Raw genomic sequence first — 55762 nt, 5'->3', positions numbered from 1 at the left:
ACAGCACGACCAGCCTGTTCAGCTTCAGCCGCCCGGCCAGGCTGATGGCTTCCTGGCTGACGCCCTCCATCAGGCAGCCATCGCCGGCGATCACCCAGGTGCGGTGGTCGACGAGGTCGTCGCCGTAGCGGGCGTGCATCGAGCGCTCGGCCATGGCCAGGCCGACGGCGGTGGCGATGCCCTGGCCCAGCGGGCCGGTGGTGACTTCGACGCCGGGGGTGTGGCCGTACTCCGGGTGGCCGGCGGTCTTGCTGCCCCACTGACGGAAGTTCTTGATCTCCTCCATCGTCACGGCCTTGGAGCCGGTCAGGTGAAGCAGGCTGTAGATCAGCATCGAGGCGTGGCCGGCCGACAGCACGAAGCGGTCGCGGTCGGCCCAGTCGGGCTTGGCGGCGTCGTATTTCAGGAATTTGGTGAACAGCACCGTGGCCACGTCGGCCAGGCCCATGGGCGCGCCCTGGTGCCCCGATTTCGCCGCATGGACCGCGTCCATGGAGAGCACGCGGATGGCGTCGGCCATCTTCACGGGACTGACGGACATGGGGGACTCGCTTTTGCTGCTGTTTGCGGGGCCGTTCGCACGGCAGGGCCTTTGGCGCAACCGCCTTCCGGTGTCCGGGCAACGCAGTCTATAGAGATCGGGTGATCAAGGAGCGCGACGAATGAGCGGAGAGTCGGAGGGCAGCGCCCTCGACCTGGCCGCGCGCCGCCTGGAGCGGGCGCTGGGGGTGCTGGAGCAGCGGATGAGCGAACGGGTGCGCGAAGCCGGCGCCGAGGCCGGCGGCCTGTTCGACGCCGACCGCGCCCGCCTGGCCTCCGAGCTGGACGCCTCGCGGGCCCGCGAGCGACTGCTGGAAGAAGCCGGGTCGCAGGCGTCCGAGGCCCTGGGCCGCGCCATCGGCGAGATCCGTTCCGCGTTGGGGGAAGCCTAGATGGGTCAGCTCAATGTGACGGTGAACGGCAAGCCCTTTCTGGTCGGCTGCGAGGATGGCCAGGAACGCCACCTGATGGACCTGGCCGCCGCTTTCGACCAGCAGGTGCGGCAGGTGGGGCAGGAGGTCGGCCAGCTGGGCGAGACGCGGCTGTTCCTGATGACGGCCCTGTTGCTGACCGACGAGTTGTCGGACCTGAAGCTGCGGCTGACCCATATGCAGAACGAGCTGGCCAAGGTTCAGGCCGAGCAGGCGCGGGTCGAGATGAAGGCGGCGGCGGCGCTGGAGAACGCCGCGAAGCGGATCGAGAAGATGGCGTCGGGCGGGGAAGGCTGACGGGGGAGTAGCGCTGTCGCGCTCCCTCCCCTTTATGGGGAGGGAGCGCGAGGCGAAGCCTCGCAGGGTGGGGTACTGGCGGGCGGGAGCGCGCTGCATCCGACTTCCCCACCCGTCACGCTTTGCGTGACACCCTCCCCATAAAGGGGAGGGAGGTTGAGAACTGCCTTCGGAAGCCTTACGTTGTCACTCGGCGGTTGCTGCGGTTCTCGTCGGAAGCGAACTATCCTTCTGACCTTAATTCTCTCGAAGGGAGCTGTCCCTGTCCGTGGCCGTGGCTGCGGGTATATGGCGCCCACCTGGTTATCCGGGTCTGAGGGGATAAAACTGTCTTTCACGGTCCTCGCGGCGCCGCCACCCTTCCTCCTCAAGCCCGTCCGGGCGGCGGAACCGGGCTCCACTTCCGCCTGACGGGCTTGGCCCATGCAGAACGATCTCGTCCTTGACGCCCAGAAGGCCGCCCTGCGCATCGAGGCCCGCCGCCGGCGCAAGGCCTTGCAGGAGCAGCATCCGCAAGCCGACTGGATGATCGCCGGCCAGGCCGACGTGCTGGTCGAGATCCTCCGTCTCAAGCCCGGCGTCGTCGCCCTCTACAAGGCCCTCGGCGCCGAGATGGACCCCATCCTGCTCGGCGAGGTCCTGATGCGCCGCGGCTGGCGCCTGGCCCTGCCGGTGGTCATCGACCTGGAGGGGCCCCTGGAGTTCCGCGCCTGGACGCCGGGCGATCTTCTCGACCACGATCTCGCCGGCCTGCCCGCCCCCTCCGACAGCGCCCGGCCCGTCGCCCCCAGCCTGATCTTGGTGCCGCTGCTGGCCTTCGACGAGCGTGGCCATCGCCTGGGCCAGGGCGGCGGCTTCTATGACCGCACCTTCGAGGCGCTGCGGGGCTTTCCCGGTCCGCCGCCCTTCATCGGCTTGGCCTACCAGGGGCAGGAGGTCGAGGCCGTGCCACATGGGCCTTTCGACCAGCCGCTGGATGGGATTCTGACTGAGGCCGGCTATACTGCGGTGCGAAAGGAATCTTGATGCGCATCGCTTTTTTTGGGGACGTCGTCGGCCGGGCCGGCCGTGACGGCCTCGCCGACCACCTGCCGGGCCTTCGCCGGCGCCTCGCCCTCGACTTCGTGATCGTCAACGCCGAGAACGCCGCCGCCGGCTTCGGCATCACCGAGAACACCGCCCGCGAGCTGTTCGAGGCCGGGGCCGACTGCCTCACGCTCGGCAACCACAGCTGGGACCAGAAGGAGGCGCTGACCTACATCGTCCGCGAGCCCCGCCTGATCCGACCGGCCAACTATCCGATCCTGTCCGACGCCCCGGGCCGGGGTTCCAACCTGTTCGTGCTGGCCGACGGCCGCCGGATCCTGGTCGTGAACCTCTTAGGCCGCGTCCATATGGACGCCATGGACGACCCCTTCGCCGCCGCCAACCGCGAGCTCGACCAGGCCCCCATCGGCGACATCGCCGACGCCGTGGTCGTCGACATGCACTGCGAGGCGACCAGCGAAAAGATGGCCATGGGCCACTTCTGCGACGGCCGCGCCAGCCTGGTGGTCGGCACCCACACGCACGTCCCGACCGCCGACGCCCAGATCCTGCCCGGCGGCACCGCCTACCAGACCGACGCCGGGGCCTGCGCCGACTACGACAGCGTCATCGGCAACCAGAAGGAAGAACCGCTGCGCCGGTTCACCACCAAGATCAGCCAGGGCCGCTACAAGCCGGCCGAGGGCCCGGCCACGGTCTGCGGCGTCTATGTCGAGACGGATGATCGGACGGGCCTGGCCAAGCGGATCGAGCCGATCCGGGTCGGTGGGCGACTGAAGGAGACGGTGCCCGAGGTCGTGCTGGAAACGGCGTGAGCATTGCTCACGAAAGGTAAGACGAGTATCTTACCTCCATTGGAGAGCAGCGATGCCAGGCAAGGCGCTTAAGACTCGGATGTCGACGAAGGGCCAGGTGATCCTTCCGAAGGCGACGCGCGACCGGCAGCATCTGAAGCCCGGCATGGAGTTCGTGGTCGAAGAGACCCCCGCCGGTATCCTGCTGAAGCCCCAGCCGATGTTTCCACCGAAGACCATCGATGAGGTGACTGGCATGCTCAAAGCCCATTGGAAAGGTCCGCCTGTCTCGGTGAGGGAGATGGACGAGGCCGTCGCCGAGATGTTCCGGAAAGAGCATGCTCGCGGTCGATACTAACGTCCTCGTCCGCCTGCTCGTCATCGACGACCCGGCCCAGCTTGCCCGGGCGCGGGCCGCGTTGGAGGCTGGCATCTGGATCGCCTCGACCGTGGCGCTGGAGACCGAATGGGTCCTGCGAAGCGTCTACAGGTTGACCCCGCAACAGATCGCCGAGGCGCTCGCGGGCTTCGCTGGCATACCAACCGTGCAGTTCGAGCATCCCGATCGGCTGGCTGAGGCCCTGGCGGCCGTCGCCCGGGGGATGGACTTCGCGGACGCCCTTCACCGTGCGGCCGCGAGCGAGTGCGAGGCGTTCGTCACCTTCGACGAAGATCTCATCCGGAGCGCCGGCCAATCGCCCGGCGTCATGACCAGACTTCCTTGATCGCGGTTGCTTGGCGCGCGCCACGCACCATCTGCAGAACCTGAGACTGCAACAGGAGCCCCCCATGACCGACCCCATCTACACCGCCAAGGCCCACGCCGTCGGCGGCCGCGCCGGCACCGCCAAGTCCGACGACGGCCAGCTGGACGTCAAGCTGGGCTATCCCAAGTCGATGGGCGGCGACGGCTCGGGCACCAACCCCGAGCAGCTGTTCGCGGCCGGCTATGCCGCCTGTTTCCTGGGGGCGCTGGGCCTGGTGGCGCGCGGGGCCGGGGTGAAGCTCGGCGAGCACAGCCTCGACAGCGAAGTCGACCTGATCAAGGACGACACCAGCTTCCACATCGGCGTGCGGTTGACCCTGACCGCGCCGGAGCTGGACAAGGCCCAGGCCGAGGAACTGCTGCACAAGGCGCATGAGGTCTGCCCCTACTCGAAGGCGACGCGCGGCAATGTGAAGGTCGAACTGGCGGTCGCTTAACCTCCCTCCCCGAATTGGGGAGGGCAGGCGCGCGTTGCGCGCCGGGGGGGGAAGTCGGCCACAGACTGCGGCGGCGGGAGCCTGCTTCCCCACCCGGCCCTTCGGGCCACCCTCCCCAATTCGGGGAGGGAGGTTCATTTCACGGTCAGCGTCATCGGCCCTGACGCCGCCGCCGTGACCCGCAACACCGATCCGGTCTCCCCAGGTTCCACCGCGCCATCGCCGTCCAGCGCCACGGCGAACCCTTCCGGGAACCACACCGCCGGTACGAACACCTCGGTCGGCGCATCCACCGCCACATCGGCCTCCCACGTCACCCGATACGTCCCCGCCGCCCGGTCGAACCGGCCCTCCGTCAGCCGCCCCTGCACGCTCCGCACGTACGGCCGGCAGAATCCCGGCACGGCCCGGCCGCCGTCGGCGCCATCCTCGACCTGATCGGCCGACCAGATCGACAGGTCTTCCTGGTTCCATCCATCCCCGACCCGCAGGTCGTTGCCGTTCGAGGCCGTGTAGTTCCACTGCGTCGAATGCAGCTGCAGCGCATCCAGCGCGTCATACATCGCCCCCAGCGCCGCCTCGTGCTTGACCCACAGGCCGTCGCGCTCGCCACGGCCCCAGGCGGCATAGGCCTCGCCGTTGTCGAGGTCGTAGGGGATGCCGAATTCACCGATCAGAGTCGGGGCGTTCATCTCCGCCGACTCGCGGCGGAAATAGTCGAGCTGGCGCTGGTACTTCGCCGAGGTGGCGTCGGCGTCGGCGTTCGCGTCGTAGTCCTTGGTGTGCAGCAGCCGGGCGTCATACCAGTGGCTGGCGTTGACGGTCCGCGGCGGCAGGTCGTGCGGGAACGGCCGCTTGGCGAAACTGGCGTAGGGGTCCATCTCGGCGAACAGGGCCCAGCCCGGATTCACCTCGCGCATGCCGGCAGCCACCTTGTGGAAGAAGGGCCCATAGGCGTGGTCGGACAGGCCGAGGGGGTGGCCCTCGAAATGGCTGAAGGCGTCCTCGCGCAGCGCCACGGCCCGGCCGTTCTCGATCCGGTAGACGCCCGCCGCCTCGAACGGACAGTCGCCGGTCCAGCAGCGCACGCCGCCCGGGTTCATCACCCGCTCGCCGGTGATGATCATCCTGCCGTCCTCGCCCCGCTTGAGCACCGGCACGGGGGTCGGCAGGCCGGCCAGCATCGACAGCTGGTCCAGCACCGACAGGGCAGGGCCCTCCGGCGGCGGCAGGCGGTTCTCCGGCGTCCGCTCCAGGTGGCGCGCGGTCAGGCTCAGGCCGAACCAGCCGAATCCCGGCTCGTTCAGGCTATCGAAACCGATGACATTCGGCAGGTCTTTCACCCGCTCGCCGACCGCCTTCAACGAGCCCAGATAGGCGTCCTGCAGCAGGTCCTGGATATTCCGTCCGCCCACGGAGAAACCGGGTGCGAACATCCGCCCGCCCCAGAACAGGCTCCACATCGCCCCGTTGGCCGGCCGCCCGTAGTTGGACGACCAGACCATGCGCGGATAGGCGGCCTGTTCCTTCTGGTCGCTGGCGTAGTCGTAGGCGTTCTGCATGACCAGCGCCGCCTCGGAGGCGTGGAATTTGGTGAAGTCCAGCCCCGCCGCCTCGAACGTCCAGCCCGGCGCGCCGTCGCCGCCGCTCATCCGCGCCCAGACGTCCTGGTGAAAGTCGATGAAGACGTAGAGGCCGTGCTCCCCGGCCTTGCGGGCCACGGCAGCCAGGTAGTCGAGATAGGCCTCGTCGTGGACGCCCGGGCCGGCATGCTCGACCGCCTCCCAGGTGGTCAGCAGCCGCAGGGTGTTGAACCCCCAACCCGCGATCCGCGCCAGGTGGCTGTCGGCCTCGTCCAGCGGGAAGGGCCGGCCGATGAAGCTGACCGTGCGGTGGTCGGAGAAATCGCTGGGAAACTGCGTGCCGCCCCGCGGCCAGGGGACCTTGCAGTCGCCGCCAAGGTTGACCCCGCGCAGCATCACCTGCCGGCCATGGGCGTCGAGAAACAGCGGGCCTTCGACCCGGAGGGGGGAGAGAGTCATGAGGAGAGGTTAGATCGGCAAGCGCAAAATACACACCACAGAACATCGTTTGACGAATTGTTAACATTGATGCAACCTTAGGGGGAGGTTGGGGGTCGCAATGATCAAAAGGATGTTTTGCGCCGGACTGGCGATAGCGCTGGTCGGAGGACCGTTGTCGGTAGCCGCAGAGCCGACCGACAAGGCGGTTCTCTCGGCGCAAGAGGCTGTGGAAGCGGAGCGAGCGGCGCAAACCTCGGCCACACGGGCCTCTGATTGGGCCAACGACGCCGAGGAGGCTGCCAGTCGATCGGCCGCCGCAACTGCTCAGGCCGAGGCGGATGCGCAAAGGGCTGAGGACGCCGCGAAGCGGGCCAAGCAGGCCGGACTGGTCGTTGATCCTTGCCCGTTTGAACTGCCCGCGAAGCACAGCACGGGCTATAATTTCACCAAGGGGACCCTGCAGATGTCCCGTTGCGTGACGGACCATATCCGTCGCGACTTGGCTTATGACCGGGTCACGCACGGCGGTATTCGCCGACGGTCGATGCAGTTGGTGATCCTGTATCAAGCTCGTAGCGCGCGGCAGCAGTTCTGGATTGATACGACAGGTCTGGGAACAGGCATCTTCAGCTTGGCGAGCGTCGCCGAGGCCGGGGCAGGGGCGACAACTCTCAGCTATCTTGGCGGCGCCGCGCTGACGCCGGTGATCCTTGCTCAGTTCAATGCCTATGAGCCGACCCGTGATCTCTACCACGCCGGATCTCTGGGACTGATGATGCTGTCCACCCGCTACGAAGGCTTTGGCGAGGCAGTGAATCGGTTCGATCTCTATCAGGGCACGGACGTTCGGCCGATGCTGGGCGCCGCTCGGCAGGCTTGCGAAGACCTCCCCGGGCACGTGGCGGCGTTGCAGGCCGGACTGATGAATGCGGCCGATACCGGGACCCTCTTGACCGAACTGAAGGCCGTCACCTCTGCTTGCAACCAATTGCTTACCGACCTTGGTGCGATGCGGGGCTATCGCGGCGGCCTGGAGGTTTGGAAGCCAAGGCTGCAGGACTTTTATGCTCGCGATGTGCTGATGCTCGATTCAATGCTGCTGCAACGGGACCAGGAATTGCGCGCAACGCCCCAGCAGATACTATCGGGCATCGCGGCCTCGCCCTTCAATCTCGCCAGCACCTTATTGACCGGTGAGGACGGACGGCTGGCTATCGGCAAGATCAAGGCCCAAGACGCGATCGCCAGTCTGGATATGCGGGCCGCGCCTCTCCGGTTACCGCCGCTCCCGAAATTCGCCTTCACCAGCACGGCCGACCTGGCTGTGCCCAGTCTCGATGGGATTCAGGCCAAACTGCCGGAACTGACCAAAAAGAAGGCCAAGAAGGGCGACCCGGACCGCAACCTGCAGCCCGATCTCGATGAGATTCGCCGGCTGATCATCGTCGTCAATATGGCCAAACCCGTGATGGCCTACCAACAGACCTTGGCAACAGAGGTTGGGACTATCGCGGCGGCTGACCAGTTGAAGTTCTGGTACGACGCCACGAACCGGAAGGTCCAAGTGGTTCTCGCCGTGCCAGAGAAATCCGTCACGTCGCCGGAGAAGCCAGCCGTGGCTCCGACCGCGAACTAGCCGCCTTCCCTCTCATCGCCCTCCCGCTATGCTGACCTCGAACACCCGTATGAATCGGCCCCCGAGGATCCATGGCTTTCAAGCGCCTGCTCATCGCCAATCGCGGCGAGATCGCCATCCGCATCGCCCGGGCGGCCGCCGGCCTTGGCCTGACCAGCGTGGCGATCCATAGCCAGGACGATGCGCAGAGCCTGCATGTCCGCGCCGCCGACGAAGCGGTTCCCCTGACCGCCAGCGGCCCGGCCGCCTACCTCGACATCCCCGCCGTCATCGCCGCCGCCCAGGCCGCGCAGTGCAACGTCATCCACCCCGGCTACGGCTTCCTGTCGGAGAACGCCGCCTTCGCCCGGGCCTGCGCCGCGGCCGGCATCGTCTTTATCGGCCCCTCGCCGGATGTGCTGGAGACCTTCGGCGACAAGGCCGCCGCCCGCGCCCTGGCGGCCAGGTTGAACGTGCCGTTGCTGGCCGGCACCGGCGCGACCGACGCCGCCGGGGCCGAGCGCTTCCTGGCCGAGCATGGGGCGATGATGCTCAAAGCCGTGGCCGGCGGCGGCGGCCGGGGCATGCGCATCGTGCGGCCCGGCGACGACGTGAAGGCCGCCTTCGCGGCCTGCTCGCGTGAGGCCAAGGCCGCCTTCGGCGACGGCGCTGTCTACGCCGAATGGCTGGTCGACAACGCCCGCCACATCGAGGTGCAGATCGCCGGCGACGCCGCCACCTGCGTGGCGGTCGGCGAGCGCGACTGCTCGATGCAGCGCCGCCATCAGAAGATCATCGAGATCGCCCCCGCCCCGGCCTTGAGCGACCGCCTGCGCGCCGCCCTGCACGAGGCGGCGGTGAAGCTGTGCGGCGCCAAGCACCTGAAGGGCCTGGCCACCGTCGAGTTCCTGGTCGACGCGGCCAGCGGCCGCTTCGCCTTCATCGAGACCAACGCCCGGCTGCAGGTCGAGCACACGGTCACGGAAGAGGTCACCGGCCTGGACCTGGTGCAGATCCAGATCAACCTCGCGGCCGGCGCCTCGCTGGCCAAGCTCGGCCTCGCCGAGACGCCGCCCTTCAAGGGCGCCGCCATCCAGGCGCGGGTGAACCTGGAGACCCTCAATGCCGACGGAACGGCCCAGCCGGCCGGCGGCCTGATCCGCGTCTATGAGCCGCCGACCGGCCCGGGCGTGCGCGTCGACGGCTTCGGCTACGGCGGCTACGTCACCAGCCCGGCCTACGACAGCCTGCTGGCCAAGGTCATCGTCCGCGGGTCGGACCATGCCACGGCGGCCGCCAAGACCGCCCGCGCCCTGAAGGAATTCCGCCTCGAAGGCGTCGACAGCAACATCCCCCTGCTGCGCGCCCTGCTGGCCGAGCCGGCCGTGGCCCAGGGCAAGGCCACCACGCGGTTCCTGGAGGAGAACCTCGACCGCCTGCTGGCCGAGGCCGAGGCGCTGTCACCGGTGGAGGCCTGTGAGGTCGTCATGGCCGAGGAGGCCATTGTCGAGGCCTTCGAAGAGGTGGCCGGCGCCCAGGCCGTGCCCGCGCCGCTGCAGGCCACCGTCGGCCAGATCGAGGTGGGGGAGGGCGACCTCGTCCGCCCGGGCCAGACCGTGGCCATCCTCGAAGCCATGAAGATGGAGCATGTCGTCGTCGCCCCGGTCGGCGGCCGCGTCGAACGCATCGCGGCGGAACCTGGCCAGACCCTGCTCAAGGGCCAGCCCCTGCTGTTCATCGCCCCCGAGGACATCGCGGGCCTCGAGGCGGTGGAGGAGGAAGCCGGCGACCTCGACGCCATCCGCCCCGACCTACAGGAGGTCATCGACCGCCACGCCTTCACCCTCGACACCGCCCGCCCGGAAGCGGTCGCCAAGCGCCGCAGGACCGGCCACCGCACCGCCCGCGAGAACATCGACGACTTGGTCGATCCGGGCAGCTTCATCGAATACGGCGCCCTGGCCATCGCCGCCCAGCGGCGGCGGCGCACGGTCGAGGACCTGATCGCCAACACCCCGGCTGACGGCATCATCACCGGCATCGGCACGGTCAACGGGGCCCTGTTCTCAGCTGAGAAGGCGCGGGTCGCCGCCCTGGCCTACGACTTCACCGTGCTGGCCGGCACGCAAGGCCACTTCAACCACAAGAAGACCGACCGCCTGCTCGGCATCGTCGACGAACAGAAGCTGCCGGTGATCTGGTACGCCGAGGGCGGCGGCGGCCGGCCGGGCGACACCGATAGCATCGGCGTGGCGGGCCTCGACGTCACCACCTTCGGCAAGATGGCGCAGCTGGCCGGCGAGGTGCCCAAGATCGCCATCGTCGCCGGTCGCTGCTTCGCCGGCAACGCCGCCATCGCCGGCCTGTCGGAGGTGCTGATCGCCACCAAGGATTCCAACCTCGGCATGGGCGGCCCGGCGATGATCGAGGGCGGCGGCCTTGGCGTCTTCAAGCCCGAGGACATCGGCCCCGCCGCCACCCAATGGGCCAACGGCGTCATCGACATCCTGGCCGAGGACGAGGCCCACGCCACCCGCCTGGCCAAGCACGCCCTGTCGATGTTCCAGGGCGACCTGGCCGAATGGGACGCCCCCGACCAGCGGGCCCTGCGCCGCGCCATCCCGGAGAACCGCCTGCGGGTCTACGACATCCGCACGGTCATCGAGGGCCTGGCCGACGGCGGCTCCTTCCTGGAACTGCGGCGCGGCTTCGCGGCCGGCATGGTCACCGGCTTCATCCGCATCGAGGGCCGGCCGATGGGCCTGATCGCCAACGATCCCAAGCACCTGGGCGGGGCCATCGACTGCGATGGCGCGGAGAAGGCCGCCCGCTTCCTGCAGCTGTGCGACGCCTTCGACCTGCCGCTCCTCAGTCTCTGCGACACCCCCGGCTTCATGGTCGGGCCGCAGAGCGAGGATGCCGGGGCCGTGCGCCGCGTTTCGCGCCTGTTCGTGGCCGGCGCCAAGTTCGGCCCGCCGCTGTTCACCCTGGTGCTACGCAAGGGCTACGGCCTGGGCGCCCAGGCCATGGCCGGCGGCGGGTTCCATTCGCCCAATTTCATCGCCAGCTGGCCGACCGGCGAGTTCGGGGGCATGGGCCTCGAAGGGGCGGTGAAGCTCGGCTACCGCAAGGAGCTGGAAGCCGAGACCGACCCGGCCCGCAACAAAGAGCTGTTCGATAAGCTGGTGGCCAACATGTACGCCCGCGGCAAGGCGACCAGCATGGCGGCGGCCCTGGAAATCGACGCCGTCATCGACCCGGCCGATTCGCGTCGCTGGGTGATGGCGGGGATGCAGAGTTCGCGCAAACGGCGGCGGCCGGAGCGCAAGTGGGTGGATATGTGGTGAGGCGCCGACGCTAGGCCAGCAGGTCCGGGGTCAGCATGTTTTCCAGCTTGGCGATCTGGTCCCGCAGCACCAGCTTCTGCTTCTTCAGCCGGGCGATCTGCAACTGGTCGGGGGTCGGCATCAGGGCCAGGGCTTCGACCGCGGCGTCGAGGTCCTGGTGTCTCTGGCGCAGCTCCAGCAGCTGGGCGCGAATTTCCACGTTGGGCATGGGGATCATTTCCCCGTCGTTGTCGGCCATCAACCGTCCCCAAACGCAAATCTCGAACACTAAGACTCTAGCAGACGGAATCGATCAGGCCAGCGCCCTTGCAAGCCGCGTCAGCGCTTCGACGGGCGGCGGATCGCCCCAGGCCTCGCCGGCCCGGATCAGGGCCGGCAACCCTCCGTCCCCGGCGGCTGGCGACAGCCCTTCCAGCGAGGTCATCAGCAGCCGTTCGAGGTCCAGCTCGACCGCCTTCACCGTCTCGCGAACCGCCAGGCGCGCGTCGTCGTCGACCGGTCCAAGCGGACTTTTGAGCGCCCGCCGCGACTGGCGCACGGGCCCGAGAATCGCCGCCTCCCAGTGCCGCGCCAGTTCCGCCCCGTCGGCCAGCGCCCGGTCGGAGGGCGAGGCCCAGGCGGCCCAGAGCAGGTAGGCGGTCTGCTGGCCGCAGTCGTCCTGCAGGCTGAGGCAGGCCTCGGCGACTCCCGGCCGGTCGTAGGCGGCCAGCGCCCAATCCCAGAAGCTCATCCGTCGCTCCGGATCGAGCCCAGGTCCTCGCCCCAGCGCTTGACCGGCGCCCAGTCGAGGCCGAAGGCGTCCAGCGCCCGGCCCACCGACTGGTCGATCATCTCGGCGATCGAGGCCGGCCGGGCGTAGAAGGCCGGCATCGGCGGGGCGATCACCGCCCCCATCTCGGCCAGCGCCGTCATCGTCCGCAGATGGCCCAGGTGCAGCGGCGTCTCGCGCACCATCAGCACCAGCCGGCGGCGCTCCTTCAGCACCACGTCGGCCGCCCGGGTCAGCAGGGTGGAGGTCACGCCGGTGGCGATCTCGCTCATCGTCCGCACCGAGCAGGGGGCGATGATCATGCCCAGGGTGCGGAAGCTGCCAGAGGCGATCGAGGCCCCGACATCGCCGACCTTGTGGACCACGTCGGCGCGGCCCGCGACATCGGCGACGGTCAACTGAGTCTCCTGAGTGATGGTCAAGGCCGCCGACCTCGACATAACCAGATGGCTCTCGACATTTAATTCACGGCAGGCGTCGAGCGCCCGGATTCCCAGCAAAGCCCCGCTGGCGCCGGAGATTCCGACGATCAATCGCCCTCTTTGCGCCATGCGACGGGTCCAGCCTCTCGGTCATGTGAACAGACTTTGAGCCTGCTCGGGTGTTCACATATCAGTGCACAATAGCCAAGGAGGCGAAAGACCATGGCCTTGGAAGCCCGTCTGCGGGAGCTCGATCTTCGGCACAGGAAACTGGACCGGACCATCGAGGAGGAACTGACGCACCCGGCGTCCGACGACATCAGGATCGCTGAGCTGAAACGGCAGAAACTACGCCTCAAGGAAGAGATCGAAGGCCTGAAGGCTCGAACTCACTAGGATACGAAAAACCCCTCCGTCGATACTCGGCGGAGGGGTTTTCACATTCAGGGCGCGACGGCGCGAGGAGGCTAGTCCTCGTCTTCGTCGTCGTAGTCCGCGGCGGGGCCGCTGTTGGCGAAGACGTTCTTCAGGTCGACGTCGCCGCCGCGGTCGTCTTCGTCCTCGATCACCGGTTCCGGCGCGACTTCCTCGGCCTCACCGGCGGCGCGCAGCGACGGGCCGTCGCTGACAATGCCCTTCTTGAGGTCGTCCTTGGCCTTCTTGTCGGCGGCCTTGCGGACCACGGCGTCCAGCTCGATCTGGCCGACCAGGCCCAGGGTCACCGGGTCGACGGGCTTGAGGTTGGCGCTGTTCCAGTGGGTGCGATCGCGGACCGCCTCGATGGTCGACTTGGTGGTGCCGAGCAGCTTGGAGATCTGGGCGTCGGTGACTTCCGGGTGGTTGCGCACGAACCAGGCGATGGCGTCCGGGCGGTCCTGGCGACGCGACACCGGGGTGTAGCGCGGGGCCTTCTTCTGCGGCTTCAGGAGCTCGGCGTGGCGGCTCTTCTGCACCTGCATGCGGTACTTCGGATTGCCCGTCGCCTTGTCCAGTTCCTCGCGGTTCAGCTGGCCGTTGGTGATCGGGTCGGCGCCGCGGATGTCGCGCGCCACTTCGCCGTCGGCGATGCCGCGCACTTCCAGCGGGTGCAGCCCGCAGAAGTCGGCGATCTGCTCGAAGGTCAGGGAGGTGTTGTCCACCAGCCAGACGGCGGTGGCCTTTGGCATCAGGATGGGTTCGGCCATGGGCATGCTCCAGAAACAGCGGCGCCCGGCCTTTCGGCCGGGCGGGTCTTGAGATTAGCTATAGCGATGTTCCTTTCCGAAGGGAACGGGGAGCATGCATCCGCCGGCTGAATGCTCCCCTCGGCCCGCTAGATCACCCGCATGAACAGCAGGATGATGACGATGACCAGGACGAGGCCGAGGCCGCCGCTGGGGTAGTAGCCCCAGCTGCGCGAGTGGCCCCAGGTCGGCAGGGCGCCGATCAGCGCCAGGATCAGGATGATGATGAGGATGGTGCCCAGCATGGCGTTGCTCCGTGAACAGCGTGAAGTCTGCGCCGTTCAATTCCCCGGAGCCCAGGTCAGTTCCGCAATGTGGAGAACAGGGCAATGTACGTCGCCGTCTATGCCTGGCGGGTGAAGCCGGGGCACGAGGACCGCTTCCGTGAGGCATGGCGTCGCGGCACGCGGGCGATCACCCGCATCTATGGTTCGTTCGGCTCGCGGCTGCACCAGGCGGAGAACGGCCGCTTCATCGGCTATGCCGAATGGCCCGACGAGGCGACCTGGCGAAAGGCCTTTGAGGCGAAGATGGTCTACGACGACCCCGAGGCGCGGGCGATGTTCGTCGAGGCGCTGGAGGAGGACAGCCGGCCGGGCGAACTGATCGCCAACATGGAGGTGACCGATGACCTCCTCACCCTGCGAGGGCCTGTCTAGGCGACCTGGTCCTTGGTCACCCGGTTGGCCCAGAGCAGGCCGATGAAGCCGCCCTTGATGCGCGGCAGCAGGGCCAGGACCGCGCCGGTCAGCAGCAGCAGGGCCGCCGGGACGGTGATCCAGGGCGAGGTTTCCCACATGAAGGGGAAAAAGAAGGCGGGGGCGACCAGCAGGTGGCCGACGAGAAGGATCGTAAGATAGGCCGGGCCGTCGTCGGCGCGGTATTGCGACAGGTCGTGGCCGCAGGCCTCGCACTCGGGCTCGACCTTCAGGTAGCGGGCGAACAGCTCCCCCTCGCCACAGTTGGGGCAGTGGTGCTTCAGGCCGCGCTTGATGCCAAGGGCGACAGGGCGGCGGGCGTCATCGGTGTTCGACATGGCGGGCATATGCGCCTTCGCCCGTGGTTTCGAAAGGGCGGCGGGAGGTCGCGGTCGTCACTTTGGGTTTCAGCTTATGGCCTTCAGCGCCGCGCCCAGTTCGTCGACCATCTCCGGCGTCGTCGCCCAGCTGCACATGAAGCGGACCGTGCCGTCCAGGAAGCGATAGACGAACCAGCCCTGGCCCTTCAACCGGTCGAGCGCCGCCTCGTCCATCTCGACGAACAGGCCGTTGGCCTCGACCGGGTGGCGCAGCGGGAAGGGCATGAGGCCTGCCAGCCGTTGGGCCATGGCGTTGGCGTGGGCGGCGCGGCGGGACCAGGCGCCGGTCTCCAGGAGGCCGATCCAAGGCGCGGCCAGGTAGCGGCCCTTTGAGACCAGCTGGCCGGCGTGCTTGAGGCGGGCGTCGAACCGGCGGCCGAGCGCCTTGTTGAGCAGGACCACGGCCTCGGTCGGGGTCGAGCCGGACTTGGTCCCGCCCATGACCAGGATGTCGACGCCCATCCTGGCGACCGACTTGAGATCGAACCCGGCCGCCACGGCGTTGGCCAGCCGCGCCCCGTCCAGGTGCACACCGTAGCCCTTGGCCTTCACGGGTCTGACCAGGGCTTCCAGGTCGGCCTGTGAATAGACCGTGCCGTATTCGGTCGCCTGGGTCAGCGACAGGGCCGCCGCCGGCTGACGATAGCTGACGTCCGGCTGTCCCAGCGCCCCGGTCAGGGCCGGCAGGTCGATCTTGCCGGAGGGGCCGGGCAGGCCGATCAGTCCGACGCCAGAGCCAAAGAAGCCCGGCGCGCCGGTCTCGTCGGTGCAGACGTGGGCGTGCTCATGGGCCAGCACCGCCTCGTGCGGCTGGGCCAGCGCCGCCAGCGCCACCGAATTGGCCGCCGTGCCCGAGGCCGTGAAACGGATGTCGGCATCGGCGTCCAGAGCGGCGCGGATCAGGTCGGCGGCCTTGGCCGAGACATGGTCGTTTCCATAGCCGGAAGCGGTCCCGGCATTGGCGGCGATCAAGGCCTCCATCACCTCGGGCATGGCCCCGGCGACGTTGTCGGAGGCGAAGTCGTAGCGGGCGTCGGTCATGAAATGGGATGTAGCGTCTCCAAAGGCCGGGCGAAACAGGCCCCTCCACTCTCCGATCACCCCGACGAAAGTCGGGGTCCAGCTGGCAAGCTGCCTAAGGGCTCGGCTCTGATCAGCGCTAGCGGCTGTTCCGCCGGTGGACACTGGGTCCCGACTTTCGTCGGGATAATCGGGGAGTGGGGCTATGCGTAGGTTTTCGCCCACCAGCCCTTCCAACGCCCTTCAAGCGCCGCGAAGGCCGCCTCATCCAGCCCGTAGGCGGTGATCATCACCATGCCCGGGCCGTGGCCGCCGCCGCTGGTCCAGCCGCCGGCGTCGTGGACGTTGAGCAGGCCCGCCCAAGCATCGACGGTCATCGACACCTGATGGCGCGAGACGTGCCAGAGATTGCCGCTGACCGTATCGCCGGTCGGCAGGGCCCGGCTGACCGGCTCGCCGACCTTGCCGCCCGTGAGGTCAGCCAGGCCCAGGGCCGCCAGGGGACGCGGGCCCTGGCGCTCGCCCTTGGGCAGCGACAGCCACAGGGTCCGACGCGGGGCGAGGCCTTCCTTCTCCAGCCCGAATTTCAGCTGCTGGACGAACATGATCCAGCCCTCGGTCATGTCCTCGTAGACGTCCGACCAGGCTGCGCCGTCGGCGGGCGCGGCGCGCACCACCCGCAGGCGGCTGCCCGCCCCCTCGGCGGTCAGTTCGAACCGGTCGCTGGTCCCGTCGAAGACGATGGTGTGGGCGGCGTCGTCGGCCTTGGCATGGTCGAAGAAGATGTAGTCGACCTCGGCCTGCAGGCTCTCGGACTCCCAGCCGAACCAGCGGGCGACCTGGGCCGGGTCGCGCAGGGCGGCCCAGACGGCCTCGACCGGGGCGGCGATGGTCAGGTCGATGAGGACGCGGTCCCCGGTGTCGCTGGTGGTCATGGGTTGTTCCTCAGCTTGGACCCCTTGGCGGGGTGAGTTGCGGCGATCAGGCGATAGGGCCGGCCGCCGGCGGTGTCGAACTCGGCGACCAGGGCGGCGACCGCCTGGGTCAGGCGGCCGGCGAAACGCTCGATGTCGCCCGGCGCGGCGAAGGCGATTTCGGCGTCGATCGTGAAGGTCAGCAGGCGTCGGCCCTCGGCGTCGGCCGCCTGGCGCATGCGGCCGACCTCGCGGACGGTCTCCGAGGCGGTGCGGATCAGGTGGTCGGCGGCGTAGCGGTCCTGGGTGAGGACCTCGGGCGCGGGGCCGGCCAGCAGGTCCGGATCGACGACGTAGGCGTCGGCGCTGGCGGTGAACAGCCGCTCGGTGAACCCCCGCCGCTGGCGCTCCTCGACCAGCTGGACGAGGCCGGCCTCCTCCAGCGCTTTCAGGTGATAGCCGACCTTCTGGCGCGGCATGTCCAGCGCCGCAGCCAGGCTGGCGGCCGAGCCCGGGGCCTGCAGGGCCGTGAGCATCCGACGGCGGATCGGCGAGAGGGCGGTCCTCACGCGGTCGGCGTCATCGAGCAGGGCCATGGGGGCGGTCATGGGCGCAGGTAACAATAGAAAAATAAAACTGTCAAATGGGGGATTTGACGGTTCGAAAGATCGCCGCTATCCCGCCGCCATGGTCGTTTCGCCCACCCGTACCGCCCAGCAGCAACGCCAGTCGCACAGACTGGCGGCCGTTGCGGCTGGCTGGACCGGGACCTGAACGGCGCGCACCGCCGGCCCGACCGCCTTCGCAACCCCGCCCACCGGCGGGGTTTTGCTTTTTGAGGCTCCGCCCATCTTTCCGAGGAGCTTTCCATGACCTTCACCACAGAGGCTGATCTCGCCGCCATCGCCGAGGGCGTCATCGCCCGCACGCTGCCAAAGTCCGCCTGGACCCACGCCGCCCACTTCGCCTGCGCGGTGTGGATCGTCATGCGACGGAGCGACCTGGTCGCCGAGCGCGACCTGCCCGGCCTGATCCGCGCCTACAACGAGGCCACCGATACGCCCAACACCGACACCGGCGGCTACCATGAGACGATCACCCAGGCCTCGCTGCATGCCGTCCGCGCGGCCGTGGCCGAGGGCGGTTCGCCGGTCGCGGTGCTGTCGCGGCTGCTCGAAAGCCACGGCCGCAGCGACTGGCTGCTGAAGCACTGGACCCGCGAGCGGCTGTTCAGCGTCGAGGCGCGACGGGGCTGGGTCGAACCGGACCTGGCGCCGCTTTAGGCCGCGCCTTATCGAAGCGGCCAACCATTATACCGCCGCCCGGCCGACCCACAAAAAAGGCGCGCGCTCCGCCAAGGCTGTGGAAATGCGGGGAAGGCCCCAGGTTTCGTTGGCTTTGGCGTGGGTCCGGCCGGTGATCCTGTGGGCTGGGGTGTTGGTCGGGCGGTTGGTCGACTGCTGTCGAATGTGGGTCGGTTTGTGCCCGCGCCGACCCACGGATTCGCCGCGGCGGCAGAGCGCCCGTTTTGGGCCGATTTGAATATGTCTATACATATTCATCGGGTAGTTCGGGCTAAGCCTCCCGTCCCCAGGCCCGCACCTCCTCGACGAACAGCTCCGGTTCCTCCATCGCCGCGAAGTGGCCGCCCCTGGGCATGTCCTGCCAGCGGACGATGTTGTAGGCCCGGTCGGCCCAGCTGCGCGGCGGGGCTGAGTACAGCGCCTCGCCGGGGAAGTTGGCGAAGGCGGTGGGGGTCTCGCAGCGGGTCCCTTCGGGCAGGACGATGCCGCCCTCCTCGATGAGGGCCCGGTAGTACCAGGCGCCGGTCGTGAAGCTGCCGGTCATCACGTAGATCATGAGGTTGGTGAGGAGCTGGTCCATCGAAAAGACGTCGGTAAACGCCTTCTCCCGCAGGTCGGCCCAGTCGTGGAAGCGCTCGATGATCCAGGCCGCCTGGCCGACCGGGTTGCCGGCCCCCAGCCAGGCCACGGACTGCGGCTTGGAGACCTGCAGGCGCAGGTAGGCGCCCATCATGTCGCCGGCCGCGCCGGTGCGGGTGATCCAGTCGATCTCGTCCTGGCTCTGCGGCGGCCCGAACGGGCGCAGGCCGATCATGTTCAGGTGGATGGCCTTGGCATGGGCCCCGTGGTCGTGGCCCAGCCAGCTGGTCACCAGGGCGCCCCAGTCGCCGCCCTGGGCGAGGTAGGTGTCGTAGCCGAGCACCTGGGTCATCAGGGTGTTGAACAGCCGGGCTGTGCCGCGCTGGCCGAAGGGCCGGGCCGGCTTGGAGGAGAAGCCGAAGCCGGGGAGGGAGGGGATGACCAGGTCGAAGGCGTCTTCGGCATTGCCTCCGAACCGCGAGGGGAAGGCCAGTCGTTCGGCGGCGCCCCAGAACTCATAGTGGCTGCCCGGCCAGCCGTGGGTGAGCAGCAGGGGCCGCTTACCGCCGGCTTCACCGATCAGGTGGACGAAGTGGAGGTCGAAGTCCTCGACCCGGGCGGTGAACTGCGGGAAGCGGTTGAGGTCGGCGACGGCGGCGCGCCAGTCGTAGGCGCCCGTCCAGTGGGCGCAGAGGTCGCGCAGGAACTGGGGATCGGTTCCGCAGCCCCAGCCGCCCTCGATGGGGGCGACGGGGAAGGGGTATTCCCGCACCCGGCGCAGGACGTCGGCGACGGCTTCGGCGCTCCAGTCGACCGTGAACGGCGTCGGCTTGGTCATGGCGGGTCTCCTGGGCTTTGGTGAGCTAGCCAAGCGTGACGTGGCGGAGGTCAAGTTCCTCCTCCGACCGCCCAAAGGGCGGGCGGGGGAGGGGGACCGCCGGCCCGACTCAGGGCCGGTGGTGGAGGGGGCCGCGCCGCTCTCTGTTCTGATAAGCCGGCGCTGCCCCCTCCACCACCGCCGCTAAGTCGCGGCGGCGGTCCCCCTCCCCCGTCGCTTCGCGCCGGAGGAGGAACTAATTTATGGAACCATCACCACCCGGCCCACCGCCTGCCGGCTCTCGATGTAGGCGTGGGCGCCGGCCGCGTCGGACAGCGGGAAGACCTTGTCGATGACCACCTGCAGCTCGCCGCGGGCGCAGTCCTCGATCAGGGTCTGGATCATGTCATGGGCCCGGTCGCTCATGATCTCGGCCCCCAGGAAGACGCCGCTCAGGCTCCGGTTGCCGCCCATCAGGCTGGAGACATCGACCACCATCGGCTCGCGCCCGGCGTTGCCGACCATCGACACCCGGCCGCGATAGCCCAGGCTGGCCAGGGACCCCTTGAGGGTCGCGCCGCCGACGCTGTCGACCACCAGGTTGACGCCCTTCTTGTCGGTCAGCCGCATCACCGCCTCGGGCACGCTCTCGGCCTGGTAGTTGATGCCGTGGTCGAGGCCGTACGCCTTCAGCTTCTCCAGCCGCGCGTCGCTGGACGCCGTCGCCAGCACCTTGGCCCCGGCCCGCTTGGCCAGCTGGATGGCCGCCAGGCCGACGCCGCTGGCCCCGGCCTGCACCAGCACCGTCTCGCCGGCCTTGAGGCGGCCGAACTCGAACAGGCAGTCGTGGGCGGTGCCGAAGGTGACGGGAATCGCCGCCGCCTGCTTCACATCGAAGCCGTCCGGAATGACCCAGCAGTTGCGCGCCGGCACGGCCCGCAGCTCGGCATGACTGCCGAAGCCGTCGACCGTGGCCACCTTCTGGCCGAGCCGCAGGTGGCTGACCTCGGCCCCGATCTCGACGATCTCGCCGGCCGCCTGGTAGCCGACGACGTGGGGGTGGTTCACCAAGGCGCCGCCGAAGCGGTTGAGGGTGTCACCGCCCTCGATGCTGATCGCCTCGACCCGGATGACCACGCCCTTGGGATGGCAGACGGGGTCGGGGACGTCCTCGTATTTCAGGACGGACGGCGGACCGTTCTCGTAATAGACGGCGGCTTTCATGGCGGGCTCCCTCTTATGTTTGAGGAAAGCCTAGCGACCCATCCGCCGGAAGCGGAATCAGAAATCCTCCCTCCCCTTTATGGGGAGGGACAGCGAGGCGAAGCCTCGCAGGGTGGGGTACGAAAATCATAGGGCGCCAGCCTTGAGGGATTGGCGCGCTGCATCCGACTTCCCCACCCGTCACGCTGCGCGTGACACCCTCCCCATAAAGGGGAGGGAGGATCGCTAGTGGTGGTCCCCCGCCGGCGCCGGCAGGTGCCCGCCGCCGGCGTGGGCGGCTTGCGGCGGCGCCGAGTGGTGCGCATGCGCATCGACCGGTCCGGCCACGGCTTTCGGGAACTCGCCCGACTGGCTCCAGCCCGGCTGTTCGAAGCCCTGGTCGGCCACCTGCCACAACAGCTGCACATAGCGCTTGGCCATCTCGCCGGTCACCGCCGAGGCGTCGATCTTTTCGGTCAGCACCTCGGTCATGCCCGATTCGCGCGCCGCATGGAGCGTGCTCTTCAGGAGGTAGCCCTTCTTCTGCAGCTTCTCGATCCGCTCGGCGTAGGTCGGCTTCTTCTCTTCCTTCTTGGCCCCGAACAGGCTCCAGCCGCCGCCGGACTTCGGCCGGTCGTCGTCCGACTTGTCGGCCTTGGCTTTGACCTCCAGCTCCTTGAGCAGAACGTTGAGCAGCTTGTTGCAGCCCGAGACCACGACGTATGCCGCCTGGTCGGCCTGGGCCGCGTCCCACAGCGGCTTGAAGCCGTCGCGGAAGACTTCCGGGGTGGCCTTGCTGAACCGCGGCGCGGCCGGCGGGCCGTGGTGTTCGTGCGGCTTGTGGGCCGCCTGATCGCCCAGCGGCTTGCCGCAGACGGGGCAGGGGCTGCCGACCGCTGGCGGATTGTTGATTACCGTGATGCCGCCGAGCGGGACGCCGATCATCGGCTGCTGCACCATGATCGGGGTGGTGACCGGCACGGTGGTGACCGCGCCCGTGAAGACGTTGGCCCCGGCGCCGGTGACGCTGGAGATCGGGGTGGTGAAGACCTGGCCGGGCGATCCGGGAACGCCCACCGAAACGGCATGCGGGCTGACATAGGGAACCGGCGCCGTGGCCGGCGCGTGCGGATGGGCCTCGTGGCCGTCGTGGCCCGAGACCTCCCGCTCATAGCGGCTGTCGAGGGAGCAGCGCGGCGCGTCGCTCACGACCCCAAACCCCCACGTTCCATGGTGTTCACCCCACGCATGCCCGAATACCCCCGATAACTATGGTTAACGAACCTCACGGGGGCGATTTTGGCAAGAGGATTGCCGCTTCGGGGCCGAGAAGAGTAGAGGATGCGGCCCCGCTGCTACGAAAGCTTTCATCCCTTGCGTCTTCCCCAGGCCCGTCTCGACCAGGTGCTCGACCGCTTCCGCGAGGTGGAGGCGCGTATGGGCGCGGCCACCGAAGGCCCCGAGATCGTCAAGCTGTCCAAGGAGCACGCCGAGCTGAAGCCGGTGGCCGACGCGGTGGCCGGGCTGGAGAAGGTCCGCGCCGAGATGCCGGAACTGGAGGCGATGGCCGCCGACCCGGACCCGGACATCTCCGAACTGGCCCGCGACGAGCTGGAGCGGCTGCAGGACAGCTTGCCGGAGATGGAGCATGCGCTGGCCCTGATGCTGGCCCCCAAGGACAAGGACGAGAACGCCAGCGCCATCCTCGAAATCCGCGCCGGCACCGGCGGCGACGAGGCGGCCCTGTTCGCCGGTGACCTGTTCCGCATGTACGCCCGCTACGCCCAGCTGCAGGGCTGGAAGGTCGAGGTCGACAGCGTCTCCGAGGGCGAGATGGGCGGCTACAAGGAAATCATCGCCTCGGTCACGGGCGACGGCGTCTTCGGCCGGCTCAAGTTCGAGAGCGGCGTCCACCGGGTGCAGCGGGTGCCGGCCACCGAGAGCCAGGGCCGCATCCACACCTCGGCCGCCACGGTGGCGGTGCTGCCCGAGGCCGAGGATGTCGAGATCGAGATCAACGACAGCGACCTGCGCATCGATACCTACCGCTCCAGCGGGGCCGGCGGCCAGCACGTCAACAAGACCGACTCGGCCGTACGCATCACCCACATCCCGACGGGCGTGGTGGTGACAAGCTCGGAGAAGAGCCAGCACGAGAACCGCCGCAAGGCGATGAAGAACCTGAAGGCGCGGCTGTACGATCTGCAGCGCACGGCGCTGGACGATGCCCGGTCCGAGGCCCGCAAGAGCCAGGTCGGCTCCGGCGACCGCTCCGAACGCATCCGCACCTACAACTTCCCGCAGGGCCGGGTCACCGACCACCGCATCAACCTGACCCTCTACAACCTCGAACGGATCATGCCGGGCGACGCGCTGGACGACATCATCAAGCCGCTGATCGCCGAGGACCAGGCGGCGCGGCTGTCGGCGCTGGAAGACGCGTAGGGGCAGGGGCGTCCTCCCTCCCCGAATTGGGGAGGGCAGGCGCGCGTTGCGCGCCGGGTGGGGAAGTGGGCCACCACATCCGGCCGGTGAAGCGCCTCAGTGCATAGTTCCCGAAAGTCAGTGACCGACTTCCCCACCGGACGCGCGTAACCGCGCGTCTGCCCTCCCCAATTCGGGGAGGGAGGTCAGCGCCCTCTCCTGAGGACGCTTTTCCAGACCTCCTTCACCGCCCCCACGCCGCCGGCGATCTCCTCGCTGAGATCCAGCGCCTCGCCGACGGTGTCGGCCATCGCCGCCCCGCGCGCGCCCATCGGGGCCGGCGGGCCGGTGGTCGAGTCCTTCGCTGTCTGGTGCTCGATCTCGGCGTTCAGCTCGGCCCCGACCAGCACGATCAGCACCGAGAACCAGACCCACAGCATGAAGGCGATCACCGCCCCCAGCGGTCCGTAGGTGGCGTCGAAATGGGCCATGTTCCCCACGTACCAGCTGAAGCCCAGCGACCCGGCCAGCCACATCGCCGAAGCCGCCACCGCCCCCCAGGTCAGCCATCGCCACCTGGCCTTCGCCCGCGACGGCCCGATCCGGTAGAGCAGGGTGAAGGCCAGGGCCGCCAGCGCCAGCACCAGGCCCCAGCGCAGCGGGATCGACACCAGGCTCAGTTCCCCCAGTCCCAGCCAATTCAGCCCCGCCGGCAAGGCCACCAGGATGCCCGCCACGCTGGCCAGGAACACCAATGCCCCCAGGGTGCAGGCGTAGCTCAGCACCGTCTGGCGCACGAACGGTCGGCTCTCGGTCTCGTCGTAGGCGACGTTCAGCCCCTCGAACATCGCCTTCATCCCGGCGTTGGCGCTCCACACCGAGATCAGCAGGCTGACCACGAAGGCCACGGTCAGCTTGCCGTCGTGCGTGCCGGCGATGCGCAGCATCTGGTCTCCGACGATCTGGATGACGCTGGCCGGGAACACCCCGCGCATCTCGTTCAGCTGGTCGCGCACCGTCGCCACATCGGCGAACAGGCCGTAGAGGGAGACGAAGGCGGCGATGGCCGGAAAGATGGCCAGCAGGGCGTAGAAGGTCACCCCGCCGGCCACGGATGGCAGCTTGTCGCGGCCGATCTCCATGACCACCCGCCAGGCGACGTCGCGCCAGCCGAGCAGGGGGATGTGGGTCGGCCGCATCGCCTCCCGTCCCCGGCCCGGCTGCTCGGCGGCGAAGGCGGCGCTGCTCATCTGGCGGGGATCTGAGGCGCCTGGGATCACCTTGCCGCCCGGCTCCGGCTCCAGCGCGGTTGTCGTCTTCGGCCACAGGCCGACGGCGGCGATCAGCGCCATCCACGGCAGCAGCCGGTAAGGCCGGCTCCTGGCCCACTGCGCCGTCGCGCCGGGGGCCGCCCGCCAGTCCCGGCTCGCCGTCCAGCTGACCGCGCGGCCGGCGCCCTCGCCGAGGCCATAGGCCCCGCGCCCCAACGCCCCGGCCATCTTCCTTGAGGGCCCTTTGCGCGACCCGCCCTTGAACCAAGCCATCCAGCGCCTCCGAAGGGGCAAACACCGCAGGCCGCCGGGGGTTGCGGCGGGCCTTCGCGTTTGGCACTTGGAGCCATGCGCGCTCATGTCGACAGCCTGTATCGCCACCCGGTCAAGGGCTTCACGCCCGAGCCGCTGCAGCGGGCCGACCTGGTGGCCGGCGCCTGCTTCCCCTGTGACCGATTGTTCGCCGTCGAGGACGGTCCCAGCGGCTTCGATCCCGCGGCGCCGGGCCATATCTCCAAGTCGAGGTTCACCGTCCTGGCCAAGATCGCGCAAGTCGCCAAGGCCCGCACGGCCTATGACGCCGCCACCGGCGTGCTCGCCGCAAGCGCCGAGGGCCAGCCCGACTTCGCCGGCGACCTGACCACCGCTGAAGGCCGCGACGCGTTCGAGGCCTGGCTCGCCGCCTTGCTGGGCGAGGCCGCCACCGGTCCGCTGAACGTCATCGAAGGGCCCGGCGCACACCGCTTCATGGATCACCCGCGGGGCCATGTCTCGATCATCAACCTGGCCAGTGTCCGCGATCTGGAAGAGAAGATCGGCCGCCCTGTCGATCCCCTGCGCTTCCGCGCCAACCTCTATGTCGAGGGCTGGCCGGCCTGGGCCGAGAACGACTGGGCGGGCAGGACGTTGTCCCTCGGCGAGGCCCGCGCCACCGTCTACAAGCCCATCGTCCGCTGCGCCGCCACGGCCGTGGACCCCGTCACGGCGGAGCGGGACATCGACATCCCCGCCGCCCTGTTCGACCACTACGCCCATGTCCTGTGCGGCATCTACGTCAACGTCACCGACGGCGGGGCCATCGCCGTCGGGGATACTCTGGAAGTTCGATGACCAACCTCGTCACCGCCTGGAAGACCGCCCAGGCCACCTTGAAGGCGGCCGGCGTCGACCAGCCGTCGATCGATGCCCGCCTGATGCTGGAGGCCGCCGCCGGCGCCACCCGCATGGACATCCTCACCGACCCCTACCGCGAGCTGACGCCCGACCAGCAGGCGACCTTCGACGACTATATCGCCCAGCGGTCGCGTCGCCGGCCGATCAGCCACATCCTCGGCCGCAAGGGCTTCTGGAAGATCATGCTGTCGGTCACCCCCGACGTCCTGACCCCACGGCCGGACACCGAAAGCATCCTCGACGTCGTGCTGCCGGCCTTCCCGGAAGGGATGGCCTTCCAGATGCTCGATCTCGGCGTCGGCAGTGGGGCCATCCTGCTGGCCATCCTCGCCGAGCGGCCGGCCGCCAGGGGGCTGGGCGTCGACTCATCGTCCGAGGCCCTGGCCGTGGCCAAGGAGAACGCCGCCAACCTCGACCTGAACAATCGCGCCGCCTTCCTGCACGGCGACTGGACGGCCGGCCTGGGCGAGGCTCAGTTCGACCTCGTCGTCTCCAACCCGCCCTACATCCCGACCCAGGACATCGACACGCTCGATCCGGAGGTGCGCGACCATGAGCCGCGTCTGGCCCTCGACGGCGGCCCCGACGGGCTGGACGCCTACCGCCTGCTGGCCCCGGAGATCCTGCGGGTGCTGAAACCCGGCGGCCTGTTCGCCGTGGAGATCGGCCACGACCAGTCGGCGGCCGTCGAAGCGCTGTTCAAACAGGCCGGCGCCGGCCAGGTGCGGACGACAAAAGACCTCGCAACCCGCGATCGCGTGGTGACTGGTTTCAAAAACCCCTTGGAAACAGGCGGATGAGGGGTTACATCCTGAATCGTTCCCACTCCTAAAAGCCGTACCGGGGAGACCTGAAGCGGCGGGCGCGCGTGCCAAAGAGGCTGCGAGCCGGGCGGGAACCCAAGGATCACTCCAGCAGGACAGTCACGGACCAGCACAGCGTCCGATACGTCACAAGGCAAGCTTCCAGGCCCGTGCAACCGGGACCTGAGCGACAGGGACATCATGAGAGATTTCAAGGGCATGAAGCGGCAGCGCGGCCGCAACCGGAACACCGGTAACAAGCCGCAGCAGCACAACGCCAACCGCGCCTACGACTCCAACGGACCCGAGGGCATCAAGGTCCGCGGGGCCGCCCAGAGCGTCTTCGAAAAATACCAGCAGCTGGCGCGCGACGCGACCACCGGCGGCGACCGGGTGCTGGCCGAGAACTATCTGCAGCACGCCGAGCACTATTTCCGCCTGATCCGGGCCATCCAGCCGAACCGGCCGGTCACCGACATCATCGGCCGCGACCACTACAGCTCCGGCATGGACATCGACTTCGAGGCCGAGCACGAGGAGCCGACCGAGGCCCAGATCGCCGAGGCCACCGAGAACAAGCCGGAAGCCGAAGACGGCGAGGAGCGTCCGCGCTTCGAGAACCGCCAGAACCAGAACCGCGACCGCGACGACCGGCCCCGGGACCGCGACCGCTACGAAGGCAACCGCCAGAACCGCGACGATCGTCCCCGTGATGGCCAGCAGGGCGGCCAGCAGCAGAACCGCGACGACCGTCCGCGCGACCGCTGGCGCGACGACCGTCCCCGCGATGGCCAGCAGGGCGGGAACCGCGACGATCGCCCGCGCGACCAGCAGCAACAGCGTGACGACCGTCCGCGTGACGAGCGTCCCCGCGAAGACCGCTTCCGCGACCGCGACGACCGCCCGCAGCGCGATCAGCAGCAGCAACAGCCGCGCGACGAAGCGCCTCGCGAAGACCGTCCGCGCGAAGAGCGCGAGCCCCGCCGCAGCCGCTATGAGCGGGACCGTCCCCGCGAGGACCGCGCCGAAGCCCGCGCCGAGGCCCGCGATCCGCTGCAGGTGATCGAGCCGCAAGCCGCGCCGATGACCGCCGCCCCGCTGGCCGCCGAGCCCAAGCGTCCCTCGCCCCGCCTGCGCGGCCAGGACGGCGCCGTCTCCGAACTCCCCGGCTTCCTCTCCCGCTCGGCCCCGGCGCCGACCGCCGACGACGCCGAAGCCGCCCCCAAACCCAAGCGCCGCCGCGCCCCGAAGAGCTTCGAAGGCGACGCGCCGAAGGACAGCGACGAGGGCTGATCCACCAAGTGACGCGCTGTCGCGCGCTCCCTCCCCTTTATGGGGAGGGTGTCACGCGTAGCGTGACGGGTGGGGAAGTCGGATGCCGGGCGCTCCGTCACGCGAGTACCCCACCCTGCGAGGCTTCGCCTCGCTGTCCCTCCCCATAAAGGGGAGGGGGGGCTCCTCCCCTCGCGCACCCCCCTATTCAGGGCGTTACACATCCGCCCACGCCGCTAGGCTCTCCCCAACTTCGGAGCCCCGCATGCGTCTGCCCCTCATCCTCCTCATCGCCGCCGTCATCGCCGGCCCCGCCGCCGCCCAGGGCCGTGGCCAGGCGATCACCTACGACAACCCGGTCGCCAAGCTCACCTGCAAGCCCGGGGCCGCCTTCAAGCCGGTCATCGACGCCATCGCCGCGTCCAAGATCGTGCGCGAGGCCGACCCCGACGACCGCGACTTCTGCCTGTTCATCGGCGCCGCTGGTCCTGGCCCCTGGCGTCGCTACGCCGTCGTGCAGATGGAGGACGATCCCTCCTGGTGCGGCTCGGCCGGCTGCCAGGTGCTGTTCTTCGTCGAGGACCGCGACGGCCGCTGGACAAACGTCACCGACCCGCAAGGCACGAACAACGGCTTCGCCCTCGAGGAAGGCGTCGGCATCGACGCCAGCGACGCCGTGCAGGGCCTGCCCTCGATCATCCTGCCCCAGCGCCACCGGGCCGACATGGACTGGTACGGCTGGCGCTTCGATCCCGAGACTGGGACCTACAAGGACCCGATGTCCGGCTCCTACGACTAGAGCAGGGCGCGATTTGATGGAATCAAATCGCCTGCTCTAGTTTTTTCGTTGTCGCGCGTTTGTTCCGATAACCAGTTCCCACTTATCGGAACGCGCTCCAGGGCCTACCCCCAGATCGCCGGCCGCCGGTCTTTCCACGGCATTTCCTTCTCCAGCTGTCCGGCCAGGCGATACAGCGTCCCCTCGTCGGCGTACCGGGCCGTGAACATCATGGCGATCGGCAGCCCGTCCGCCGACTGATGCAGCGGCAGGCTGACCGACGGCTGGCCGGTGAAGTTGAACGGCGGCGTGAAGGGGAAGGTCGCCGACTGGGCCTTGTCGAAGGCCTTGAGGTCGTCGGTCAGGGTGTCGAGGAACTCGTGCTTGGGCGGCGTCGTCCCCAGCACCGGGGTCAGGTAGATGTCGAAGTTCTCGAAGTTGCGCAGGATCTGGCGGTTCATGATCCGCAGCTGCTGCCAGCCCCACATCGCCTGGTCGCCGGTGATCCGCTTGCCGGCCTCGTAGCCGCGCCGGGCCAGGCCCTCGATCTCGCCCTCGGCGGGCTCATGGCCGATCTTCTCGACCCAGCGCCGCACGCCGGCCGAGAAGTTGCTGGCCGAGACCAGCGCCTGGGCCCGGTAGAGGGTGCGGTAGTCCACTCCCAGCCCCTGCTCGACCACCTCATGGCCCAGCGCCTTCAGGGTCGCCGCCGTCTGCGCCAGTTTCGCCGCCACCTCCTCGGAGATCGGCTTGCCGTTTGGCGTCTCCGGCGACCAGAAGATCCGCAGCTTGCCGGGCGAGCGGCCGACCTCGTCCAGGTAAGGCCGATCCTTGGCCGGATGGGCATAGGGGCTGGCGGGTTCGGGATAGCCGGTGGCGTCCAGCATGGCGGCGCTGTCGCGCACCGTGCGGCTGACCACATGGTCGACCGAGAAGCCGATGGCCCGGTCGTAGTCCTCGCCGCCGTTGGGATTGCGGTCACGCGTCGTCTTCATGCCGACGAGGCCACAGCAGGCGGCCGGGATGCGGATGCTGCCCAGGCCGTCGCTGGCGTGGGCCAGGGGCACCATCCCCGAGGCCGTGGCGCTGGCCGCCCCGCCCGAGGAGCCGCCGCTGATCCGGCTGGGGTCCCAGGGGTTGGAGCAGGGGCCAAGCCGCCGGCTGGTGGTCACCCCCGGGATGCCGAACTCCGGCGTGTTGGTCTTGCCGACCAGCACCACGCCGGCGGCCCGGTAGCGCCGGACCAGCTCGCTGTCGTCGGCGTCGGCCGCGACCTGCGCGAACATCGAGCCGGAGCTCCTGGGCCAGCCCTTCACCTGCGCGCCCAGGTCCTTGATCAGGAAAGGCACGCCCTTGAACGGCCCCTCGGGCAGGTCGCCGGCCGCGACCTTGCGGGCCTCGTCGTATTCCTTGTGGACCACGGCGTTGAGCACGCCGTTGTGGGCCTCGATCTTCTCGATCGCCGCCTCGAGGATTTCCCCGGGCGAAACCTTCTTGGCCTTCACCAGGGCCGCCAGCCCCAGCCCGTCATGCTCGGCGTAATCGGTGAAGGCCATGGTCTCTCTCCCGCTCTGTTCTGCTTTTTCGAAAGTCTGGCATGGCGGAGCGCCGGCAGGCAACGCGGGGGGAGTGTTTTGTGGCTGGCGCCTACCGCGCCGCCAGGAAGGCCAGCTTCTCCACCGGCCCCAAGCCGCCCGCCGTCCGCTTCAGATCGCCGAACGCCGCTTCCGCCGCTTCCAGCGCCCCGTCGATGTCGGCCTCCGTCATCGCCGCGCAGAGGAACATGTTGTGCCAGGGATGCACGTAGACGCCGCGCGCCAGCATGGCGCTCGACCAGGCGAAGCCCAGCCGCAGGTCGGGGTCGTCGTCGAACAGGAACAGCGGCATGGTCTCCGGTCCCGTCTGGCGCAGCCCGAACCCGGCCGCCGAGGCCCGTTCATGCAGCCCGGTCCGCAGCCGCGCGCCCAGGCCCTGCATCCGCTCCAGATAGTCGATCTCCCGCACCAGCCGCAGGGTCTCCAGCCCCGCCGCCATCGCCGCCCCGGCGAACCAGAAGCTGCCCGTCACATAGATCGAGGCCGCCGCCTTGCGGGCCTTGTCATTGCCCATCAGGGCCGAGATCGGATGGCCGTTGGCGATGCACTTGCCCCAGGTCGACAGGTCCGGCGCCACTCCCAGCACCGACCAGCTGCAGTCCCGCGCCACCCGCAGCCCGCCCCGCACGTCGTCGACCACCAGCAGGGCCCCGCGCTCGTCGGCCAGCTGCCGCGCCCGCCGCGCATAGGCCGGGTCGGGGGCCGCCTGGTCGATGAAGGCGTCATGCCGGAAGGGGGCGGCGAAGATGGCGGCCAGGTCGTCGCCGGCCGCCGCCACCGCCGCCTCCAGGCTGGCGATGTCGTTGTAGGCGCAGAAGTGCTGGTGGGCCTTGTCGCTGGGGATGACGCCGGCCGGCCGCGGCGTGCACCAGGGGGCGGCCCCGTGATAGGCGCCCTTGGCCAGCACCAGCCCCTTGCGCCCCGTGTGAGCCCGGGCGGTCATCATCGCCATGGTGGTGGCGTCGGTGCCGTTCTTGCAGAACATCGCCCAGTCGGCGTGGGTCACCATGGCGACCATGGCCTCGGCCAGCTCGACCATCAGCCCGGTCGGCCCGGTCAGGGCGTCGCCGATCTCCAGTTGGCGCACGTAAGAGGCATTGATCTCCGGATGCCCATAGCCGAACAGGTTGGGCCCGTAGGCGCACATCAGGTCGAGGTAGCGCCGCCCATCGGCGTCGGTCACGTGGGCGCCGTCGCCGCCGGTGAAGAACTGCGGATAGTCGTCGGGCAGCAGGCCAACCGACTGGTGGCCGTACATGCCGCCCGGAATCACCGCCTGGGCCCGCGCCCGCAGGTCCTTGTCGATCGGCCCGCTCATCGCATCGCTCCCTTTTTTTGGAACGATACCCGCCTGCGGCCCGGCGGCAACCTCACATCAGCCCGCGCGCCTGCTCCACCACCGCCAGGAACAGCTGCAGATTGGCCTCCAGGTTCTGGCGATGGACGCCGCCGTCGAAGACCAGATAGCGGCTCAGGGTCAGCACCTTGGGCTCGTCGGCCCGCACCTGCACCGCCGCGAAGTCCAGCCGTTTCAGCGCCTCCTGCGCCTTGGCCGGCGTCTCGTAGGTGACAAAGGCCATCAGGGTCGCGCCCCGGCAACGCAGCTTGTCGCAGGCCGCGCCCTGGATGACGAAGGCCGCCCCGGCCGCCGACCGCGCCGCCAGCACCGGGTCGCCGTTGTCCAGCCGCGCCTCCTGGGTGACGGCCAGCCCCATGCCCTGGGCCAGCGCCTTCATCTCCGCCGGCGTCCAGCTGGCGATCAGCGGCGCGGGCGGCGGGACAGGCGGCGCGGCCAGCGCCGGCCCCGTCGTCAGCAGCCCGGCCAGGACGGCTCCCGCCAGCCTCATCCCGGGTGTCGCCTCAGCCAGGCGGCGGCATAGCCGCAGATCGGCACGATCTCCTCGCCGCGCGCTTTCGCCTCGGCCTGCACGCCGCGCATCAGCCGGTCGCTGGTCCCCTTGCCGCGCAGGGGCACGGGGGAGAAGACGTAATCGATGTACAGCCGGCCGCCCTCGCGGCGGTAGTCGGCGTAGGCCGTCTGGTCCTGCTCGATCAGTTCGTAGCGGCCGGCGGCGGTGTTGTCGGTGATCGTCGTCATGGGGTGAATATAGCGCCTCGCGCGCCCGTCCGATCCCCGTTATCGTCCCGCAAAACCACCTTCTCGGGGAAAAAAGTCATGCGCGCTGTTCTTGCCGGTGTTTCGCTGATCGGCCTTCTGGCCCTGGCCGCCTGCGACAAGGGGGCCGACAAGGCCGACGTGGCCGGCGACGACGCCAAGCCGGCGGTGGCGCAGGCCAAGGCTCCCGAGGGTCCGCCCAAACCGACCTTCGGCCAGTGGGAGTACAAGAACACCGTCATGGGCCGGACCATGGCCATGAAGATGTGCGTCGACGCCAAGTCGTCCGAGGCCGTCTCCTGGGTCAACCCGGCCGCCCAGGCCGAGGACTGCTCCAAGCGCGAGTACAGCAAGCAACCCGACGGCACCTGGACCTTCTACACCGTCTGCCGCACGACCATGGGCGGCGAGACCACCTCGTCCGGCGCCGCCAAGGGCGACTTCAGCCGCAACTTCACGGTGCTGGTCACCGTCAAGACCGAGGGCGCCGCCCAGGCGGCGGCCAACGGCGTCATCGATATGAAGATCGACGCCAGCTACATCGGCCCCTGTCCGGCCGGCCAGCGCGGTGGCGACGTGGTCATGCCCGGCGGTCAGATCATGAACGTCCTCGACGCCGCCCAGAAGGCGGCCGCCGCCCGCTAGACCAGTTCCACCGCCATGGCGGTGGCCTCGCCGCCGCCGATGCACAGGCTGGCCAGGCCCCGCTTGCCGCCCCGCGCCTGCAGCGCGGCCAGCAGGGTGGCCAGGATGCGGGCCCCTGAGGCGCCGATGGGATGGCCCAGCGCCGTGGCGCCGCCGTTGACGTTGAGCTTGTCGCGCGGAATGCCCAGTTCCCGCTGGGCGATCATGGCGACCACGGCGAAGGCCTCGTTGACCTCGAACAGGTCGACGTCCTCGACGCTCCAGCCGGCCTTCTTCAGGGCCTTCCGCATGGCCGGGACCGGGGCGGTGGTGAACAGGCCGGGCTCATGGGCGTGGGCGGCGTGGGCGACGATGCGGGCGACGATCGGCATGCCCAGCCGCTCGGCCACCGACTGGCGGGTCAGCACCAGGGCGGCGGCCCCGTCGCTGATCGAAGAGGCGTTGGCGGCGGTGATTGTGCCGTCGGCGGCGAAGGCGGGCTTCAGGGTCGGGATCTTGGCGGCGTCGCCCTTGGGCGGCTGCTCGTCCTGCGCGATGATCTCGACGCCCTTGCGGGTCTTGACCTCGACGGCGACGATCTCGGCCTCGAAGGCGCCGCTCTGAATGGCGTGCTTGGCCCGGTTCAGGCTCTCGATGGCGTAGTTGTCCTGGTCCTCGCGGGTGAACTGGTAGCTGCGGGCCGAGTCCTCGGCAAAGGCCCCCATCAGCTTGCCCGGCGTGTAGGCGTCTTCCAGCCCGTCCAGGTACATGCTGTCCTTGATGGTGTCGTGGCCGATGCGGGCCCCGCCGCGGTGCTTGGTCAGCAGGTAGGGGGCGCCTGACATGCTCTCCATGCCGCCGGCGACGATGATCTCGGCGCTGCCGGCCGCCAGGGCGTCGTGGGCCATGATCGCCGCCTGCATGCCGCTGCCGCACATCTTGTTGACCGTGGTGGCCTCGACGCCCAGCGACAGGCCGGCGCCCAGGCCCGCCTGGCGGGCGGGGGCCTGGCCCAGGCCCGCCGGCAGCACGCAGCCCATGATGATCTGCTCGACCTTGTCGCCGGAAATCCCGGCCCGCTCCAGCGCCGCCCGCACCGCCACGGCGCCCAGCTCGGTGGCCTTGACGCCCGAAAGCGCGCCCTGGAAACCGCCCATCGGGGTGCGGGCGAAGGAGGCGATGACGACAGGATCGGCGGACATGGAGGTATCCTCAAGGTTCAGGCGAGGTTCAGGCGCGGGCTGTCACATGATGCATCAAGAGGGTCTCGGCAAGTGCGCCGGGAGCCGAGTGGCTCGCCCGGACGTTCAGACCTGAACGCCCGGACTGGGCCCCCTCAAAGGAGTACCGCCATGTTCCGGCCCGTCCTGCTGGTTTCCGTCGCCGTTTCGGCCCTCACCCTCGCCGCCTGCAATCAAAAGCCGGCTGCGCCGCCACCGGCGGCCGCCGCCCCGGCCTCTGAGCAGCTGGCCATCGCCCTCACCGACGAGGTCGCGCCCCTCGCCGAGAACCTTCCCGACGCCCCGGTCGTCCCTGTCCTGGCCGCCAGCGCCCCGGCCGCCAAACGCGACTACTGGCGGGACGTGTCGGCCGCTGACGGCTACTACGCCGACCGGGCCCCGGACTATTCCTACGAATACGACGACGTCGACCCGGTCTACTGGGAAGACGACCGTTACGGCCGCCGGGTGATGGAGCCGCTGCCCTACGGCGGGGAGCGCTACTACTACTACCGCGCGGGCGAGGATGAACCCTGGTTCGTCCGCGACCCGGACTTCGGCTACGCCTACGATGGCGGCTCCCTGGCCATCGTCTACGACAGCTACGGTCGCGCCCTGCCGTCCGACTACCGCAACAGCCGCGCGCCCTACGCCAGCCGCTACTACCAGCGGGCCGAGCGGCTGCGCACGGCCTCCCGCCGGGCCGAGCGCCGCCGGGTAGAGACCGCCACCTGGGAGCGTCGCGAGGTGCTGGCCGACCGCGAACGCGACGAATGGCGCGAGGTCTATGGCCGCAACGACGACTGGCGCCGGGCCGACCGGGCCGAGCGTCGCCGCGACGACGCCCCGCCGCCTCTGGTCGTCGCCCGCCGGGCCGAGGAGCTCCAGCAGGTTCGCCAGGATCGACTGGAGGAGGACCGTAAGCAGCGCGAGCAACGGATGGCGCAAGCCCGCGCCGCGGCCGAGGCCCGCAACGCCGAAGCGCTCAAGGCCGCCGAAGCCCGGAACGCCGCCGCGCGTCAGGCGGCGGTCGCCAAGCAGGCGGACGCCAAGGCCCAGAGCGCGGCCGCTGCCGCCGATCAGCGCAAGCAGCAGGCCGACACCCGTAACGCCGAGGCTCGCGCGGCCGCTGAAGCCCGCAACGCGGCGGCTCGCGAGGCCGCCGCTGCTGACCAGGCGGCGGCCAAGGCCCAGAGCGCGACGGCCGCGGCTGACCAACGCAAGCAACAGGCCGACGCCCGTAACGCCGAGGCTCGCAAGGCCGCCGAGGCCCGCAACGCGGCGGCCCGTGAGGCTGCCGCCGCCAAGCAGGCTGCGGCCAAGGCCCAGAGCGCCGCGGCAGCCGCCGAGCAGCGCAAGCAGCAGGCCGATGCCCGTAACGCCGAGGCTCGCAAGGGCGCCGAGGCCCGCAACGCGGCGGCCCGTGAAGCGGCCCTCGCCAAGCAGGCGGAGGCCAAGGCCCAGCGCGCGGCGGCCGCCGCCGAACAGCGCAAGCAGCAGGCCGACGCTCGCAACGCCGAGGCGCGCAAGGCCGCTGAAGCCCGCAACGCGGCGGCCCGTGAGGCGGCTCTCGCCAAGCAGACCGCCGCCAAGGCTGAGCGCGAGGCCGCCCAGGCCGAGACTCGCAAGGCCCAGGCGGAGGCTCGCGCCAAGGCCGCCCAGGAGAGGGCCGCCGCCGCCAAGGCGGCGAGAGAAGCCGCCGCCAAGGCCAAGGCCGAGGGTAAGCCGGTCGTGGCGCCGGCGCAGTAACCCGATCACCACCCCGGCTTTCGCCGGGGTGGTGAGGGCGTTCTCAAAGGAAACCCCCTTGCCTTCCGCCCAGGGAAGGCACAATTTGACGGTCATGGGCCGAACCGCCGATTATTCCCGCCAAAGCTGCCCGATCGCCGCCACCCTGGAGGTCGTCGGCGATCCCTGGACCCTGCTGATCCTGCGCGACGCCTTCAACGGCACGCGCCGGTTCGAGCAGTGGCAGGAACGGCTGGGCGTCGCCCGTAATGTGCTGGCCTCGCGCCTCAAGGCCCTGGTCGCCCACGGGGTGCTCGAGGCCCGGCAGTATTCTGAGCGCCCGCCGCGCCAGGAATATCTGTTGACCACCAAGGGCCGCGAGCTGCGCCCGGTGCTGCTGACCCTCTACGACTGGGGCGAGCGCCATGTGTACGGCGAGGGCTGCGGCCCCAACCACATGACCCACAACGGCCACCGCTTCCGGCCCAGGCTGGTCTGCGCCACTTGCGACGAGGTGGTCGGTGATGGCGAACTGCGCCGCATCGACCAGGACACCGCCACGCCGACGGTCGGCCAGGCTCTGGCCCGGGCGGTCGGCTGAGCGGCCGTCTACCCCGCTTGATCCCGGCTGCCCTGGCGGCCTCGCTGATCAGTTTCCCGGCCATGGCCGCCGACTGCTGGTTCGAGAACGGCGCCGTGGTGGCGCCCGCCAGCGTGGCGGGCATCGCCGGCGACTACCTCATCGACCCCAGCGCCCCCACCACCCTGATCCACGAGACCCGCGCCCAGGGCGAGGGCATCACGACGCTCGATCTGGTCGCCCCGGTCCGCGTCGCGGGCCTCAGCCTTGCCGCCCTGCCGGTCAAGGTCGTCGACCTCGACTTCCGGGCCCCCGGCTTCGACACCCCCATCGCCGGGGTCATCGGCGCCGATGCCCTGGCCGGCCAGGTGGTCGACCTGGACTTCGCCCCCTGCCGGGTTCGCATCCACGGCCCGACGCGGGGGCGGCTGCGGGGCAGGGCGGTTCCGCTGACCCTGGTCGGCGGCGTGCCAAGCGTGGCCGCCGCCGTCGCCGACGACCGCTCGGCTCGCGCCGGCCTGTTCGCGGTCGATTGGGGCTCGGCCGGCCAGGTTCGCCTGAGTGACCGCTTGGCCGCCTTCAAGCCTGTGCCCGAAGGTTACGACCCGCTGGCCCGCAACAGCGCGGCCGGCCATCTGCGGGCCTTTTCCTTTCTGGGGGAACTCAGCGAGGAGCCGCGCTCGGGCCTGATCGCCGGCCTCGACCCGGCGCTTTCAGGGTCGATCGGCACCGAGGAATGGTCGCGCTGGCGGGTTCGGCTGGACCTGTCCGGCCGGGTTCTCACGCTGTCGCGGCGCTAGAGCGCGTTCCGATAAGTGGGAACCGGTTATCGGAGCAAACGCGCGCCAACCAAAAAGCTAGAGCAAGCGATTTGATTCCATCAAATCGCGCCCTGCTCTAGGCCGCGTCCGCCCCGTCCGCCTGGAATTCGACAGGCACCACGCCGCCGCCGGGGTTCGCCGCCCAGGCCAGGGCCTCGTACAGCGCGCTGACCTGGATCGGCTTTGAAACGTGGGTGTCCATGCCCGCCGCCAGATACTGGCCGACGTGATGCGACATGGCGTTGGCGGTCAGGGCGATGATCGGGGTGCGGCGGCGGCCGCTGGCCGACTCCTCCTCACGGATGGCCCGGGCGGCGGCGACGCCGTCGAGGACCGGCATCTGGATATCCATCAGGATCACGTCCCAGTCGCCGCTGCGCCAGGCGTCGACGGCCGCCTGGCCGTCGTCGACGATGGTCGGCGTGACCCCCAGCTGCTCGAGCAGGGTAGTGAGGACGATCTGGTTGACGCGGTTGTCCTCCGCCGCCAGCACCCGAAGGGCGAGGTCTTCGCCGTCCTGGCTGTCGCGGGCCTCGTCGTCGCGGCCGAACTCCTCGCCAAGCCGCTCCAGCGGCAGGCTGAGGGTGAAGGTCGAGCCGACGCCGGCGTGGCTGGTCACGGTGATGCCGCCGCCCATCAGCTGGGCCAGTTCGTGGCAGATGGACAGGCCAAGGCCGGTGCCGCCAAAGCGGCGGGTCGTCGAGGAGTCCAGCTGGTCGAAGCGGCCGAACAGCTTGTCCATGTTGTCCGGCGAGATGCCGACGCCGGTGTCGATGACCCTGATCTGCAGGCGGCCGTCGTCGTAGGCGGCTTCGATCCGCACCTTGCCGTCCTCGGTGAACTTCACGGCGTTGGAGACGAGGTTGTAGAGGATCTGCCGCAGCCGGGTCGGGTCGCCGCGATAGCGGGCGGCCGCCGAGCCGAGATCGAGGTCGAGGGTCACGCCCTTCGACCGGGCCAGGTCGCCGAAGGCGGCGGAGGCGGTGCGGGCGATGTCGGTAAGCTCGAAGGGAATGCACTCGATCTCGAGCTTGCCGGCCTCGATCTTCGACAGGTCGAGGACGTCGTTGAGGATGGCCAGCAGGGCTTCGCCCGATTGTCGGATGATCCCAAGCCGCTCGCGCTGGGTCTCGTCCAGCCCGTCGGAGGCCATGGCCTGGGCCATGCCCAGCACGCCGTTCAGCGGCGTGCGGATCTCGTGGCTCATGGTGGCGAGGAAGGCGCTCTTGGCCGTGCTGGCCGCGTCCGCCTGTTGGCGGGCGGCGCGCAGCCGGCGGCTGCTGCGGATCAGCAGGATCACGGCCACGCCGGCGCCCAGGGTCAGGAGGACGCCCAGCAGGATCATCCAGCGCTGGGCGCGGACGGCGGCCGCCTTGAGCTCGGTTTCCTTGCGGGCGCTGCTCAGCTGGGTTTCCAGCGAACCGGTGATCTGGCGCACGCCGCCGTAGATATCCTGTGCGGTCTGGATGCGCTGCGCCCGCTGGTAGTCGCGGAACTTGGCATAGGCGGCGGTGGCGTCGCCGCGGGCGAGCATCAGCTCAGCCTCAATTTCGGGAAGCCGCTTGAAGGCCGAATCGTCGAAGTGATGGGCCGCCTGCAGCGACCGCAGGGTCGCCAGGTCGTGGGCGGCCGTCGCCGGCTTGCCCGTCCGGGCGTTGGCGATGGCCCGCATCGGCAACAGCCGCGGGGCGAGGAGGCCGGTGTTCTCGATCGGCTGACTCAGGCCGCCGGTGCAGTCCAGCACCTGGGCCGGTCCGGCGAAGGCCTCGGCGTACATGCCGCACAGATAGGCGTCCCAGGCTTTCAGGTTGCTCAGGCCCGAACTCACCGTCAGCTCGTGGTGCACCGTCACCAGCTTACGGGCCTGGGCTTTGTCGCCCAGCCGGATGGCCAAGTCGCCCAGATTGTAGACCGCGTCGAAGTCAGGCCTTGGATAGGCGACGTCGGCGAATTCGAACTGCGAGCGCTGGAAGGCGCGGGCGCTGCCGTCCAGATCGTTCAGCCCGATCAGGGCGATGCCGATCATCTCCCAGATTTCCGATTCGGCCGACTTGGCGTCGGCGTCCTTCTGGTCGATCAGCAGTTCGGCTTCGTAGAGCAGCTTGAGGGCGGCCCCGGTCTGCTGGCGGTTGACCAGCACCACGGCCCATATGGTTTCGGCGTGCACCTTGACGAACCAGTCGGTCGATCGGTCCCGCAGGGCCTGCAGGTCGGCCACCGCCGAGGCGTCGCCCTGGTTCATGCGGCCGGCGACCTTGTTCAGCTCGGCGACGGCCTGATAGCGCGCATCCCCCTGGGCCTTGGCGGAGTTGGCGAGCGCGTCGTTGTAGCGGTTGAAGAGGTCGAATTCCGACTGGTTGCGGAACACCGTGGCCACATAGTGCAGCCGGCGCAGGGCCTCGCGATCCTTGCCAAGCAGGGCCGCGTCGCCGAAGCGGCGCAGGTCGGCGAAGCTCGACGCCTCGGCCCTTCCCTCGATCGCCGAGGCAAGCTGGCCAGGAGTCATGCCCTGTCGCGCCATGGCCGGAGACAAGGCCATCAGCAGCGCCGCAATCGTTCCGCAGATGATGGCTCGCATGGTTCCCTCAGGATCGGGTTCCCTAATGCGGGCCAATGCGTTGAAATTCCGTGTGCTTCCGATCCGCGGCCCTCGGCCGCAGGCGGACAAAAAAAGACGCCGCCCCGTGAGGGGCGGCGCCAGGAGCGGGCCAAGGGGGATGGGCCCGCTTAGAAGCTGTAGCGAACGCCGACGAAGAACTGCCGGCCGCTGTGGCTGCGCACGTTCAGGCGGTTGCTGTCGTCGACATACTGGTCGTTGAACTCGTCGGTCAGGTTGATGCCCTCGATGCTGACCTTCAGCTTCTCGGTGATGTTGTAGGAGGCCTGCATGTCGAAGTTGGTGGTCTCGTTGGTGCCGTGGAAGGCGTTGCCGTCGTTGCCCGGCACCTGGGTCAGGTAGCCCTCGCGGTAGGCCAGCGAGCCGCGGATGCTGAACTGCTCGGTCTCGTAGTAGAGGGTGAAGTTGGCGGCGTTCTTCGACAGCCCGACCAGGGTCTCGGTGATGGTCGGGGCGCCGGGAGTCGTCGAGGTCAGATACTCGATGTCGCTGTCGACGAAGGTGTAGTTGGCCTGGATGCCGAAATTCTCCATCCAGCCCGGCAGGAAGCTCAGCCGCTTCTGGACGTTGATCTCGAAGCCCTTCAGCTCGCCGCCGTCGGAGTTGACCGGCTGGCTGACTACGAACAGGTCGGTCGGCAGGGCGGTGGTGCCGTTGAGCAGCGAGTCGGGCAGGCCCAGCTGGTTGAACGGGATGTCCTGGCGCAGGGTCTGAACGAAGGTGTCGATGTTCTTGTAGAAGACGCCGATGGCGAACAGGGAGTCGCTGTCGGGATACCATTCCAGCGACAGGTCGAAGTTCTTCGACTGGGTGGGATCGATGAAGGGGTTGCCGCTGGTGAAGCTGCGGTTGGCGCCCTGGATCTGGACGTCGCCGCCGGGGGTCAGGGTGCTGATCGAGGGCCGGGCGATGGTCTTGGCCGCGGCGGCGCGCAGCACCAGGGTGTCGGTCAGCTCCAGGGCCACATTGGCCGAGGGCAGCCAGGTGTCGTACTCGCGGCTGGCCGAGACCAGCTCGATGGTGGCCCCGACGGCGGCGTAGCCGGTCGAGTACTGCTTGGTCTGGACGTAGCGCACGCCGGCGTCGCCGCGCAGCGGCAGGCCGAAGACGTCGAACTTGAACTCAGCCTGGACGTAGCCGCCGGTGTCCTTCTCGTCGACGGTGATGAACTGGCCCCGGGCCGAGGAGTTGTTGGTGCTGGTCAGGGCATAGATGCCGCAGTTGCAGTAGATGTCGTAGGCGGCGTTGAACTTCCTGATGTCGGGCGCCAGCCAGGACGTCGGGTTGCCGGACGGGGCGCCGAGGTTGCGGCCAAAGCCGCTGTAGACCCGCGACACCGCCGCCAGCTGGGCCGGCGTCAGGGTGTTCACCACCGTCTCGCTGGTGCGGTACTGGCCCTCGGAGTCGAACTGGAACCGGCGCCAGTCGATGCCGGCCTTGAGGGTCAGGTTGTCGTTGACGTCGAAGGCGGCATAGGCCTTGGCGGTGGTGAACTGGTTGGTCACCGCGTTCGGCCGCAGGCGGACTTCCGAGGTGCCGTTGTTCATCGACCAATTGGCCGGGTCGGTCGGGTCGAAGTTCAGGGTGATGCCCGGCAGGCGGCTGCGGAAGTCGTAGCCGTAGCCCTGGCTGTTGGCCCGGTCGAAGGTGATGATGGTCGAGATCGGATTGGTGAAGTCCGACTTCGAATAGCCGGTGACGAAGCCGCCGCGCAGCCGGTCGCTGAACTCGTGGGTGGCGGTGAAGGTGTACTGCTGGAACTCGGTCTCCAGCTCATCGTAGGCCGACTGGGTGCGCAGGTCGACGTTGTCGAACACGCCCTGGACCAGGTTGTGGTTGCCGTCGACGATGCCGCTGCGGATGATGGTCTGCGGCTTGCCCGAACCGCCGCGGCTGAAGCCGATGGCCTGGAACTGGGCCTCTTCGCGGGTGCTCTTCACATCCGAGTACAGCATGTCCAGGGTCAGGGTGGTGGCGTCGGTCGGCTTGAACTGCAGCGCGCCGGTGACGCCCAGGCGCTCGGAGTTGAAGTCGTAGCTGACGTAGCCCGGGATGCGCGGGTGGTAGATGGCCGTGGCGGTGTTGGTGTCGTTGATCTGGGCGATGGTGTAGCCCGGCAGGGTCGAGGCGGCGTTGAAGCCGCCGTTGGCGCCGCCGTAGGTCCAGCGGGTGATGTTGGCGCCTTCCTCGAGGATGTGGCGCTCTTCATAGGCGATCGAGACCAGGGCCCCGAAACGGCCGTCGAACCAGGTGTCGGAGGCCAGGAAGGTCAGGCGGGGGGTGATGTCCTCGGCCAGGTCGTTGTAGCTGGCCTGGGCGCCCAGGACGAGCGTCGGCTTGCGGTAGTCGAAGGGTCGGGCCGTCTGCAGGTCGACCGTGGCGCCCAGCGAGCCTTCCTCGACGTCGGCCGAGGCCGACTTGCGCACCGTCAGGCTGTTGAACAGCTCCGAGGCGAACATGTTGAAGTCGAAGCCGCGGGTGCGGTTGGTGCCACCGGAGTTGACCGTGCCGCCGGTGGTGGCGATGGCCTCCATGCCGTTGACGCGGACGCGGGTGTATTCGGAGCCGAGGCCCCGCACCGAGATCTGGCGGCCTTCGCCGTTGGCGCGGGTGATGGCGACGCCAGGGATGCGTTGCAGGGATTCGGCCAGGTTCAGGTCCGGGAAGTCGGCGATGTCCTCGGCCTTGATGACGTCGACGACGCCGCTCTCCTCGCGCTTGGCGACGATGGCGCTCTGCAGGCTGGCGCGATAGCCGGTGATGACAACTTCCTCGACCTCGCCCTCTTCGGCGGGCGGCGGCTCGGCGGCCGGGGCGGGACCTTGAGCGAAGGCCGCGCCGGCGCCCAGCGCCATCGACATGGCCAGCGCCGACACGCCGGTCTTCAGCGCAACTCGGATTCCCTGCGTGGAACGCATCAGTGTCTCTCCTCCCCTGGTCCACGTGACGTGGATCTCTGTTGGCGGACGGCTTTCGGCCGTCAGCGTCGCCATGAGTGTTAGTGGCGGGGATCGATGCGCTCCAATCCCAAGAGGGCATGAACCGATGCACAAAGCGAACTGATGCCCGGGCGGGCATCGATACCGATATTGGATCGGTCCATAGGGCCTTTGGCTTAGACGCCCGTCCGCCCCCTGCCTATCGTCGCGCTTAACAGGCGCCCCAGAAGCGCCTCCCAGGAAGACAGGAAACGCCATGACCGACAGCACCGTCGCGGCCGGGACAGGCCGCCGCTCCAGGGTCAGGCTGCTGATCCTGCTGCTGATCTTCCTGTTGACCACCATCAACTACGCCGACCGCTCGACCTTCTCGATCGCCGGCGACGCCGCCTCCAAGGACCTGGGGCTGAACCCGATCCAGATGGGCTATATCTTGTCGGCCTTCGCCTGGGCCTATGTCATCGGCCAGATCCCCGGCGGGGCCCTGCTGGACCGCTTCGGCACCAAGCTGATCTACACCCTCGCCATCGTCCTCTGGTCGCTGTTCACCCTGCTGCAGGGCTTCTCGGGCTTCCTGGCCGGCGGGGCCATCTTCATCGGCCTGTTCGCCATGCGCTTCATGGTCGGCTTAAGCGAAAGCCCCTCCTTCCCCGGCAACGCCCGGCTGGTCGCCGCCTGGTTCCCCGGTCCCGAGCGCGGCACCGCCTCGGCCATCTTCAACTCGGCGCAGTACTTCTCCCTGGTCGTCTTCGCCCCCCTGATGGGCTGGCTGGTCCACACCTTCGACTGGCATTCGGTGTTCTTCGTCATGGGGGGCCTGGGCATCCTCGCCGCCTTCGTGTTCTGGAAGCTGATCCACAGCCCGGTCGAGCACCCGATGATCAACCAGGCGGAGCTCGACTACATCGAGGCCGGCGGCGGGCTGATCCGCATGGAGGACAAGACGGTCACCACATCGGCCGCCTTCAGCTGGGCCAACGTCAAACAGGTGCTGGGCAGCCGCATGCTGCTGGGGGTCTTCATCGGCCAGTACGGCATCAATGTGCTGACCTACTTCTTCGTCACCTGGTTCCCGATCTACCTGGTCAAGGAGCGCGGGCTGTCGATCCTCGACGCCGGCTTCGCCGCCGCCGCCCCGGCCCTCTGCGGTTTCATCGGCGGGGTGCTGGGCGGGGTGATCTCCGACCAGCTCCTGAAGCGGACCGGGTCGCTGACCCTGGCCCGCAAGACGCCGCTGCTGCTGGGCATGATCCTGGCCTCGACCATCATCGCCTGCGTCTACATCCAGCAGGAGTGGCTGGTCATCGTGGTCATGGCCCTGGCCTTCTTCGGCAAGGGGGTGGCGTCGCTGGGCTGGGCGGTGATTTCCGACACCTCGCCGCGCGAGTTCGTCGGGGTGACCGGCGGCATCTTCAACACCTTCGGCAACACCGCCGGCATCGTCACCCCGATCGTCATCGGCTACATCGTCGCCGGCACCGGCTCGTTCGACGGGGCCCTGTGGTTCGTCGGCGTCCACTGCGCCCTGGTCATCGCCGCCTACTTCCTGATCACCGGCAAGATCGAGCGGCTGGCCCTCAAGGCCCCGGAACCGAAGTGATGCATCGCCGCGCCGTCCTGGCCGGCGCCTCGCTGGGCGTCCTGGCCTTCGCGGAGACAGCGCCGCCGACCGCCGCGCTGGAGGTGGTCACGCCGATGGCGCCGCCGACCTGGGCGGTGCTGCAACGCCAGCTGCTGGCCGCCAACGCCGAGGCCTGCGAGGCCTTCTATGCCCGCTATTTCGACTCCCGCGGCTACTTCCAGTGCTTCGAGCGCTGGGGCGCCAACGACGGCCCCGACGACGCCATCGAGAACGTCAACAACTGGCCGCTGCTGCACGCGCTGGGCGGCGCCGAACGCGTCAAGACGATGTACACCCAGGCCTGGGAAGGCCACCTGCGCCAGTTCGCCAAGGCCAGGACCACCGTCGTCGAGGTCGCCCGGAAGGGGATGTTCCGCAAGGACTTCAACGTCCAGCTCGACTGGCAGCACCACGCCGAGGAGCTGACCCTGTTCAACGTCCAGGGCCTGTCGGCCCCGGACGACGCCCGTTTCCAGCGCCGCGCCCGCACCTTCGCCGGCCTCTACATGGGCGAGGATCCGGCGGCGCCCAATTACGACCCGCAACACAAGGTCATCCGTAGTCTGATGAACGGCTCGCGCGGGCCGATGCTGCGCAAGGCCACCGCCGTCGACTGGGCGGGCGACCCCTTCGATCCCAAGCCCTTCTTCATGGAGCACGGCGAGGAGACCTACGAGCAGACCCTGCAGCACTACGAGGAATACACCGACGTCGTCGGCGACCATCCGCTCAACATGCTGTCCGCCACCCTGGCGCTGAACGCCTACATGACAGCCGGGGAGACGAAGTATCGCGACTGGCTGCTCGGCTACATCGACGCCTGGGCGGCCCGCGCCAGGGCCAACGACGACCTCATCCCCTCCAACGTCGGCCTCGACGGGGTGATCGGCTCGGCCGCCGACGGCAAGTGGTGGGGCGGGACCTATGGCTGGGGCTTCAGCCCGGTCAATCCGGTCACCGGCAAGCGCGAGGATCGCAGCCGGGTGCTGCGCACCATCCCCGCCTTCTTCAACGCCTATCTGCTGACCGGCGACGACAAGTATCTGCAGACCTGGCGCGCCCAGGCCGACCGCCTCAATGCCGAGAAGCGCACTGTCGGCGGCAAGGTGCAGACCCCGACCATGTACGGCCCAGACGGCTGGTACGGCTGGAAGGACGGCCTGCATCAGACCAATGCGCTGGATATCTGGTGGTTCTCGATGCGCGAGGCCGATCGCCGCCGTGCGCCGGACCATCCCTGGGTCGGCTACCTCGAGGGCCGCGACCCGGCCTGGCCCGAGAAGGCCCTGGCCGCCGACCTCGCCCGCGTCTCCGACCGCGCCAAGGCCCAGCGCGACGACAAGACCACGCCCGCCACCCGGCTGGCCGATGGTGTGCTCGACATCAACCCGGCCAGCGTCACCGCCCTGATGCAGCAGACCATGGGCGCCCTGCACATCGGCCGCCCGTCCTGGTCGCCCAGCTCGCCGCACCTCGGCGGCTCGCCCCTCTACGCCCGCCTGCGCTACTTCGACCCCGTCGCCCGCCGCGCCGGCCTGCCGCCCGACACCGCCGCTCTTGTCGATCGCCTGACCGCCACCGAGACGGCCGTCACCCTGGTCAACCTCAGCCCGACCAAGGCCCGCACCCTGGTCATCCAGGGCGGCGGCTATGGCGAGCATCGGATCAAGTCGGTGGCCATCGGCGAGGCGGTTCAGCCGGTCAACGCCGCGACCTTCACGCTGCGGCTGGCACCCGGATCCGGCGCGCGGCTGGTGCTGACCATGGACCGCTACGTCAACCAGCCGACCCTCAAGTTCCCCTGGTCGCGCTGATCAGGTGCCCTGCTTGAGGAAGGGGGCGGTCTGGAACAGCCGCCGCTCGTCGGCGCGCGGATCGTTCTCGATGTGGCTGTCGATGTCGAAGATCATCGTCGCCCGTTCCGGCAGGGTGTAGCGGCCCCAGGCCGGGATGGCCGCGCAGTTGGGATCGCCGGTCTTCGCAAAGGCCAGGAAGACCTCGCTCATGGCGCCCGCCACCTTCTGAGCGTCCGGTCCCACGCCGGTCTTCGAGGTTGGCTGGGCGCAGTTATCGAAGGCCAGGGCGATGTCGAAGCTGTGGTAGGCGCGCAGCTTCGGATCGACCGGCGAGCCGAAGTCCAACTGGTACATCCAGGTCGGGCCGCCCAGCTTGGCCCGTTCCTCGGCCTGGATCAGATGGCCCGGCCGTGACCGGCCGCAGGTGGCGGCGGCGAAGAAGACGTCGACCGGCGACATGGCCGGGAAGCGCTTGCGGTACCAGTCGACGACGTATTGCGCGTTGACGTCGACCACCAGCTCCGGGGCCAGTTTGGCCGCCACCGTGTCCCAGGTCAGTTCGAAGTTGCGCGCATCCCCGGCCAGGAAGGCCCGCGCCTCGTCATGGGTGTTGCCGATGATCATCGGGATGTGGCCGCTCTCGCGCGGCGCGTCGGGCACGAAGGGATGCCGGGGCAGGGTGTCATGGTCCATCACCGACCAGAAGTAGATGTCGCCCTTCTCGAGCGGATCGGCCATCGCCAGCGCCTCGACCAGCCGCCCGGCCGGCAGGGTCGCCAGCTCGGCGGCCCGCTCCGGGGTCAGGCCCAGGTGACCCAGGAACCGGCGCATGCGCAGCTCGGCGTGCTGCGGCCCCATGGCGGTGACGTGCTGGCCGCTCATGGTGATGACCCGGTGGTAGAGGCCGGCCGCCCTGGGCATGGCCATCAGGGTGACCAGCTTGGCCCCGCCGCCCGACTGTCCGAAGACGGTGACATTGCCGGGATCGCCGCCGAAGCCGGCGATGTTGTCGCGCACCCACTCCAGGGCCAGGATCAGGTCAAGATTGCCGACGCTGCCGGAGGCCGCGAAGTCGCCGCCCAGCAGCTGTCCCAGACCGTTGTAGCCGAAGACATTCAGGCGGTGGTTCAGCGTCACCACCACCACATCCCCGCGCCGGCACAGCGCCACGCCGTCGTACAGCGGGTTGGAGCCGGAGCCGTTGGCGTGCGCCCCGCCGTGGACATAGACCATCACCGACCGTTTGCCGCCGTCGGCCAGGGCAGGGGTCCAGACATTGAGGAACAGGCAGTCCTCGCTCTGGTCGGCTTCCTGGCTCTTCTGCGGCGAGGCATGGCCGTAGGCCGTGGCCTCGGCCACGCCGGACCACCGCTCCGGCGCCACGGCCGGGCGGAACCGCCGGGGGGCGGTGTCGGCCCCGTAGCGCACGCCCTTGAAGACCTTGACGCCCTGGTCGAGATAGCCGCGCACCTTGCCGTGCCGGGTGCTGGCCACCGGGGCCGGGCTCGCCGCCCAGACGCCGCCCGCCGTCATCGCCAAAGCCCCGCCAGCAAGCGCGCAGATCGTTCGGCGGCTGGGGTCCATGGCGGTCGTCCTTACGGCTGCCCGTCCTCCGCCTGCGCCTCGATCAGCGCCAGCAGGGGTTTGAGGCTGGGGTTGTCGTTGTCGCGTCGCCAGGCGACGAACAGCTCCACCGGCTGGGCCGGGGTGATGTCGAGGGGCCGGAACTCGACGTCCTCGAAATGCAGCCGCATGGCCGCCGCCGGCACAACGGCGGCGCCGATGCGGGCGTGGACCAGGGCCAGCATCGAATGGATCTGGCTCATGTGCTGCACATACTGCGGCGAGACGCCGGCCGCGTCGAACAGGCCGGTCAGCATGCCGTAGAAGTATCCGGCCCCCTCCGGCGCATACATGACCATCGGTTTGGCGTGGAAGTCGCTCAGTTCCAGCACCGCCTTGGCCAGGCGCGGGTCGCCCGAGGGCAGGGCGGCGACCAGCGGCTCGGTCATCACCCGGATCTTGTCGAACTCCGGCCGGTTCAGCGGCGGCCGGATCAGGCCCAGATCGATGCGGCCGGTCAGCAGGGCCTCGATCTGCTCGCCGGTGACCATCTCGCGCAGGGCGAGATCCACGTTGGGCAGGCGGCTGCGGCCGATCTCGACCAGCCGGGGCAGGAAGCTGTAGCCCGAGGCGGCAGTGAAGCCGATCGCCACCCGCCCGGCGTCGCCGCTGGCGATGCGGCGCGTGGCCAGGGCGGCGGTCTCGGCCAGCCGCATGATCCGCCGCGCCTCGATCAGGAAGGCGCGCCCCGCCGGCGTCAGCCGCACCGAGCGGCTGGTGCGGTCGAGCAGCAGCACGCCGAGGATCCGCTCCAAGAGCTGCACCTGACGGCTCAGCGGCGGCTGGGTCATGTTCAGCCGCTGCGCCGCCCGGCCGAAATGCAGCTCCTCGGCGACGGCGACGAAACAGCGGAGCTGGCTGAGTTCAAACATGATCGGTCCTCTGTCGGACCTGCGAGCCTAGGCGTTTCGCCCAGGACGGGACAGGCTCAGCCGTTCACCGCCCGCTTGGCCGGGGCCGGTTCGACCCGGGCGATCAGGGCTTTCAGCTCGTCCAGTTCGCCGGCCGTCAGGTCGGTCAGCGGCGTGCGCACCGGCCCGGCGCTGCGGCCGATGGCGGTCATCCCGGCCTTGACGATGGAGACGGCGTAGCCCTTGCCCCGGTTGCGCAGAGCCACATAGGGCAGCACGAAATCCCGCAGGCCGGCCATGATGGTCGCATGATCGCGGGCCCGCACCGCCCGGTAGAAGCTCAGCGCGAAGTCCGGCACGAAGTTGAAGATGGCCGAGGAATAGGTGGTGACGCCCATCTCCAGATAGGCCGGGGCGAAGGTTTCGGCAGTCGGCAGGCCGCCGATATAGGTCAGCCGGTCGCCCATCCGGGCATAGACCTGCATCATCAGCTCGATGTCGCCGACCCCATCCTTGAAGCCGACGAGGTTGGGGTTGCGATCGCAGAGCTTCTCCAGGGTGTCGGCGTTCAGCACCGCGTTGTCGCGATTGTAGACGATGACGCCGAGCCTGGTCGCCTTGCACACCGCTTCGATATGGCCGGCCAGTCCCTCCTGGCCCGGAACCATCAGGAAGGGCGGCAGCAGCAGGATGCCGTCGGCCCCCGCCGCTTCCGCCGACTGCGCCATCTCCACGGCGATGGCGGTGCCATAGCCGGCCCCGGCGATGACCGGGGTCTTGCCGGCCGTCTCGGCGACGGCCGCCTTCACCACCGCCGCCACCTCCGGCAGCTTCAGGGAGAAGAACTCGCCGGTGCCGCCGGCCGCGAACAGGCCGGCCAGGTCATGCCGCAGCATCCAGGCGCAGTGGTCGCGGTATGGCCCTTCAGCGAACTGCTCGTCCGTATCGAAATGGGTGACCGGGAAGGACAGCAGGCCGCCGCCAAGGGTGGCGGCCATTTCCGCGGGCGTCATTCTGGACATGCATCTTCCCTGTCGTCTGCCGTCGGCGCGGCTCATGCGGCGCACTCACTGTCGCCTTCGTCCAAAAGCTATCGGGGCGTTCGTTGCTGGTCCAAGCCAATGCGGCTATCGACTGATGCTGCTTTTGGCTTGATCCAATCGGGCGTGATCGATGCTGATCTGCTCTTGATCCATGCCGCCTTGGACATTCGCCGCGCCCCCGCGAGGCGCTAGAGGCATTCGGAGGAAACCCGGAACACGCGCCATGACCGACACGCTTGAACTCTCCCACTGGATCGGCGGGGAGAAGGTCGGCGGCGATCGCGTGGCTGAGAGTCTCAACCCCTCCGACACCCGCGACGTCGTCGCCCGCACGCCCATGGGCGGCGCGGTCGAGGTCGACCAGGCCGTGGCCGCCGCCCGCGCCGCCTTCCCCGGCTGGGCCGACGCCTCGCCGGAGCTGCGCTCCGACGTGCTCGACCGGGCTGGGACCCTCATCATGGAGCGCCGCGAGCAGATCGGCCGGCTGCTGTCGCGCGAGGAGGGCAAGACCCTGCCCGAGGGCATCGGCGAGACCGTGCGGGCGGGCCGTATCCTGAAGTATTTCGCCGGCGAGGCCCTGCGTCTGCACGGCCAGAACCTGGCCTCGGTCCGCCCCGGCGTCGAGATCCAGACCTACCGCCAGCCGGTCGGCGTCTTTGGCCTGATCACGCCGTGGAACTTCCCGATCGCCATTCCCGCCTGGAAGATCGCCCCGGCCATCGCCTTCGGCAACTGCGTGGTCATCAAGGCCGCCGGGCCGACACCGGCCACGGCCGAGGCCCTGGTCGCCATCCTGCATGAGGCCGGACTGCCGGCGGGCGTGGTCAATCTGGTGATCGGCAACGGCATGGTCGGCCGAAGCCTCGTGGCCCATCCCGAGGTCGACGGGATCAGCTTCACCGGCTCGCAAGGCGTCGGGGCCGGTGTCGCCGAAGCGGCGGTCCAGCGTCAGGCGCGGGTGCAGCTGGAGATGGGCGGCAAGAATCCGCTGATCGTGCTGGACGACGCCGATCTCGACCGCGCCGTGGCCATCGCCCTGGACGGCTCCTTCTTCGCGACCGGCCAGCGCTGCACCGCCTCCAGCCGGCTGATCGTGCAGGACGGCATCCACGACCGCTTCGTCGCCGCCCTGGCCGAGAAGGTCCGCGCGTTACGGGTCGGCGACGCCCTCGATCCAAACACCCAGATGGGTCCCGCCGTCAGCGAGGCCCAGCGCGAGACCTCCTACCGCTACATCGACATCGCCCGCCAGGCCGGCGGCCGCGTCATCGCCGGCGGCGACCGCCTGACCCTGGAAAAGCCCGGCTGGTACGTGGCGCCGACCCTGATCGCCGACACCGATCCGGCCGCCCGCATCAACACCGAGGAGGTGTTCGGCCCTGTCGCCTCGACCATCCGCGTCGCCAGCTATGAGGAAGCTCTGGCCGTGGCCAACGGCGTCGAGTTCGGCCTCTCGGCCGGCATCGTCACCCAGTCCCTGAAGCACGCCCGCCATTTCCAGAAATACGCCCGGGCCGGCATGACCATGGTCAACCTGGCCACCGCCGGCGTCGACTACCACGTGCCCTTCGGCGGCACGAAGTCGTCCAGCTATGGCCCGCGCGAGCAGGGTTTCGCCGCCGTCGAGTTCTACACCCAGGTCAAGACCAGCTACTCTGCGTCGTGAGCCGGGTCCGGTTTGCCAAGAAATGTCACCGGTGTCATATGCCGGGCAGCCACCAAGAGCCGTATCGATGAGCCAGCCGCTTCGCCTCCATCCCGATCGCCTGTTCCCGGTCGACGCCGACACCCGCGCGGTCGCCCGGCGGCTCTATGCGGAGGTCAAGGGGCTGCCGATCATCAGCCCGCACGGCCATACCGATCCGGAATGGTTCGCCACCAACGCGCCGTTCGCCAACCCGGCCGAACTGTTGATCACCCCGGACCACTATGTGTTCCGCATGCTGTTCAGCCAGGGCGCCAGCCTGGAAAGCCTGGGCGTGCCGCGCGCCGACGGCGGGGCGGTGGAAGCCGATCCCCGGGCCATCTGGCGGCGGTTCGCGCAGAACTACCATCTGTTCCGGGGCACGCCGTCGCGCATGTGGCACGACTGGGTCTACGCCGAGGTGTTCGGCATCGATGTGCGGCTGTCGGCAGAAACAGCAGATCGTTACTTCGACATCATCGACGCGGCCCTGAAGACCGACGCCTTCCGGCCCCGCGCCCTGTTCGAGCGGGCCAACATCGAGGTGCTGACCACCACCGAGTCGCCGATCGACGACCTCAAGCATCACAAGGCGATCCAGGCCTCCGGCTGGAAGGGCCGGGTGCTGACCGCCTACCGGCCGGACCCGGTGCTTGACCCGGACTACGAGGGCTTCCTCGGCAACCTGCAGATCCTCGCCGAACAGACCGGCCGCGATACGGCGACCTGGGCCGGCTACCTCGACGCCCTGCGCGACAGGCGGGCCTATTTCGCGGCGATGGGCGCGACCTCGACCGACCACGGCCACCCGACCGCCTTCACCGCCGATCTTTCGAAGGCCGACGCTGAGGCCCTGTTCGCCCGCGTCACGTCCGGCCCGGCCAGCGCCGCCGACGCCGAGCTGTTCCGTGGCCAGATGCTGACCGAGATGGCGGCCATGAGCCTGGAGGACGGGCTGGTCATGCAGCTGCACCCAGGCTCGTTCCGCAACCACAACGCCGTGGTCTTCGAGCGCTTCGGCCGCGACAAGGGCGCCGATATCCCCACACGGACCGACTATGTGCGGGCGCTGAAACCCCTGCTCGACCGCTTCGGCTCCGACCCGCGCCTGACCCTGATCCTCTTCACCCTCGACGAGACCAGCTACGCCAGGGAGCTGGCTCCGTTGGCCGGCCACTACCCGGCCCTGAAGCTGGGCCCCAGCTGGTGGTTCCACGACAGCCCGGAGGGCATGCGCCGGTTCCGCGAGCAGGTCACCGAGACGGCCGGCTTCTACAACACCGTCGGCTTCAACGACGACACCCGCGCCTTCCTGTCGATCCCGGCCCGGCACGATGTCGCCCGCCGCATGGACTGCGGCTTTCTCGCGAAGCTGGTGGTCGAACACCGGATCGAGGAGGACGAGGCCCATGAGGTGGCCCGCGCCCTGACCTACGACCTGGTCAAGGCGGCCTACAAACTGTGACACGCCTCAGCGCCCGCACGCTGGCCGACTTGCCGGCGGATGTGGCGCGGCCGGCCTATGACCGCGCCAAGGTGCGGACCGGCGTCGTCCATCTCGGCATCGGCGCCTTCCACCGGGCCCACCAGGCGGTGGTGTTCGACGACGCCCTCAGCGCCAGCGATTTGCGCTGGGGCGTGCTCGGCGCCTCGCTGCGCTCACCGGCGGTGGCGGGGCAGCTGAACCCACAGGACGGCCTCTACACCCTGGTCGTCCGCGACGGCGCCGACGAGCGCCTGCGGGTCATCGGGGCGGGGCAGGGGGTGCTGGTCGCGCCGGATGACCCCGCCGCCCTGGTCGCGGCCATGGCCGACCCGCACGTCCACATCGTCACCCTGACCGTGACCGAGAAGGGCTACCGCCTCGACCCTGCGACCGGCGCGCTGCAACTGAACGACCCCGACGTCGCCGCCGACCTCGCCGACCTCTCGGCGCCCCGCACTGCGCCGGGCTTCATCGTGGCCGCCCTGCGCGCCCGCCGGGCGGCGGGCCTGGCGCCCTTCACCGTCATCAGCTGCGACAACCTCCCCCACAACGGCGCGCGAATCCGCGAGGCGGTGCTGGCCATGGCCCGGCGGGTCGATCCGCCGCTGGCCGACTGGATCGAGACGCACGGCGCCTTTCCCCAGACGATGATCGACCGCATCGTCCCGGCCACCACGCCGGACGACATCGCCCGCCTCGCCGCCCGCCTCGGCGTGGAGGACCAGGGCATGGTCAAGGCCGAGCCCTTCACTCAGTGGGTCATCGAGGACCGCTTCGCCGGCCTCCGGCCGGACTTCGCCGCCCTCGGCGTGCAGCTGACGGGCGCCGTCGCCCCCTGGGAGGACGCCAAGCTGCGCCTGCTCAACGGCGCCCATTCGGCCATCGCCTACCTCGGCGCCCTGTCGGGCCATGAGCACGTCCACGAGGCCCTCGCCGTCCCCGCCTTCGCGGCCTACGTCGAGGCCCTGTGGGACGAGGCGCAGGAGACGCTGAATCCGCCGCCCGGCCTCGACCTCGCCGCCTATCGCCGCGACCTGATGGCCCGCTTCCGCAACGCCGCCCTGATGCACCGCACTCGCCAGATCGCCATGGACGGCTCCCAGAAGCTGCCCCAGCGCCTGCTGGCCGGCGCGGCCGAGCGGTTGGCGCGGGGGCAGGGCGTCGCCGCCATGGCCCTGGGCGTCGCCGCCTGGATGCGCTGGCAGTCCGGCGTCACCGAGGCCGGCGAAGCCGTCGTCGTCGACGACCCCCTGGCCGGCCGCACCGCCCAACTGCTGGCCCTGGCCGACACCGACGAGGCCAGGGTCGCGGCCCTGCTCACCCTCGCCGCCGTCTTTCCACCGGCCCTGTCCGGCGATCCCCGCTTTGTGGCGGCGGTCACCGGCGCCTATCTATCCCTGAGCCGGCACGGGGCCGTCGACGCGGCCCGGCGCCTGGCGGAGGCCGTCCGATGAGCCGTGTCCTGATCCTCAACCCCACCGACGACGTCGCCATCGCGCTGGACGACATCACCGCCGGCGAGACCCCCGAACGCCTCGACGCCCCGGCCCGCGCCGACATCGCCGCCGGCCACAAGATCGCCCGCCGCGCCGTGCCGGCCGGCGAGGTGGTCCGCCGCTACGGCCAGGTCATCGGCCGGGCCAGCCTCGCCATCGCCGCCGGCGACCATGTCCACGTCCACAACCTGGCCATGACCGACGATGGCCGCGAGGCCGAGGTCGGCGTCGACGCCGTCCCGCCGGCCTACAGGACCGGGGCGACCTTCCAGGGCATCGTCCGCGCCGACGGCCGGGTCGGCACCCGCAACTACATCGGCGTGCTGACCAGCGTGAACTGCTCGGCCACCGTCGCCCGCCGCATCGCCGACGCCTTCCCGGATACGAGCCTGCCGCCGGGCGTCGACGGCGTCGTCGCCTTCACCCACCAGGGCGGCTGCGGCGGCTCCTCCCTGAGCGCCGACATCGCCGTCCTGCAGCGGACTCTGGCCGGCTACGCCCATCACCCCAACTTCGCCTCGGTGCTCATCGTCGGCCTCGGCTGCGAGGCCAACCAGATCCCCGCCTGGCTGGAGCGGGAGGGCCTAGTCGCCGGCCCGCATCTGCGCACCCTGACCATCCAGGAGGCCGGCGGCACCGCCCGCGCCATCGAGGCCGGTGTCGCCATCGTCCGCGAGCTGGTCGACGAAGCCGCCGCCATCCAGCGCCAGCCCGTCCCGGCCTCCCACCTGACCGTCGGCCTGCAGTGCGGCGGCTCGGACGGCTGGTCGGGCGTCACCGCCAACCCGGCGCTCGGCGTCGCCGTCGACCTGCTGGTCGCCCAGGGCGGCTCGGCCATGCTGTCGGAAACGCCGGAGATCTGGGGCGCCGAACACCTGCTGCTGCGCCGCGCCGCTTCACAGGGTGTCGCCGACCGGCTGAACGCCCGGCTGGCCTGGTGGCGCGACTACGCCGAGCGTCACCAGATGGAACTCAACAACAACCCCTCGCCCGGCAACCTCAAGGGCGGCCTGACGACCATCCTCGAGAAGTCGCTCGGCGCCGTCGCCAAATCGGGCTCGACGCCGCTCAACGACGTCATCGGCTATGCCGAGCCGCTGACCACCAAGGGTCTCAGCTTCATGGACAGCCCCGGCTACGACCCCTGCTCGGCCACCGGCCAGATCGCCTCGGGCGCCAACCTGATCGTCTTCACCACCGGCCGCGGCTCGGTGTTCGGGGCCAAGCCGGCCCCGTCGATCAAGGTCGCCTCGAATGCCAAGCTGGCCAGCTGGATGGACGAGGACATGGACGTCGACGCTTCGCCGGTGTTGGCGGGCGTGCCGATGGTGGAGGTCGGCCGGCTGATCTTCGAACGTATGCTGGCCGTGGCCTCCGGCGAGCCGTCCAAATCGGAGGCGCTGGGCATCGGCGACCACGAGTTCGTCCCCTGGCAGGTCGGCGGTTACCTCTGAGGCCAGCGACACTCCACGGCCACCGCGCCCCGCCGCCACCCCCGCTACCGTCATCCTAGGGCTTGTTGTTCAGCCCGGGGACATAGCGGACACCTGTTCGGGGACATGGCTGACACTTTG

At 69.4% G+C, this 55762-nt stretch carries 52 protein-coding genes and 1 other RNA gene (1 of these 53 cut by a window edge); 28 read left to right on the top strand and 25 right to left on the bottom strand.

The features are described 5' to 3' along the window. Window positions 1-541, bottom strand: partial view of a transketolase gene (gene tkt, locus AC1RSK_RS19835; protein ID WP_492909405.1) — the 5' end (the start) only. Its footprint begins 1433 nt before the window's first position; the window shows 541 of its 1974 coding nt (coding positions 1-541); the start codon lies at window positions 539-541; the stop codon falls past the left edge of the window. Between the two features lie 121 nt (window positions 542-662). Between tkt and AC1RSK_RS19830 the strand changes: the two genes are divergently transcribed. The 8 genes from AC1RSK_RS19830 to AC1RSK_RS19795 all read left to right on the top strand — a co-directional run bounded on the left by AC1RSK_RS19830 (window position 663) and on the right by AC1RSK_RS19795 (window position 4312). Then, window positions 663-932 (top strand): DUF4164 family protein, encoded by a 270-nt coding sequence (locus tag AC1RSK_RS19830; protein ID WP_492909403.1) that lies wholly within the window; start codon window positions 663-665, stop codon window positions 930-932. Then, window positions 933-1268 carry a cell division protein ZapA gene (locus AC1RSK_RS19825; RefSeq protein ID WP_492909401.1) on the top strand — a complete coding sequence of 112 codons (336 nt, stop codon included), beginning with the start codon at window positions 933-935 and terminating at the stop codon, window positions 1266-1268. Between the two features lie 194 nt (window positions 1269-1462). Then, window positions 1463-1624: non-coding RNA, 6S RNA (gene ssrS, locus AC1RSK_RS19820), on the top strand. Between the two features lie 67 nt (window positions 1625-1691). Next, on the top strand, window positions 1692-2294 hold the full coding sequence (locus AC1RSK_RS19815) for a 5-formyltetrahydrofolate cyclo-ligase (protein ID WP_492909399.1): 603 nt from the start codon (window positions 1692-1694) through the stop codon (window positions 2292-2294). Further along, on the top strand, window positions 2294-3130 hold the full coding sequence (locus tag AC1RSK_RS19810; protein WP_492909398.1) for a TIGR00282 family metallophosphoesterase: 837 nt from the start codon (window positions 2294-2296) through the stop codon (window positions 3128-3130). The genes AC1RSK_RS19815 and AC1RSK_RS19810 overlap by 1 nt, the downstream gene beginning before the upstream one ends. Before the next feature lie 79 nt (window positions 3131-3209). Beyond that, window positions 3210-3467, top strand: a complete 258-nt coding sequence (locus AC1RSK_RS19805; RefSeq protein ID WP_492909397.1) for an AbrB/MazE/SpoVT family DNA-binding domain-containing protein — start codon at window positions 3210-3212, stop codon at window positions 3465-3467. Further along, window positions 3448-3834, top strand: a complete 387-nt coding sequence (locus tag AC1RSK_RS19800) for a type II toxin-antitoxin system VapC family toxin (RefSeq protein ID WP_492909396.1) — start codon at window positions 3448-3450, stop codon at window positions 3832-3834. Before AC1RSK_RS19805 ends, AC1RSK_RS19800 begins: the two co-directional genes overlap by 20 nt. 64 nt (window positions 3835-3898) lie before the next feature. Further along, a complete protein-coding gene (locus AC1RSK_RS19795; protein ID WP_492909395.1) occupies window positions 3899-4312 on the top strand; it encodes an organic hydroperoxide resistance protein in 414 nt (137 codons plus the stop codon). A gap of 134 nt (window positions 4313-4446) precedes the next feature. On the opposite strand, the gene AC1RSK_RS19790 is transcribed toward AC1RSK_RS19795, so the two are convergent. Then, complete coding sequence (locus tag AC1RSK_RS19790) at window positions 4447-6354, bottom strand: cellulase family glycosylhydrolase (protein WP_492909394.1); 1908 nt, start codon at window positions 6352-6354, stop codon at window positions 4447-4449. Between the two features lie 100 nt (window positions 6355-6454). Between AC1RSK_RS19790 and AC1RSK_RS19785 the strand changes: the two genes are divergently transcribed. Beyond that, the gene (locus AC1RSK_RS19785; protein ID WP_492909393.1) at window positions 6455-7972 is read left to right on the top strand and encodes a hypothetical protein; all 1518 of its coding nucleotides are present in this window, start codon (window positions 6455-6457) and stop codon (window positions 7970-7972) included. Between the two features lie 71 nt (window positions 7973-8043). Further along, a complete protein-coding gene (locus AC1RSK_RS19780; protein ID WP_492909392.1) occupies window positions 8044-11298 on the top strand; it encodes an acetyl-CoA carboxylase family protein in 3255 nt (1084 codons plus the stop codon). Window positions 11299-11308: 10 nt separating this feature from the next. On the opposite strand, the gene AC1RSK_RS19775 is transcribed toward AC1RSK_RS19780, so the two are convergent. From AC1RSK_RS19775 to AC1RSK_RS19765, 3 genes are read right to left on the bottom strand one after another with little or no spacing between them, the layout of a single operon-like run. Further along, complete coding sequence (locus AC1RSK_RS19775; protein ID WP_492909391.1) at window positions 11309-11536, bottom strand: YdcH family protein; 228 nt, start codon at window positions 11534-11536, stop codon at window positions 11309-11311. A gap of 54 nt (window positions 11537-11590) precedes the next feature. Continuing rightward, entirely contained in the window at window positions 11591-12028 is a 438-nt protein-coding gene (locus tag AC1RSK_RS19770) for a TIGR02444 family protein (RefSeq protein ID WP_492909390.1), read from the bottom strand. Then, complete coding sequence (locus AC1RSK_RS19765; RefSeq protein ID WP_492909389.1) at window positions 12025-12618, bottom strand: UbiX family flavin prenyltransferase; 594 nt, start codon at window positions 12616-12618, stop codon at window positions 12025-12027. Before AC1RSK_RS19765 ends, AC1RSK_RS19770 begins: the two co-directional genes overlap by 4 nt. Before the next feature lie 93 nt (window positions 12619-12711). Here AC1RSK_RS19765 and AC1RSK_RS19760 point away from each other — a divergent pair, with 93 nt between their 5' ends. Continuing rightward, entirely contained in the window at window positions 12712-12885 is a 174-nt protein-coding gene (locus AC1RSK_RS19760; protein ID WP_492909388.1) for a YdcH family protein, read from the top strand. A gap of 71 nt (window positions 12886-12956) precedes the next feature. Here AC1RSK_RS19760 and AC1RSK_RS19755 read toward each other — a convergent pair whose 3' ends face one another. Beyond that, the gene (locus AC1RSK_RS19755; RefSeq protein WP_492909387.1) at window positions 12957-13673 is read right to left on the bottom strand and encodes a DUF1013 domain-containing protein; all 717 of its coding nucleotides are present in this window, start codon (window positions 13671-13673) and stop codon (window positions 12957-12959) included. A 128-nt stretch (window positions 13674-13801) separates the two neighbouring features. After that, window positions 13802-13957, bottom strand: a complete 156-nt coding sequence (locus AC1RSK_RS19750) for a DUF3309 family protein (RefSeq protein WP_492909386.1) — start codon at window positions 13955-13957, stop codon at window positions 13802-13804. 84 nt (window positions 13958-14041) lie between these two features. On the opposite strand from AC1RSK_RS19750, the gene AC1RSK_RS19745 reads away from it, so the two are divergent. Beyond that, window positions 14042-14371, top strand: coding sequence for an antibiotic biosynthesis monooxygenase family protein (locus AC1RSK_RS19745; RefSeq protein ID WP_492909384.1), 330 nt, complete (start codon window positions 14042-14044; stop codon window positions 14369-14371). On the opposite strand, the gene AC1RSK_RS19740 is transcribed toward AC1RSK_RS19745, so the two are convergent. The 4 genes from AC1RSK_RS19740 to AC1RSK_RS19725 form a co-directional block, all read right to left on the bottom strand. After that, on the bottom strand, window positions 14368-14757 hold the full coding sequence (locus AC1RSK_RS19740; RefSeq protein WP_492909383.1) for a DUF983 domain-containing protein: 390 nt from the start codon (window positions 14755-14757) through the stop codon (window positions 14368-14370). The two genes, AC1RSK_RS19745 and AC1RSK_RS19740, sit on opposite strands and share 4 nt — an antisense overlap. 60 nt (window positions 14758-14817) lie before the next feature. Then, window positions 14818-15831, bottom strand: a complete 1014-nt coding sequence (locus tag AC1RSK_RS19735; RefSeq protein WP_492909381.1) for a threonine aldolase family protein — start codon at window positions 15829-15831, stop codon at window positions 14818-14820. A gap of 182 nt (window positions 15832-16013) precedes the next feature. Next, window positions 16014-16745, bottom strand: a complete 732-nt coding sequence (locus tag AC1RSK_RS19730) for an SRPBCC family protein (RefSeq protein ID WP_492909380.1) — start codon at window positions 16743-16745, stop codon at window positions 16014-16016. After that, a complete protein-coding gene (locus AC1RSK_RS19725; RefSeq protein WP_492909379.1) occupies window positions 16742-17320 on the bottom strand; it encodes a helix-turn-helix domain-containing protein in 579 nt (192 codons plus the stop codon). The genes AC1RSK_RS19730 and AC1RSK_RS19725 overlap by 4 nt, the downstream gene beginning before the upstream one ends. A gap of 273 nt (window positions 17321-17593) precedes the next feature. On the opposite strand from AC1RSK_RS19725, the gene AC1RSK_RS19720 reads away from it, so the two are divergent. Then, window positions 17594-18007, top strand: a complete 414-nt coding sequence (locus AC1RSK_RS19720; protein ID WP_492909378.1) for a hypothetical protein — start codon at window positions 17594-17596, stop codon at window positions 18005-18007. 292 nt (window positions 18008-18299) lie between these two features. Here the strand turns inward: AC1RSK_RS19720 and AC1RSK_RS19715 are convergent, their stop codons facing one another. The 3 genes from AC1RSK_RS19715 to AC1RSK_RS19705 all read right to left on the bottom strand — a co-directional run bounded on the left by AC1RSK_RS19715 (window position 18300) and on the right by AC1RSK_RS19705 (window position 21836). After that, a complete protein-coding gene (locus AC1RSK_RS19715; RefSeq protein WP_492909377.1) occupies window positions 18300-19445 on the bottom strand; it encodes an epoxide hydrolase family protein in 1146 nt (381 codons plus the stop codon). A gap of 240 nt (window positions 19446-19685) precedes the next feature. Beyond that, on the bottom strand, window positions 19686-20648 hold the full coding sequence (locus AC1RSK_RS19710; RefSeq protein ID WP_492909376.1) for a quinone oxidoreductase family protein: 963 nt from the start codon (window positions 20646-20648) through the stop codon (window positions 19686-19688). A 225-nt stretch (window positions 20649-20873) separates the two neighbouring features. Next, window positions 20874-21836: a hypothetical protein gene (locus tag AC1RSK_RS19705; protein WP_492909375.1), complete on the bottom strand. Its 963-nt coding sequence runs from the start codon at window positions 21834-21836 to the stop codon at window positions 20874-20876. Between the two features lie 165 nt (window positions 21837-22001). On the opposite strand from AC1RSK_RS19705, the gene prfA reads away from it, so the two are divergent. Beyond that, window positions 22002-23072: a peptide chain release factor 1 gene (prfA, locus tag AC1RSK_RS19700; RefSeq protein WP_492909374.1), complete on the top strand. Its 1071-nt coding sequence runs from the start codon at window positions 22002-22004 to the stop codon at window positions 23070-23072. 185 nt (window positions 23073-23257) lie between these two features. Here the strand turns inward: prfA and AC1RSK_RS19695 are convergent, their stop codons facing one another. Beyond that, window positions 23258-24595, bottom strand: a complete 1338-nt coding sequence (locus AC1RSK_RS19695) for a YihY/virulence factor BrkB family protein (RefSeq protein ID WP_492909373.1) — start codon at window positions 24593-24595, stop codon at window positions 23258-23260. A 75-nt stretch (window positions 24596-24670) separates the two neighbouring features. Here AC1RSK_RS19695 and AC1RSK_RS19690 point away from each other — a divergent pair, with 75 nt between their 5' ends. From AC1RSK_RS19690 to AC1RSK_RS19675, 4 genes are all read left to right on the top strand, one after another. After that, window positions 24671-25432, top strand: a complete 762-nt coding sequence (locus AC1RSK_RS19690; protein ID WP_492909372.1) for an MOSC domain-containing protein — start codon at window positions 24671-24673, stop codon at window positions 25430-25432. Then, a complete protein-coding gene (gene prmC / locus AC1RSK_RS19685) occupies window positions 25429-26295 on the top strand; it encodes a peptide chain release factor N(5)-glutamine methyltransferase (protein WP_492909371.1) in 867 nt (288 codons plus the stop codon). The genes AC1RSK_RS19690 and prmC overlap by 4 nt, the downstream gene beginning before the upstream one ends. A gap of 204 nt (window positions 26296-26499) precedes the next feature. Then, complete coding sequence (locus AC1RSK_RS19680; protein WP_492909370.1) at window positions 26500-27591, top strand: DUF4167 domain-containing protein; 1092 nt, start codon at window positions 26500-26502, stop codon at window positions 27589-27591. Between the two features lie 244 nt (window positions 27592-27835). Continuing rightward, window positions 27836-28369, top strand: coding sequence for a hypothetical protein (locus tag AC1RSK_RS19675; RefSeq protein WP_492909369.1), 534 nt, complete (start codon window positions 27836-27838; stop codon window positions 28367-28369). Between the two features lie 104 nt (window positions 28370-28473). On the opposite strand, the gene AC1RSK_RS19670 is transcribed toward AC1RSK_RS19675, so the two are convergent. The 4 genes from AC1RSK_RS19670 to AC1RSK_RS19655 form a co-directional block, all read right to left on the bottom strand. Continuing rightward, complete coding sequence (locus AC1RSK_RS19670; protein WP_492909368.1) at window positions 28474-29904, bottom strand: amidase; 1431 nt, start codon at window positions 29902-29904, stop codon at window positions 28474-28476. Window positions 29905-29995: 91 nt separating this feature from the next. Next, window positions 29996-31261 carry an aminotransferase class III-fold pyridoxal phosphate-dependent enzyme gene (locus tag AC1RSK_RS19665; protein WP_492909367.1) on the bottom strand — a complete coding sequence of 422 codons (1266 nt, stop codon included), beginning with the start codon at window positions 31259-31261 and terminating at the stop codon, window positions 29996-29998. Window positions 31262-31313: 52 nt separating this feature from the next. Beyond that, window positions 31314-31790, bottom strand: coding sequence for a type III secretion system chaperone family protein (locus tag AC1RSK_RS19660; protein ID WP_492909366.1), 477 nt, complete (start codon window positions 31788-31790; stop codon window positions 31314-31316). Then, the gene (locus AC1RSK_RS19655; RefSeq protein ID WP_492909365.1) at window positions 31787-32041 is read right to left on the bottom strand and encodes a GNAT family N-acetyltransferase; all 255 of its coding nucleotides are present in this window, start codon (window positions 32039-32041) and stop codon (window positions 31787-31789) included. Before AC1RSK_RS19655 ends, AC1RSK_RS19660 begins: the two co-directional genes overlap by 4 nt. Before the next feature lie 78 nt (window positions 32042-32119). Between AC1RSK_RS19655 and AC1RSK_RS19650 the strand changes: the two genes are divergently transcribed. Continuing rightward, window positions 32120-32704, top strand: coding sequence for a DUF3617 domain-containing protein (locus tag AC1RSK_RS19650; RefSeq protein WP_492909363.1), 585 nt, complete (start codon window positions 32120-32122; stop codon window positions 32702-32704). Here the strand turns inward: AC1RSK_RS19650 and AC1RSK_RS19645 are convergent. Further along, a complete protein-coding gene (locus tag AC1RSK_RS19645) occupies window positions 32701-33885 on the bottom strand; it encodes an acetyl-CoA C-acyltransferase (RefSeq protein WP_492909362.1) in 1185 nt (394 codons plus the stop codon). The two genes, AC1RSK_RS19650 and AC1RSK_RS19645, sit on opposite strands and share 4 nt — an antisense overlap. A 150-nt stretch (window positions 33886-34035) precedes the next feature. Here AC1RSK_RS19645 and AC1RSK_RS19640 point away from each other — a divergent pair, with 150 nt between their 5' ends. From AC1RSK_RS19640 to AC1RSK_RS19630, 3 genes are all read left to right on the top strand, one after another. Continuing rightward, entirely contained in the window at window positions 34036-35652 is a 1617-nt protein-coding gene (locus AC1RSK_RS19640) for a hypothetical protein (RefSeq protein WP_492909361.1), read from the top strand. A 94-nt stretch (window positions 35653-35746) separates the two neighbouring features. Beyond that, window positions 35747-36232 carry a winged helix-turn-helix transcriptional regulator gene (locus tag AC1RSK_RS19635; RefSeq protein WP_492909360.1) on the top strand — a complete coding sequence of 162 codons (486 nt, stop codon included), beginning with the start codon at window positions 35747-35749 and terminating at the stop codon, window positions 36230-36232. Between the two features lie 17 nt (window positions 36233-36249). Continuing rightward, on the top strand, window positions 36250-37011 hold the full coding sequence (locus AC1RSK_RS19630) for a hypothetical protein (protein WP_492909359.1): 762 nt from the start codon (window positions 36250-36252) through the stop codon (window positions 37009-37011). Window positions 37012-37108: 97 nt separating this feature from the next. Here AC1RSK_RS19630 and AC1RSK_RS19625 read toward each other — a convergent pair whose 3' ends face one another. Together AC1RSK_RS19625 and AC1RSK_RS19620 are read right to left on the bottom strand one after the other, a co-directional pair. Beyond that, complete coding sequence (locus tag AC1RSK_RS19625; protein ID WP_492909358.1) at window positions 37109-39610, bottom strand: ATP-binding protein; 2502 nt, start codon at window positions 39608-39610, stop codon at window positions 37109-37111. A 149-nt stretch (window positions 39611-39759) separates the two neighbouring features. Continuing rightward, on the bottom strand, window positions 39760-42567 hold the full coding sequence (locus AC1RSK_RS19620; RefSeq protein ID WP_492909357.1) for a TonB-dependent receptor: 2808 nt from the start codon (window positions 42565-42567) through the stop codon (window positions 39760-39762). 277 nt (window positions 42568-42844) lie between these two features. Here AC1RSK_RS19620 and AC1RSK_RS19615 point away from each other — a divergent pair, with 277 nt between their 5' ends. After that, entirely contained in the window at window positions 42845-44188 is a 1344-nt protein-coding gene (locus AC1RSK_RS19615) for an MFS transporter (RefSeq protein WP_492909356.1), read from the top strand. Further along, window positions 44188-46023 carry a DUF8034 domain-containing protein gene (locus AC1RSK_RS19610; RefSeq protein ID WP_492909355.1) on the top strand — a complete coding sequence of 612 codons (1836 nt, stop codon included), beginning with the start codon at window positions 44188-44190 and terminating at the stop codon, window positions 46021-46023. The genes AC1RSK_RS19615 and AC1RSK_RS19610 overlap by 1 nt, the downstream gene beginning before the upstream one ends. On the opposite strand, the gene AC1RSK_RS19605 is transcribed toward AC1RSK_RS19610, so the two are convergent. Genes AC1RSK_RS19605 through kdgD form a run of 3 tightly spaced genes read right to left on the bottom strand, consistent with a single transcriptional unit; the run spans window position 46024 to window position 49492 of the window. Further along, window positions 46024-47589, bottom strand: coding sequence for a carboxylesterase/lipase family protein (locus AC1RSK_RS19605; protein WP_492909354.1), 1566 nt, complete (start codon window positions 47587-47589; stop codon window positions 46024-46026). 11 nt (window positions 47590-47600) lie between these two features. Further along, window positions 47601-48500: a LysR substrate-binding domain-containing protein gene (locus AC1RSK_RS19600; RefSeq protein ID WP_492909353.1), complete on the bottom strand. Its 900-nt coding sequence runs from the start codon at window positions 48498-48500 to the stop codon at window positions 47601-47603. Between the two features lie 56 nt (window positions 48501-48556). Beyond that, entirely contained in the window at window positions 48557-49492 is a 936-nt protein-coding gene (kdgD, locus tag AC1RSK_RS19595) for a 5-dehydro-4-deoxyglucarate dehydratase (RefSeq protein WP_492909352.1), read from the bottom strand. Between the two features lie 253 nt (window positions 49493-49745). Here kdgD and AC1RSK_RS19590 point away from each other — a divergent pair, with 253 nt between their 5' ends. The 4 genes from AC1RSK_RS19590 (at window position 49746) to AC1RSK_RS19575 (ending at window position 55642) form a co-directional block, all read left to right on the top strand. Further along, the gene (locus tag AC1RSK_RS19590) at window positions 49746-51188 is read left to right on the top strand and encodes an aldehyde dehydrogenase family protein (protein ID WP_492909350.1); all 1443 of its coding nucleotides are present in this window, start codon (window positions 49746-49748) and stop codon (window positions 51186-51188) included. Between the two features lie 67 nt (window positions 51189-51255). Beyond that, window positions 51256-52671 (top strand): glucuronate isomerase, encoded by a 1416-nt coding sequence (gene uxaC, locus AC1RSK_RS19585; protein ID WP_492909349.1) that lies wholly within the window; start codon window positions 51256-51258, stop codon window positions 52669-52671. Then, window positions 52668-54146: a mannitol dehydrogenase family protein gene (locus tag AC1RSK_RS19580; protein ID WP_492909348.1), complete on the top strand. Its 1479-nt coding sequence runs from the start codon at window positions 52668-52670 to the stop codon at window positions 54144-54146. Before uxaC ends, AC1RSK_RS19580 begins: the two co-directional genes overlap by 4 nt. Then, entirely contained in the window at window positions 54143-55642 is a 1500-nt protein-coding gene (locus tag AC1RSK_RS19575; protein ID WP_492909347.1) for a UxaA family hydrolase, read from the top strand. The genes AC1RSK_RS19580 and AC1RSK_RS19575 overlap by 4 nt, the downstream gene beginning before the upstream one ends. Window positions 55643-55762 lie beyond the last annotated feature (120 nt).

Source organism: Caulobacter sp. GW821-FHT11A05, from assembly GCF_058809015.1.
Note: the sequence above shows the minus strand (reverse complement) of the source record. Positions and strands in the feature narration are given on the sequence as shown.

Coding starts and splice junctions, on each gene's coding strand:
- AC1RSK_RS19830 (WP_492909403.1), top strand. CDS start 663: ATGAGCGGAGAGTCGGAGGGCAGCGCCCTCGACCTGGCCGCGCGCCGC.
- prmC (WP_492909371.1), top strand. CDS start 25,429: ATGACCAACCTCGTCACCGCCTGGAAGACCGCCCAGGCCACCTTGAAG.
- AC1RSK_RS19770 (WP_492909390.1), bottom strand. CDS start 12,028: ATGAGCTTCTGGGATTGGGCGCTGGCCGCCTACGACCGGCCGGGAGTC.
- AC1RSK_RS19650 (WP_492909363.1), top strand. CDS start 32,120: ATGCGCGCTGTTCTTGCCGGTGTTTCGCTGATCGGCCTTCTGGCCCTG.
- AC1RSK_RS19750 (WP_492909386.1), bottom strand. CDS start 13,957: ATGCTGGGCACCATCCTCATCATCATCCTGATCCTGGCGCTGATCGGC.
- AC1RSK_RS19690 (WP_492909372.1), top strand. CDS start 24,671: ATGCGCGCTCATGTCGACAGCCTGTATCGCCACCCGGTCAAGGGCTTC.
- AC1RSK_RS19720 (WP_492909378.1), top strand. CDS start 17,594: ATGACCTTCACCACAGAGGCTGATCTCGCCGCCATCGCCGAGGGCGTC.
- AC1RSK_RS19665 (WP_492909367.1), bottom strand. CDS start 31,261: ATGAGCGGGCCGATCGACAAGGACCTGCGGGCGCGGGCCCAGGCGGTG.
- AC1RSK_RS19730 (WP_492909380.1), bottom strand. CDS start 16,745: ATGACCACCAGCGACACCGGGGACCGCGTCCTCATCGACCTGACCATC.
- AC1RSK_RS19610 (WP_492909355.1), top strand. CDS start 44,188: ATGCATCGCCGCGCCGTCCTGGCCGGCGCCTCGCTGGGCGTCCTGGCC.
- AC1RSK_RS19575 (WP_492909347.1), top strand. CDS start 54,143: ATGAGCCGTGTCCTGATCCTCAACCCCACCGACGACGTCGCCATCGCG.
- AC1RSK_RS19625 (WP_492909358.1), bottom strand. CDS start 39,610: ATGCGAGCCATCATCTGCGGAACGATTGCGGCGCTGCTGATGGCCTTG.
- AC1RSK_RS19790 (WP_492909394.1), bottom strand. CDS start 6,354: ATGACTCTCTCCCCCCTCCGGGTCGAAGGCCCGCTGTTTCTCGACGCC.
- AC1RSK_RS19660 (WP_492909366.1), bottom strand. CDS start 31,790: ATGAGGCTGGCGGGAGCCGTCCTGGCCGGGCTGCTGACGACGGGGCCG.
- AC1RSK_RS19735 (WP_492909381.1), bottom strand. CDS start 15,831: ATGACCGACGCCCGCTACGACTTCGCCTCCGACAACGTCGCCGGGGCC.
- AC1RSK_RS19775 (WP_492909391.1), bottom strand. CDS start 11,536: ATGGCCGACAACGACGGGGAAATGATCCCCATGCCCAACGTGGAAATT.
- AC1RSK_RS19765 (WP_492909389.1), bottom strand. CDS start 12,618: ATGGCGCAAAGAGGGCGATTGATCGTCGGAATCTCCGGCGCCAGCGGG.
- AC1RSK_RS19760 (WP_492909388.1), top strand. CDS start 12,712: ATGGCCTTGGAAGCCCGTCTGCGGGAGCTCGATCTTCGGCACAGGAAA.
- AC1RSK_RS19615 (WP_492909356.1), top strand. CDS start 42,845: ATGACCGACAGCACCGTCGCGGCCGGGACAGGCCGCCGCTCCAGGGTC.
- AC1RSK_RS19755 (WP_492909387.1), bottom strand. CDS start 13,673: ATGGCCGAACCCATCCTGATGCCAAAGGCCACCGCCGTCTGGCTGGTG.
- AC1RSK_RS19725 (WP_492909379.1), bottom strand. CDS start 17,320: ATGGCCCTGCTCGATGACGCCGACCGCGTGAGGACCGCCCTCTCGCCG.
- AC1RSK_RS19670 (WP_492909368.1), bottom strand. CDS start 29,904: ATGGCCTTCACCGATTACGCCGAGCATGACGGGCTGGGGCTGGCGGCC.
- AC1RSK_RS19655 (WP_492909365.1), bottom strand. CDS start 32,041: ATGACGACGATCACCGACAACACCGCCGCCGGCCGCTACGAACTGATC.
- AC1RSK_RS19640 (WP_492909361.1), top strand. CDS start 34,036: ATGTTCCGGCCCGTCCTGCTGGTTTCCGTCGCCGTTTCGGCCCTCACC.
- AC1RSK_RS19800 (WP_492909396.1), top strand. CDS start 3,448: ATGCTCGCGGTCGATACTAACGTCCTCGTCCGCCTGCTCGTCATCGAC.
- AC1RSK_RS19680 (WP_492909370.1), top strand. CDS start 26,500: ATGAGAGATTTCAAGGGCATGAAGCGGCAGCGCGGCCGCAACCGGAAC.
- AC1RSK_RS19715 (WP_492909377.1), bottom strand. CDS start 19,445: ATGACCAAGCCGACGCCGTTCACGGTCGACTGGAGCGCCGAAGCCGTC.
- AC1RSK_RS19795 (WP_492909395.1), top strand. CDS start 3,899: ATGACCGACCCCATCTACACCGCCAAGGCCCACGCCGTCGGCGGCCGC.
- uxaC (WP_492909349.1), top strand. CDS start 51,256: ATGAGCCAGCCGCTTCGCCTCCATCCCGATCGCCTGTTCCCGGTCGAC.
- AC1RSK_RS19620 (WP_492909357.1), bottom strand. CDS start 42,567: ATGCGTTCCACGCAGGGAATCCGAGTTGCGCTGAAGACCGGCGTGTCG.
- AC1RSK_RS19740 (WP_492909383.1), bottom strand. CDS start 14,757: ATGCCCGCCATGTCGAACACCGATGACGCCCGCCGCCCTGTCGCCCTT.
- AC1RSK_RS19645 (WP_492909362.1), bottom strand. CDS start 33,885: ATGTCCGCCGATCCTGTCGTCATCGCCTCCTTCGCCCGCACCCCGATG.
- AC1RSK_RS19810 (WP_492909398.1), top strand. CDS start 2,294: ATGCGCATCGCTTTTTTTGGGGACGTCGTCGGCCGGGCCGGCCGTGAC.
- AC1RSK_RS19710 (WP_492909376.1), bottom strand. CDS start 20,648: ATGAAAGCCGCCGTCTATTACGAGAACGGTCCGCCGTCCGTCCTGAAA.
- AC1RSK_RS19600 (WP_492909353.1), bottom strand. CDS start 48,500: ATGTTTGAACTCAGCCAGCTCCGCTGTTTCGTCGCCGTCGCCGAGGAG.
- kdgD (WP_492909352.1), bottom strand. CDS start 49,492: ATGACGCCCGCGGAAATGGCCGCCACCCTTGGCGGCGGCCTGCTGTCC.
- AC1RSK_RS19605 (WP_492909354.1), bottom strand. CDS start 47,589: ATGGACCCCAGCCGCCGAACGATCTGCGCGCTTGCTGGCGGGGCTTTG.
- AC1RSK_RS19745 (WP_492909384.1), top strand. CDS start 14,042: ATGTACGTCGCCGTCTATGCCTGGCGGGTGAAGCCGGGGCACGAGGAC.
- AC1RSK_RS19825 (WP_492909401.1), top strand. CDS start 933: ATGGGTCAGCTCAATGTGACGGTGAACGGCAAGCCCTTTCTGGTCGGC.
- AC1RSK_RS19590 (WP_492909350.1), top strand. CDS start 49,746: ATGACCGACACGCTTGAACTCTCCCACTGGATCGGCGGGGAGAAGGTC.
- AC1RSK_RS19785 (WP_492909393.1), top strand. CDS start 6,455: ATGATCAAAAGGATGTTTTGCGCCGGACTGGCGATAGCGCTGGTCGGA.
- AC1RSK_RS19695 (WP_492909373.1), bottom strand. CDS start 24,595: ATGGCTTGGTTCAAGGGCGGGTCGCGCAAAGGGCCCTCAAGGAAGATG.
- AC1RSK_RS19635 (WP_492909360.1), top strand. CDS start 35,747: ATGGGCCGAACCGCCGATTATTCCCGCCAAAGCTGCCCGATCGCCGCC.
- AC1RSK_RS19675 (WP_492909369.1), top strand. CDS start 27,836: ATGCGTCTGCCCCTCATCCTCCTCATCGCCGCCGTCATCGCCGGCCCC.
- AC1RSK_RS19805 (WP_492909397.1), top strand. CDS start 3,210: ATGTCGACGAAGGGCCAGGTGATCCTTCCGAAGGCGACGCGCGACCGG.
- AC1RSK_RS19815 (WP_492909399.1), top strand. CDS start 1,692: ATGCAGAACGATCTCGTCCTTGACGCCCAGAAGGCCGCCCTGCGCATC.
- AC1RSK_RS19780 (WP_492909392.1), top strand. CDS start 8,044: ATGGCTTTCAAGCGCCTGCTCATCGCCAATCGCGGCGAGATCGCCATC.